Source organism: Burkholderia aenigmatica, assembly GCF_902499175.1.
GTDB classification, from domain to species: domain Bacteria; phylum Pseudomonadota; class Gammaproteobacteria; order Burkholderiales; family Burkholderiaceae; genus Burkholderia; species Burkholderia aenigmatica.
The window spans coordinates 56275-105532 of sequence record NZ_CABVQC010000026.1 but is presented as its reverse complement, the minus strand read 5'-3'; the positions used below and the strand labels follow the sequence as shown (position 1 = coordinate 105532).

General features: G+C 64.5%; 51 protein-coding genes and 1 tRNA gene (1 of these 52 cut by a window edge). 15 read left to right on the top strand and 37 right to left on the bottom strand.

Annotation, left to right across the window (positions count from 1 at the left end; genetic code table 11):
- A partial coding sequence (locus BDO18943_RS20050) for an integrase core domain-containing protein (protein WP_175023717.1) occupies positions 1-96 on the top strand: 96 nt, incomplete at its 5' end.
- A 54-nt stretch (positions 97-150) separates the two neighbouring features.
- Here the strand turns inward: BDO18943_RS20050 and BDO18943_RS20045 are convergent.
- Both BDO18943_RS20045 and yaaA read right to left on the bottom strand, forming a co-directional pair.
- The gene (locus BDO18943_RS20045) at positions 151-1305 is read right to left on the bottom strand and encodes a M14 family metallopeptidase (protein ID WP_043188787.1); all 1155 of its coding nucleotides are present in this window, start codon (positions 1303-1305) and stop codon (positions 151-153) included.
- Positions 1306-1393: 88 nt separating this feature from the next.
- Positions 1394-2176 (bottom strand): peroxide stress protein YaaA, encoded by a 783-nt coding sequence (gene yaaA / locus BDO18943_RS20040; protein WP_043188790.1) that lies wholly within the window; start codon positions 2174-2176, stop codon positions 1394-1396.
- A gap of 57 nt (positions 2177-2233) precedes the next feature.
- Between yaaA and BDO18943_RS20035 the strand changes: the two genes are divergently transcribed.
- The gene (locus BDO18943_RS20035) at positions 2234-2713 is read left to right on the top strand and encodes a putative toxin-antitoxin system toxin component, PIN family (RefSeq protein WP_175023716.1); all 480 of its coding nucleotides are present in this window, start codon (positions 2234-2236) and stop codon (positions 2711-2713) included.
- 33 nt (positions 2714-2746) lie between these two features.
- Entirely contained in the window at positions 2747-3919 is a 1173-nt protein-coding gene (locus BDO18943_RS20030) for a pyridoxal phosphate-dependent aminotransferase (RefSeq protein ID WP_175023715.1), read from the top strand.
- A 43-nt stretch (positions 3920-3962) separates the two neighbouring features.
- Here BDO18943_RS20030 and BDO18943_RS20025 read toward each other — a convergent pair whose 3' ends face one another.
- A complete protein-coding gene (locus BDO18943_RS20025) occupies positions 3963-4619 on the bottom strand; it encodes a glutathione S-transferase family protein (RefSeq protein ID WP_175023714.1) in 657 nt (218 codons plus the stop codon).
- Positions 4620-4820: 201 nt separating this feature from the next.
- On the opposite strand from BDO18943_RS20025, the gene BDO18943_RS20020 reads away from it, so the two are divergent.
- On the top strand, positions 4821-5612 hold the full coding sequence (locus tag BDO18943_RS20020; RefSeq protein ID WP_175023713.1) for an oxepin-CoA hydrolase, alternative type: 792 nt from the start codon (positions 4821-4823) through the stop codon (positions 5610-5612).
- A gap of 258 nt (positions 5613-5870) precedes the next feature.
- Positions 5871-6563, top strand: a complete 693-nt coding sequence (locus tag BDO18943_RS20015) for a glutathione binding-like protein (RefSeq protein ID WP_175023712.1) — start codon at positions 5871-5873, stop codon at positions 6561-6563.
- A 47-nt stretch (positions 6564-6610) separates the two neighbouring features.
- Here the strand turns inward: BDO18943_RS20015 and BDO18943_RS20010 are convergent, their stop codons facing one another.
- The 28 genes from BDO18943_RS20010 to BDO18943_RS19875 all read right to left on the bottom strand — a co-directional run bounded on the left by BDO18943_RS20010 (position 6611) and on the right by BDO18943_RS19875 (position 33616).
- A complete protein-coding gene (locus BDO18943_RS20010; RefSeq protein WP_175023711.1) occupies positions 6611-7087 on the bottom strand; it encodes a MaoC family dehydratase in 477 nt (158 codons plus the stop codon).
- A complete protein-coding gene (locus tag BDO18943_RS20005; RefSeq protein WP_043188805.1) occupies positions 7084-7545 on the bottom strand; it encodes a MaoC family dehydratase in 462 nt (153 codons plus the stop codon). The genes BDO18943_RS20010 and BDO18943_RS20005 overlap by 4 nt, the downstream gene beginning before the upstream one ends.
- Before the next feature lie 37 nt (positions 7546-7582).
- Positions 7583-8716 (bottom strand): acyl-CoA dehydrogenase family protein, encoded by a 1134-nt coding sequence (locus BDO18943_RS20000; protein WP_175023710.1) that lies wholly within the window; start codon positions 8714-8716, stop codon positions 7583-7585.
- Positions 8717-8735: 19 nt separating this feature from the next.
- Positions 8736-9932, bottom strand: coding sequence for an acyl-CoA dehydrogenase family protein (locus BDO18943_RS19995; RefSeq protein ID WP_043188810.1), 1197 nt, complete (start codon positions 9930-9932; stop codon positions 8736-8738).
- Positions 9933-9986: 54 nt separating this feature from the next.
- Positions 9987-10409 (bottom strand): DUF1178 family protein, encoded by a 423-nt coding sequence (locus BDO18943_RS19990; RefSeq protein ID WP_043188814.1) that lies wholly within the window; start codon positions 10407-10409, stop codon positions 9987-9989.
- A 136-nt stretch (positions 10410-10545) separates the two neighbouring features.
- Positions 10546-11136 carry an NUDIX domain-containing protein gene (locus BDO18943_RS19985; RefSeq protein ID WP_089450952.1) on the bottom strand — a complete coding sequence of 197 codons (591 nt, stop codon included), beginning with the start codon at positions 11134-11136 and terminating at the stop codon, positions 10546-10548.
- Between the two features lie 348 nt (positions 11137-11484).
- On the bottom strand, positions 11485-11781 hold the full coding sequence (locus BDO18943_RS19980) for a DUF2818 family protein (protein WP_043188818.1): 297 nt from the start codon (positions 11779-11781) through the stop codon (positions 11485-11487).
- Positions 11781-13235, bottom strand: a complete 1455-nt coding sequence (gene nuoN, locus BDO18943_RS19975) for an NADH-quinone oxidoreductase subunit NuoN (RefSeq protein ID WP_175023721.1) — start codon at positions 13233-13235, stop codon at positions 11781-11783. Before nuoN ends, BDO18943_RS19980 begins: the two co-directional genes overlap by 1 nt.
- 36 nt (positions 13236-13271) lie before the next feature.
- On the bottom strand, positions 13272-14762 hold the full coding sequence (locus tag BDO18943_RS19970; protein WP_043188824.1) for an NADH-quinone oxidoreductase subunit M: 1491 nt from the start codon (positions 14760-14762) through the stop codon (positions 13272-13274).
- A gap of 16 nt (positions 14763-14778) precedes the next feature.
- Positions 14779-16833 carry an NADH-quinone oxidoreductase subunit L gene (gene nuoL, locus BDO18943_RS19965; protein WP_043188827.1) on the bottom strand — a complete coding sequence of 685 codons (2055 nt, stop codon included), beginning with the start codon at positions 16831-16833 and terminating at the stop codon, positions 14779-14781.
- Positions 16834-16850: 17 nt separating this feature from the next.
- A complete protein-coding gene (gene nuoK / locus BDO18943_RS19960) occupies positions 16851-17156 on the bottom strand; it encodes an NADH-quinone oxidoreductase subunit NuoK (RefSeq protein ID WP_006478272.1) in 306 nt (101 codons plus the stop codon).
- Positions 17157-17174: 18 nt separating this feature from the next.
- Positions 17175-17825, bottom strand: coding sequence for an NADH-quinone oxidoreductase subunit J (locus BDO18943_RS19955; protein ID WP_096471386.1), 651 nt, complete (start codon positions 17823-17825; stop codon positions 17175-17177).
- A gap of 112 nt (positions 17826-17937) precedes the next feature.
- Complete coding sequence (nuoI, locus tag BDO18943_RS19950) at positions 17938-18426, bottom strand: NADH-quinone oxidoreductase subunit NuoI (protein ID WP_011352695.1); 489 nt, start codon at positions 18424-18426, stop codon at positions 17938-17940.
- A 12-nt stretch (positions 18427-18438) separates the two neighbouring features.
- The gene (nuoH, locus tag BDO18943_RS19945) at positions 18439-19506 is read right to left on the bottom strand and encodes an NADH-quinone oxidoreductase subunit NuoH (protein WP_043188836.1); all 1068 of its coding nucleotides are present in this window, start codon (positions 19504-19506) and stop codon (positions 18439-18441) included.
- The gene (nuoG, locus tag BDO18943_RS19940) at positions 19507-21837 is read right to left on the bottom strand and encodes an NADH-quinone oxidoreductase subunit NuoG (protein WP_043188839.1); all 2331 of its coding nucleotides are present in this window, start codon (positions 21835-21837) and stop codon (positions 19507-19509) included.
- An 82-nt stretch (positions 21838-21919) separates the two neighbouring features.
- The gene (gene nuoF, locus BDO18943_RS19935) at positions 21920-23230 is read right to left on the bottom strand and encodes an NADH-quinone oxidoreductase subunit NuoF (RefSeq protein WP_006478267.1); all 1311 of its coding nucleotides are present in this window, start codon (positions 23228-23230) and stop codon (positions 21920-21922) included.
- Positions 23227-23712: an NADH-quinone oxidoreductase subunit NuoE gene (gene nuoE / locus BDO18943_RS19930; RefSeq protein WP_006756903.1), complete on the bottom strand. Its 486-nt coding sequence runs from the start codon at positions 23710-23712 to the stop codon at positions 23227-23229. The genes nuoF and nuoE overlap by 4 nt, the downstream gene beginning before the upstream one ends.
- Before the next feature lie 171 nt (positions 23713-23883).
- Positions 23884-25137 carry an NADH-quinone oxidoreductase subunit D gene (locus tag BDO18943_RS19925; RefSeq protein WP_043188847.1) on the bottom strand — a complete coding sequence of 418 codons (1254 nt, stop codon included), beginning with the start codon at positions 25135-25137 and terminating at the stop codon, positions 23884-23886.
- Positions 25138-25146: 9 nt separating this feature from the next.
- Positions 25147-25749, bottom strand: coding sequence for an NADH-quinone oxidoreductase subunit C (locus tag BDO18943_RS19920; RefSeq protein WP_175023709.1), 603 nt, complete (start codon positions 25747-25749; stop codon positions 25147-25149).
- 21 nt (positions 25750-25770) lie between these two features.
- Positions 25771-26250, bottom strand: coding sequence for a NuoB/complex I 20 kDa subunit family protein (locus BDO18943_RS19915; RefSeq protein WP_006398799.1), 480 nt, complete (start codon positions 26248-26250; stop codon positions 25771-25773).
- Positions 26251-26312: 62 nt separating this feature from the next.
- Positions 26313-26672, bottom strand: coding sequence for an NADH-quinone oxidoreductase subunit A (locus BDO18943_RS19910; protein WP_006398798.1), 360 nt, complete (start codon positions 26670-26672; stop codon positions 26313-26315).
- A gap of 153 nt (positions 26673-26825) precedes the next feature.
- A tRNA-Leu gene (locus tag BDO18943_RS19905) sits at positions 26826-26910 on the bottom strand.
- Positions 26911-27022: 112 nt separating this feature from the next.
- Positions 27023-27400, bottom strand: a complete 378-nt coding sequence (secG, locus tag BDO18943_RS19900; protein ID WP_175023708.1) for a preprotein translocase subunit SecG — start codon at positions 27398-27400, stop codon at positions 27023-27025.
- A 72-nt stretch (positions 27401-27472) separates the two neighbouring features.
- Positions 27473-28228 (bottom strand): triose-phosphate isomerase, encoded by a 756-nt coding sequence (gene tpiA / locus BDO18943_RS19895; protein ID WP_175023707.1) that lies wholly within the window; start codon positions 28226-28228, stop codon positions 27473-27475.
- Between the two features lie 141 nt (positions 28229-28369).
- Positions 28370-29389 carry an NAD(P)H-quinone oxidoreductase gene (locus BDO18943_RS19890; RefSeq protein WP_175023706.1) on the bottom strand — a complete coding sequence of 340 codons (1020 nt, stop codon included), beginning with the start codon at positions 29387-29389 and terminating at the stop codon, positions 28370-28372.
- A gap of 152 nt (positions 29390-29541) precedes the next feature.
- Entirely contained in the window at positions 29542-31689 is a 2148-nt protein-coding gene (pnp, locus tag BDO18943_RS19885; protein ID WP_175023705.1) for a polyribonucleotide nucleotidyltransferase, read from the bottom strand.
- Positions 31690-31979: 290 nt separating this feature from the next.
- Positions 31980-32249 carry a 30S ribosomal protein S15 gene (gene rpsO / locus BDO18943_RS19880; protein ID WP_043188860.1) on the bottom strand — a complete coding sequence of 90 codons (270 nt, stop codon included), beginning with the start codon at positions 32247-32249 and terminating at the stop codon, positions 31980-31982.
- 107 nt (positions 32250-32356) lie between these two features.
- Positions 32357-33616: a branched-chain amino acid ABC transporter substrate-binding protein gene (locus tag BDO18943_RS19875; protein WP_175023704.1), complete on the bottom strand. Its 1260-nt coding sequence runs from the start codon at positions 33614-33616 to the stop codon at positions 32357-32359.
- Between the two features lie 168 nt (positions 33617-33784).
- Here BDO18943_RS19875 and BDO18943_RS19870 point away from each other — a divergent pair, with 168 nt between their 5' ends.
- The 3 genes from BDO18943_RS19870 to BDO18943_RS19860 all read left to right on the top strand — a co-directional run bounded on the left by BDO18943_RS19870 (position 33785) and on the right by BDO18943_RS19860 (position 36911).
- Positions 33785-34297 (top strand): hypothetical protein, encoded by a 513-nt coding sequence (locus BDO18943_RS19870; RefSeq protein ID WP_043188863.1) that lies wholly within the window; start codon positions 33785-33787, stop codon positions 34295-34297.
- A gap of 383 nt (positions 34298-34680) precedes the next feature.
- A complete protein-coding gene (locus BDO18943_RS19865) occupies positions 34681-35322 on the top strand; it encodes a carbonic anhydrase (protein ID WP_043188864.1) in 642 nt (213 codons plus the stop codon).
- Between the two features lie 38 nt (positions 35323-35360).
- Positions 35361-36911 carry a SulP family inorganic anion transporter gene (locus tag BDO18943_RS19860; protein WP_175023703.1) on the top strand — a complete coding sequence of 517 codons (1551 nt, stop codon included), beginning with the start codon at positions 35361-35363 and terminating at the stop codon, positions 36909-36911.
- A 72-nt stretch (positions 36912-36983) separates the two neighbouring features.
- On the opposite strand, the gene BDO18943_RS19855 is transcribed toward BDO18943_RS19860, so the two are convergent.
- The 6 genes from BDO18943_RS19855 to BDO18943_RS19830 all read right to left on the bottom strand — a co-directional run bounded on the left by BDO18943_RS19855 (position 36984) and on the right by BDO18943_RS19830 (position 43976).
- The gene (locus BDO18943_RS19855; protein ID WP_043188868.1) at positions 36984-38528 is read right to left on the bottom strand and encodes a 2-isopropylmalate synthase; all 1545 of its coding nucleotides are present in this window, start codon (positions 38526-38528) and stop codon (positions 36984-36986) included.
- A 315-nt stretch (positions 38529-38843) separates the two neighbouring features.
- Positions 38844-39710: a CDP-diacylglycerol--serine O-phosphatidyltransferase gene (pssA, locus tag BDO18943_RS19850; RefSeq protein WP_043188870.1), complete on the bottom strand. Its 867-nt coding sequence runs from the start codon at positions 39708-39710 to the stop codon at positions 38844-38846.
- A gap of 15 nt (positions 39711-39725) precedes the next feature.
- Positions 39726-40370, bottom strand: coding sequence for a phosphatidylserine decarboxylase (locus BDO18943_RS19845; protein ID WP_011352710.1), 645 nt, complete (start codon positions 40368-40370; stop codon positions 39726-39728).
- Positions 40371-40497: 127 nt separating this feature from the next.
- A complete protein-coding gene (ilvC, locus tag BDO18943_RS19840) occupies positions 40498-41514 on the bottom strand; it encodes a ketol-acid reductoisomerase (protein WP_043188872.1) in 1017 nt (338 codons plus the stop codon).
- Positions 41515-41609: 95 nt separating this feature from the next.
- Positions 41610-42101 (bottom strand): acetolactate synthase small subunit, encoded by a 492-nt coding sequence (ilvN, locus tag BDO18943_RS19835; RefSeq protein WP_011352712.1) that lies wholly within the window; start codon positions 42099-42101, stop codon positions 41610-41612.
- A gap of 111 nt (positions 42102-42212) precedes the next feature.
- On the bottom strand, positions 42213-43976 hold the full coding sequence (locus BDO18943_RS19830) for an acetolactate synthase 3 catalytic subunit (RefSeq protein WP_043188873.1): 1764 nt from the start codon (positions 43974-43976) through the stop codon (positions 42213-42215).
- A gap of 354 nt (positions 43977-44330) precedes the next feature.
- Between BDO18943_RS19830 and BDO18943_RS19825 the strand changes: the two genes are divergently transcribed.
- From BDO18943_RS19825 to BDO18943_RS19795, 7 genes are all read left to right on the top strand, one after another.
- On the top strand, positions 44331-44894 hold the full coding sequence (locus tag BDO18943_RS19825) for an RNA polymerase sigma factor (protein ID WP_043188875.1): 564 nt from the start codon (positions 44331-44333) through the stop codon (positions 44892-44894).
- Positions 44891-45316: a DUF3619 family protein gene (locus tag BDO18943_RS19820; protein ID WP_043188876.1), complete on the top strand. Its 426-nt coding sequence runs from the start codon at positions 44891-44893 to the stop codon at positions 45314-45316. The genes BDO18943_RS19825 and BDO18943_RS19820 overlap by 4 nt, the downstream gene beginning before the upstream one ends.
- A 26-nt stretch (positions 45317-45342) precedes the next feature.
- On the top strand, positions 45343-46104 hold the full coding sequence (locus BDO18943_RS19815; RefSeq protein WP_175023702.1) for a DUF3106 domain-containing protein: 762 nt from the start codon (positions 45343-45345) through the stop codon (positions 46102-46104).
- Positions 46105-46110: 6 nt separating this feature from the next.
- On the top strand, positions 46111-46617 hold the full coding sequence (locus BDO18943_RS19810) for an RDD family protein (RefSeq protein ID WP_175023701.1): 507 nt from the start codon (positions 46111-46113) through the stop codon (positions 46615-46617).
- A gap of 225 nt (positions 46618-46842) precedes the next feature.
- Positions 46843-47781 (top strand): UDP-2,3-diacylglucosamine diphosphatase, encoded by a 939-nt coding sequence (locus BDO18943_RS19805; RefSeq protein WP_043188880.1) that lies wholly within the window; start codon positions 46843-46845, stop codon positions 47779-47781.
- Between the two features lie 29 nt (positions 47782-47810).
- Positions 47811-48845, top strand: coding sequence for a glycosyltransferase family 4 protein (locus tag BDO18943_RS19800; protein ID WP_043188882.1), 1035 nt, complete (start codon positions 47811-47813; stop codon positions 48843-48845).
- A protein-coding gene (locus BDO18943_RS19795; protein WP_043188884.1) for a diacylglycerol kinase crosses the window boundary here: on the top strand, positions 48842-49258 show its 5' portion. The gene runs 120 nt beyond the window's last position; 417 of the gene's 537 nt are visible here — the first part of the coding sequence; the start codon lies at positions 48842-48844; the stop codon falls past the right edge of the window. Before BDO18943_RS19800 ends, BDO18943_RS19795 begins: the two co-directional genes overlap by 4 nt.

Here is a 49258-nt window from a genome sequence, read left to right as displayed (position 1 = left end):
AAGATGGTCGAACAGTCGGTGCGCATCTACAACCACGAGCGGCCACATGCCGCCCTGAAATACAAAACGCCCGATGCAGTGCATCGGGCGTTCTAGCGTCTGGATACTGTCAACCTATTTCAGGACTTGACAGGCGACGCGACGCTACGCTTACGCGAACGTGTCGACGTGCACCAGGATCGCCGCCAGCATCGCTGCGCCAAGCGCCGCACTGCGCTCGCCGTTCCAGCCGACTCGCTCGTCGGGCAGGTTCGCGTTGTCCTTGAACGGCATCTCGAGCGTCAGCGACAGGCAGCCGAACTGGTGGCCGATGTACTTCGACGCGAGCTTGAGCGCGTCCTCCTTGTATTTGCTCGCCGCATAGCCGTGTTCAGTCTGGAAGTCGGGGCTCGCGACCTTGAACGCGTCGATGAATGCGGTCTGCTCCTTGCCCTGCTGCTCGGTGAAGCTCGGCAACATCTCCGACCCGGCAACGAACACATACGGCAGATCCTCGTCGCCGTGAATGTCGAAGAACATGTCGCAGCCGATCGCATGGATCGCATCGCGCACCGCCAGCACCTCGGGGCTGCGCTCGGCATCGGGCGCCATCCACTCGCGGTTCAGGTTCGCGCCTGCCGCATTGGTGCGCAGGTTGCCATGCACGCTGCCGTCCGGGTTCATGTTCGGGACGATGTGGAACGTCACGCGATCGTACAGCTTGCGCGCGACCGGATCACCGGCCCAGTCGCCCCAACCGGCCAGCCGCTTGACGAGGCCTTCGACGAACCACTCGGCCATCGACTCGCCGGGATGCTGGCGCGCGATGATCCACACCTTCTTCTTCGGCGTGCCGTCGGTTTCCGGCGTACCGAGCGTCAGCAGCGACATCGGACGGCCTTCGACCGTGCGGCCGAGTTCGACGACGCTCGCCTGCGGCAGTTGTTGAACCGCGCCGAGAAATGCCGCGTGACGCTCTTCCGAGTACGGTTCGAAATACGCGTAGTAGATGCTGTCGAATTCAGGCGTATGGTCGATGGTCATCGTCTTGCCGTCGAACGTCGTCGGCACGCGGAACCAGTCGACCCGGTCATAGCTCGCCACCGCACTGTAATTGCGCCAGCCCGACGGATATGCGCATTCGGCAGCATTCTCGAACGTCATCACGCAGCGCTCGCCGCGTGCGCCCGTCAAGCGGTAGTAAAACCATTGCGCGAATTCCGACTGGTTGTCGCCACGCACGCGCAGCCGAATCGCATCGGGACTGTCGCACGACACGACGTCGATTGCGCCTGCGTCGAAATTGCTGGTGATCGAAAGGGCCATCTGTCTCTCCTGGGGCGACCGGAACAAGCGGTGTAACGCCTGCCCGGCCTCATGCATGCGCCGGCCGTCTCGTGAACGGCCGACAGGGTCACTCGCCGACGCGCCGGCGATATACGTAAGTCGAATCGTTCGACGCAGCCGCATCGAACGCATAGCCTTCCGTCGCGAAATCCTTCAGCGCCTTCGGGTCGGTAATACGGTTCTCGACGATAAAACGCGCCATCAGGCCGCGCGCCCGCTTCGCATGGAAGCTGATGATCTTGTAGCGGCCGCCCTTCCAGTCCTCGAACACCGGCGTGATGACGGGTGCGGCCAGCAGTTTCGGCTTGACCGACTTGAAGTATTCGGTCGACGCGCAGTTGACCAGCACGCGCGCCGCGCCGCTGCGCGTTTCGAGCTGTTCGTTCAGCGCCCGCGTGATGCGATCGCCCCAGAACGCATACAGATCCTTGCCGCGCGCGTTCGCGAAGCGCGTACCCATCTCGAGACGGTACGGCTGCAGCAGATCGAGCGGACGCAACAGCCCGTACAGGCCCGACAGCACGCGCACGTGCTGCTGCGCATAGTCGAGATCGGCGGACGACAGCGATTTGGCGTCGAATCCTTCATATACATCGCCGTTGAACGCGAGCACGGCCTGCTTCGCGTTGGCCGGCGTAAAGGTCGGCGACCAGTCCGCGTAGCGCTGGAAATTCAGGCGTGCGAGCGGATCGGAGATATCCATCAGCGTCGCGATGTCCTGCGGCGAAAGCTTGCGCAGGCCGTCGATCAGCTCCGACGCGTCGTCGACGAATGCAGGCTTCGTGTAAGACTGGACGTGCGCGGGCGTATCGTAGTCGAGGGATTTGGCTGGAGAGAGAACGATTATCATATAGGCTCGCTGGCACGCCGTGCCTTGCGGTCAGACGAAAACCACCGATTGTAACGAATGACCCGCTCTCTCGCCCCGCATGCCGCACATCGCGTCGTGCTCGACTCGAACGTCTGGATCGACATCCTCGTATTCGACGACCCCGCTACGCGCCCGATCCGGGCCGCGCTCGAACGCGGCACGCTTGCCGCCGTGATCGACGGCCGCTGCCTGACCGAACTCGAGTATGTGCTCGACTATCCGCAGTTCCAGTCGCGCGCAGTCGACAAGGCGGCCGCGCTCGCGACCGTCGCCCGCCTGGCGAGCCTCGTCGAGCCGCCGTCCATCGACGCCGACGCGCCGCCATTACCGAAGTGCAAGGACCGCGACGACCAGAAGTTTCTTGAACTCGCCCGCGCCGCCCAGGCCGAGTGGCTCGTGTCGAAAGACCGCGCGCTGCTGAAGCTCGCGAAGCGCACCGCGCGCGACTTCGGCTTCCGGATCGCGCAGCCTGCACCCTTTGCCGAGGCCTGCGCGCTCGACGCCACGCCGGCCTGACGCACGCACCTCCACCCGCTTTCGACCGTATCGATGAACGCTCCTTCAGACATGCCAACGACTCCCGTTTTCCCCTCGCGCCTGCCGAACGTCGGCACGACGATCTTCACGGTCATGAGCGCGCTTGCCGCCGAAAAAGGCGCGGTGAACCTCGGCCAGGGCTTTCCGGATTTCGACTGCGATCCGCGCATCGTCGATGCGGTTGCCGCCGCGATGCGCAACGGGCACAACCAGTATCCGCCGATGGCCGGGGTCGCGCCGCTGCGCGATGCGATCGCGGACAAGATCGCGCAGGTCTATGGCCGGCGCTACGATCCGGCGACCGAAATCACCGTGACGGCCGGCGCGACGCAGGCGCTGCTGACCGCGATCATGTGTACGGTGCATCCGGGTGATGAAGTGATCGTCGTCGAACCGACCTACGACAGCTACCTGCCGTCGATCGAACTCGCGGGCGGCAAGCCCGTGTTCGTCACGCTGGAAGCGCCCGACTACGCGATTCCGTTCGACCGTCTGGCGGCCGCCGTCACGCCGAAAACGCGCATGATCCTGATCAACACGCCGCATAACCCGACGGGTACCGTGTGGCGCGAGGCGGACATGCGCAAGCTCGAAGAGATCGTGCGCGGCACCAACGTGCTGATCCTGTCCGACGAGGTTTACGAACACATGGTCTATGACGGCGCGCGCCACGAGAGCGTCGCGCGCTATCCGGAACTCGCCGCGCGCAGCTTCATCGTGTCGAGCTTCGGCAAGACTTATCACGTGACGGGCTGGAAGGTCGGTTATGTTGCAGCGCCTGCAGCGCTGACAGCGGAATTCCGCAAGGTCCACCAGTTCAACGTGTTCACGGTGAACACGCCGATGCAGATCGGGCTCGCCGATTACCTGCGCGATCCGGCGCCGTACCTGACGCTTGCCGACTTCTATCAGAAGAAGCGTGACTTCTTCCGGGCCGGCCTCGAGCGCACGCGCTTCAAGCTGCTGCCCTGCACCGGCACGTACTTCCAGTGCGTCGACTATTCGGCGATCAGCGACCTGCCGGAAGCGGAATTCTCGAAGTGGCTCACGTCGGAGATCGGCGTGGCCGCCATTCCGGTGTCGGCGTTCTATCACGAGCCGCACGAATCGGGCGTCGTCCGATTCTGCTTCGCGAAGCAGGAAAGCACGCTCGCGTCCGCGCTCGAGCGGCTCGCCCGCCTGTAAGTCCCGCACGGGCGGCGTCGCGCCGCCCCGCCGGCCCCGCGCTTTACGAACGTGCGCCGCTCGTCGCTTCGATATAGGCCTTCCGATCGGCCGCCACGCGCTGTGCAGCAGGCCGCTCGCCGACCTGCTTCGCGTGAGCCTTCCAGTCGATGCCCGCATCGAGCAGGAAGTCACGTCCGAACACGGCCTTCGTCGCCATTCCGATGACCGGCAGATGGATCGATGCGGCGATGTCCGCCAGGCTGAACGACTCGCCGAGCACATACGGCGAAAACTGCGTCATCTGCTTGAACGCATCGATCGCGCGTGGCAGGCGCTTCTCGACATGCGCCTTCATCCCGTCGCTGACCTTGCCGCCGAAAAACGCTTCCGTATAGACCTCGCGCGCCATCCATTCGAGATACAGTTCGAGCGTTTCGACCAGTTCGCGCACCTTCGCCGCCGCGAACGGGGTCGCCGGGAAAATCCCCTTCTCGGGATAGCGTGCCGCCAGGTACTCGACTATCACCTGCGACTCGAACAGCGCGCCTTCCTCCGTTTTCAGGAACGGAATCTTGCCGAGCGGCGAATCGGCGAGCTGGGCCGGATCGCTGATCGGCAAACCGCACACCGACTCCTCGAACGGAATGTCGTGTTCGAGCAGGACGAACTTCACCTTGTTGTAATAGTTGGACAACGGAATACCGCACAGCTGTAGCATCGGAGTCTCCTTCGTTGCTGGAACGCGGCCGCAACGGTGCCGGCCGCATCGGGATTCGTCGCGCTGAAAAGCACGTTCGTGCTAGTCTAAAGCAAGTTTTGCGTCCGTCACGACAACAATACATCTGCTACGGCATCGGCCGCATCCGCGCGTGCCATGCGCCCGCCGCCATAGCCCCGCCATCCGATGGAGACACGCCGCATGAGTGCTGAACTGCTGGCCTCGCGTCCGCCCGAGAGCGAATCGACGCTCGTCCTCACGCTATCCAATCCCGGCGCACGCAACGCGCTGCATCCCGACATGTACGCGGCCGGCATCGAAGCGCTCGCCACCGCCGAACGCGATCCAGGGATTCGCGCAGTCGTGCTCACCGGCGCCGATCGCTTCTTCTGCGCCGGCGGCAACCTGAACCGGCTGCTCGACAACCGTTCAAAGGATCCGTCCTACCAGGCCGACAGCATCGATCAGCTCGCCGCATGGGTAACGGCGATCCACGCTTCGACGAAGCCGGTGATCGCGGCGGTCGAAGGCGCCGCGGCCGGCGCGGGCTTCTCGCTCGCGCTCGCGTGCGACCTGGTCGTCGCCGCGCACGATGCGAAGTTCGTGATGTCGTACGCGCGTGTCGGCCTGACGCCCGACGGGGGCGGTTCGTGGTTCATCGCGCGCGCACTGCCGCGTGCGATCGCGGCCGAGATCCTGTTCGAAGGCAAGCCTGTCGCAGCCGAACGTCTGCACACGCTCGGCGTCGTCAACCGGCTCGCCGTGCCCGGCGCGGCACTGTCCGACGCGCTCGCATGGGCCGATGCGCTCGCCGGCATCTCGCCGAACGCACTCACGCGCATCAAGTCGCTGCTCGACGACGCAACGATGCAGCCGCTCGACGCGCATCTCGGCACCGAGCGCGATCATTTCGTCGCATCGCTGCATCATGCGGACGGGCTCGAAGGCATCACCGCATTTCTCGAGAAACGCCAGCCCCGCTACAAACGCTGAGCCGTCGCGCCCGCTTTCGAATGGACGCGTCGCCACCGCATCGACCCGATGCTGCACGGCGACGCCCCCAATCTCGACGACTCGGCACGACACGCGATTGCCCCCGACACCATGCGACTCGACGCGCGCGCACGACTGCGCATACGCACTGGCACGCACGGTTCCGTCGCCAGCAGCCCGCATCGATCCATGCTCTAATGACCGCCTGTCGCGGCGCTGCCGGCGCCGTTTTACGCGCATGCAACAAAGGAGTTCACGATGATCGACGTCTATAGCTGGGCGACCCCGAACGGCCACAAGGTGCACATCATGCTCGAGGAAACGGGCCTCGCCTATCGTGTCCATCCGGTCGATATCGGCGCGGGCGACCAGTTCAAGCCGGACTTCCTGAAGATCAGCCCGAACAACAAGATCCCCGCGATCGTCGATCCGGACGGCCCCGGCGGCCAGCCGATCTCACTGTTTGAATCGGGCGCGATCCTGATCTACCTCGCGGAGAAGACCGGCAAGTTCCTGCCGACCGATCCGGCCGCGCGCTATGCGACGCTCGAATGGCTGATGTTCCAGATGGGCGGTGTCGGCCCGATGCTCGGGCAGGCGCACCACTTCCGCCTGTATGCGCCGGAGAAGATCGAGTATGCGGTCAACCGCTACACGAACGAAGCGAAGCGGCTGTACAACGTGATGGACAAGCGGCTCGGCGAATCCGAGTATCTCGCGGGCGACGAATACACGATCGCGGACATTGCGACGTTCCCGTGGACGCGCTCGTGGCAGAACCAGGGTATCGTGCTCGACGAATTGCCGAACGTGAAGCGCTGGCACGAAGCGATCGCCGCGCGACCGGCCGTGCAGTGCGGTGTCGAAGTGCTCGCATCGATGCGCAAGGCGCTGCAGGACGACAAGGCACGCGAGGTGCTGTTCGGTGCGACGCAATACGCGAAGCACTGACACGCATGTGACGAGCGGAGCGGCATCCGTGGATGCCGCTCCCCGCTTCAGAAGTAATGCAGCGTGATGAATTCCGCCGCACAAACCGGCAGTGGCGCGTCGGGACGCTCGACCTGCATCGTCACCGACCACGTCACCTGCACACCGCCTTTTGCGGCCTCGGCGGTTTCTTTTACCGCAAACAGCGCGCGCACACGTGCGCCGACCGGCACCGGCTTCAGGAACCGCACGCGGTTCAGTCCGTAGTTCACGCCCATCTTCTGCTCGAAACGCATCGCGTCGGCCATCAACGCCGGAATCAGCGACAGCGTCAGGAACCCGTGCGCGATCGGGCCGCCGAACGGCGACTCGCGCCGCGCGCGTTCGGGATCGACGTGAATCCATTGATGATCGCCGGTCGCATCGGCAAAGCCATCGACACGACGCTGGTCGATCGCGAGCCAGCCGCTCGCGAGCGGCTCTGCGCCGACACGCGCCTGCAGCGCCTGTGCCGATGCGATCAGCGGCAAGGTCACGTCGGTCATGCTTGCTTGCCTCCCGGATGGCGCAGCCCGAAGATCACCTTGGTATGCACGGTGATCACCGTTTCGCCGGCGCCGTTCACGCCGACCCACTCCGTCGACACGATGCCGCGGTCGGGCTTGCTCTCCGACACGCGCTTGTCGTGGACCTTCTGATACATCGTGATCGTGTCGCCGGCGCGCACCGGCTTGAGCCAACGAATCGAGTCGATGCCGGGCGAGCCCATGCTCGTCGAGTCCGACCCGAGCTTCTTGATGAGCAGGCTCATGAACACCGAACACGTATGCCAGCCGCTCGCGACGAGCCCGCCGAAATGAGATGCTTTCCCGGCTTCTTCGTCGAGGTGGAACGGCTGCGGATCGTAGCGTTGCGCGAACGTCTTGATGTCGTCCGGTTCGAACGTGTAACGGCCCACTTCAGTGGTGCTGCCCACCACCAGGTCTTCGTAACTGATGCCCACTAGGTGTCTCCTTGTCTGGTGCGCTCGCGCGTCGCCGTCACGCTGCGTCGGCCTGCGCGAAATCGGGCAGCGCCGCGATGCGGGCAAGATGATGATCGGTATCGCCGAGCGTCGTCTCGATGATCGTCAGCCGCTTGAACAGGTGTGCAGCGGCGACCTCGTTGGTCACGCCCATGCCGCCATGCAGTTGAACGGCCTGCTGGCCGACGAAGCGAGCGGCGGCGCCGACGCGCGCTTTCGCGGCCGACACGGCCTTGCGCCGCGCATCGGCATCGCCACTCGCGTAGCGCACGGCTGCCAGGTAGGTCAGCGAACGCGCCTGCTCGGCATGGATCAGCATGTCGACCATCCGGTGCTGCAGCGCCTGGAAACGCGCGATCGGCACGCCGAACTGCTCGCGCGTCTTCGTGTATTCGACCGTCGCGCGATTCAGTTCGTCGAGCGTACCGACCGCTTCCGCACACAGCAGGAACGTCGCGTAATCGGCAACCTGCTCGAGGGCCGCCGCATCGCGCGCACCGCCCGTCAGCAGTCGCGCCGGCGTTTCATTGAGCTCGATCGTCGCGGCACGCTGGCCGTCGATCGTCCGGTAGTCGAGCACCTTCGCATTCGCGGCATCCCGTTCGACCACGAAGAGGCCAATGCTGCCGCCGTCGACGCGCGCGGGCACGATCCACGCATCCGCCTGTGCGCCATGCTGAACGACCGACTTCGTGCCGGTCAGCCGGTACGTGCCGCCCTGCTCGTGCGCATGGGTATCGAGTTCGAACAGGTCGTAGCGCGCATGCGGTTCGTGGAACGCGACTGCCACGCGCTTCTGACCCTGCGCGACTGCCTCCAGCAGCGCGGCGTCCTCACCGGCGCCGGAGCCGGCGATGCGCAAGGCCTCGACGCCCACCGCCGTTGCCCAGTACGGCTCGATCACGAGCGCGCGGCCGAGCTCCTGCATCACGACCAGCATGTCGACCGGGCCGCCGCCGAAGCCACCCTGTGCGTCCGGCACGGGCAGCGCGGTCAGCCCCAGCTCGGCGAACGCGCTCCATTGCGTGTCCGACACGCCCGCGTCGCTGCGCACGATCGCCTGGCGTGCTTCGAAACCGTACTGCTCGCCGAGATAACGGCGCAGCGCGTCGGTAAACTGCTGCTGTTCATCGGTAAAGCTGAAATCCATGGTTGTCTCCGTTCCCTGATCACAGCCCCAGAATCATCTGCGCGATGATGTTCTTCTGGATCTCGTTCGAACCGCCGTAGATCGACGTCTTCCGGTAATTGAAGTAGTACGCGGCAAGCGGTGCCGCATCGTCGTCGCCCGCGATGCTGTGCTCGCGCTGGCCGTCGAGGAACGGTACGTCGAACGGTGCGGCGAGCGGGCCGATCGCATCGACCATCAGCTCGGTGAGCGCCTGCTGCACTTCCGTGCCCTTGATCTTCAGCATCGACGCCTCGGGGCCCGGCCCCTTGCCGCTCGTCTCGCGGCTGACGACGCGCAGCACCGTCACTTCAAGCGCCATCAGCTCGACCTCGAGCGCCGCGACCTTCGCGGCGAACACGGGATCGGCGAGCAACGGCTTGCCGTTCTTGCGCTGGTTCGACGCCACGCGCTTCAGGAACGCGAGCTCGCGCTTCGACGCGCCGACGCGCGCGATGCCGGTGCGCTCATGGCCAAGCAGGTATTTCGCGTAGGTCCAGCCGCGATTCTCGTCGCCGACGAGATTCTCGACCGGCACCTTCACGTCCTCGAAGAACACCTCGTTGACCTCGTGGTCCTCGTCGAGCATGACGATCGGGCGCACCGTGATGCCGGGTGTCTTCATGTCGATCAGAAGGAACGAGATCCCCTCCTGTTTCTTCGCAGCCGGATCGGTGCGCACGAGGCAGAACATCATGTCGGCGTACTGACCGAGCGTCGTCCAGGTCTTCTGGCCATTGACGATGTAGTGGTCGCCATGGCGCTCGGCACGCGTGCGCAGCGATGCGAGATCGGATCCCGAACCCGGCTCCGAGTAGCCCTGGCACCACCAGTCCGAGCCATCGAGAATGCGCGGCAGATAATGACGCTTCTGCGCTTCGCTGCCGTATTTCATCAACACCGGCGCGACCATCGATACGCCGAACGGCAGCACGGTCGGCGCGCCGATCCGTGCGCACTCCTCATCCCAGATATGCCGCTGCGTCGCGTTCCAGCCCGGGCCGCCATATTCGACCGGCCACGCGGGCGCGGACCAGCCGCGCTGGCCGAGAATCCGGTGCCAGCTCGCGAAATCCTCGCGGTCGAGTCGTTTGTGATCGAGTACTTTGGCGCGCAGTGCGTGAGGCAAGTTGGCCTCAAGCCAGGCGCGAACGTCGACGCGGAACGCGTCGTCCGAGGGGGAATAATCCAGATCCATGCGCAGTGTCTCCTGTCCGCAGCCATCCGGCCCGACGAAGACTCACTGCATACGTTATTGCAGCGGTTCTTTCAGCGCGGCAGGAATTGGCAGCGGCATCACGTCGATGCCTTCTTCGGCCAAGGATTGCGCATCTTCGGGCGTCGTGACGCCACGAATGCTGCGTGCCGGCGCCTCGTTGTAATGGATGCGCCGCGCTTCCTCAGCGAAGCGCTCGCCCACATTCTCGGTTTTCTCCAGCACCTCGCGCAGCGCACGCATCACCTGCGCCTGCAGTGCACGCGGATCGGCCGGCTGCGCCTGCGTCGCGCCCGACAGGTTCAGGCGCGGCGCCGACGGCAGACGGTTGACCTCGGTCGTTCCGCACACCGGGCATTCGACCAGCTTGCGGGACAACTGCGCTTCGAATTCATCGGCGGAAGCGAACCAGCCTTCGAACCGATGACCGTGCGGGCACTGTAAATCGAGGACCTTCATGCTGAATCAGGGCGTGTGACGAGTGTAGCGCAAAAAGCGGTTTTGTGAACGGTCGTGCTAAAAATCGGACGCGCGACGCGGAGGCGTCGCGTCATCGGATTGTAACGCGGCGCCCCACCCGCCGCTGACGCCGCACTCAGGGCGTCAGGACCGGCCCGAGCGGCCACGTGCCGGACAGCACCTTGTCGAGCCACATCGTACCGATGATCGTCTTCACGTCGGAGATCTGGCCCGTGCGCACCCATTCCTGCAGATCGGCTTGCGTCGCGGTGAAGGTTTCGAGGAATTCGCCTTCATCGAGCTTGCGCTCGCCGGCCGTCAGCCCGCGCGCCAGGTACAGGTCGATGAATTCGGTCGAATAGGAAATGATCGGGTGAATCCGGGCCAGGAATACATACTCGCGTGCGGTGTAACCCGTTTCCTCGCGCAGTTCGCGCACCGCGCATGCGAGCGCGCCTTCGTTCGGATCCAGCTTGCCAGCCGGGAATTCGGCCATCACCTTGCCGATCGGGTAGCGATACTGGCTTTCCATCAGCACGCGGCCGTCGTCGAACAGCGGGATCACCATCACCGCGCCCGGATGCTGGACGTATTCGCGCGTGGCCTGCTTGCCGTCCGGCAGACGGACGGTATCGCGCTTGAGCTTGAGGAACGCGCCTTCGAAGATCGCCTCGCTTTCGAGGCAGGTTTCGGTCAGTGCGGCGTCGTGATTGGGTAGTTCGGCCATCGGCGGCTCCGGGAATGAGCGCGACGGCCAAGGGCCTGTCCGCGCTAATAACAAGCTTGCGCTGGCTGCCAGAAGGGCTGAGCGCAAGGAATGCGACGAAGCGAATACTCGACGTATTCGCGAGGAGCATGACGCCGCGATCGGCCCTTCTGGCGGCCAGCCCCACTACAGCATTTTTCCGATCAGGGGAGCGCGCCTTACCGGCCGTACTGCGACGTCGATCGTCGCTTGTCCCCCAAGGGGACTTCCTTCGGGGCGTTTGGCGCGGCCAAACGGCGCTCCTCACTCCTTGCATTACGGCCGGTAAGGCGCGTTCGCAAGCTTGTTATTAGCGCGGACAGGCCCTTGTCAGCGTCGTTTGACGAGATATTGGAACGTGAAGCCGGGAAACGCGAACACGACGAACAAACTGAACGTGATCGCGTAGAACTGCCACCCCTGTTCGAAGCGGTTGCCGGCGCGCGACTCGAGCCAGAAGCCGAGCGCGCCAACGATGAAGTACAGCACGATCAGCTCGCCGATCCGTACCCACCCGCTCTTCTTCGTCGCACCGAACGGCACGACGGCGAAGAGGCGTTGGTTCAGGAACGGCAGGTTGGCGCAGACGAGCGCCAACAGCACGATAAACCAGCCGGCTGCCGACATTACAGCGGCAGCGTGTGACGAATTGCCTGCAGGCAAGCCGTCAGCAGCGGGCTCGGGATCAGGCCGAGCACGACGACCGCGAGGCCGTTCAGCACGAGGATCGTGCGCTTGCAGAAATCGCCCGCGATCGGCGTCACATCCTGCGGTGCATCGAAGTACATCAGCTTCACGATGCGCAGGTAGTAGAACGCGCCGAACAGCGACGTGATCACGGCCAGCACGGCCAGCCACGTAAGGCCCGCGTTGACGGTCGCCTCGAGCACGGCGAGCTTCGCGTAGAAGCCGACGGTCGGCGGGATGCCTGCCAGCGAGAACATCATGACCATCATCACGAACGCGAACACCGGGCTGCGCTTGTTGAGGCCCTTGAAGTCGTCGATCGTTTCGGCTTCGAAATCGCGGCGCGCGAGCAGCATCACCACGCCGAACGAGCCGAGCGTCGTGATCAGGTAAACGATCGCGTAGAACATCGCCGAGCTGTATGCGTTCGCCGGTGCCGCCGCGTCGCCCTTCACGATGCCCGCGAGCAGGCCGAGCAGCACGAAGCCCATGTTCGAGATCGCCGAGTACGCGAGCATCCGCTTGATGTTGCGCTGGACGATACCGGTGATGTTACCGACGATCAGCGACAGCGCAGCGAGGATCACGAGCGCGGTCTGCCAGTTCTGTGCGAGCGGCAGCAGGCCCATCACCAGGAAACGCAGACCCCACGCGAATGCGGCAACCTTCGGGCCGCCGCCGACGAACAGCGTCATCGCGGTCGGTGCGCCTTGATAGACGTCCGGCACCCACATGTGGAACGGCACGGCGCCGAGCTTGAACGCGATACCGGCGACGATGAAGACCACGCCGAACATCAGCACGGCTGCGTCGGTGTTGCCGCCGACCGCCTTGTACACCTCGCCCAGCTCGAGCGAGCCGGTCGCGCCGTAGAGCATCGAGATGCCGTACAGCACGAAGCCCGACGCGAGCGCGCCCAGCACGTAGTACTTCATCGCGGCTTCGCTCGACTGCGCGGCGTCACGGCGCAGCGCGATGACTGCGTACAGCGACAGCGACATCAGTTCGAGACCGAGGTACAGCGTCAGGAAGTTGTTGCCCGACACCATGACCAGCTGACCAAGCAGCGAGAACATGCCGAGCAGGAACACGTCGCCGCGGAACATGTCGCGATCTTCGAGGTACTTGCGCGAATAGACGAGCGAGACCGCGAAACCGAACGACACGACCGCCTTCATCATGCTCGCGAACGAGTCGACGACGATCATCTTCGAGAAGAAGTAGTACTGCTGCGGGTCGAGTGCCTGCACCGCGAACCACACGCCGGCAACGACCGACGATACGACCGCGATCAGATAAGTCAGACGGCGGCCGGAAGCACCGGTAAAGGTGTCGTTCAGCCATGCGACGACGATGGCGGCCATCACCAGCGCGTCAGGCAACAGGACATTCATAGGAGCGTTCATGATCTTGAGTTCCTCCGCTCGCGATTACTGGGCCAGCGGCAGCTTCGACTGCGCGACATGGGAGAGGAGGTTTTCCACGGAAACGTGCATCACGTCGGTGAAAGGCTTCGGATACAGGCCCATCAGCATCGTGAACGCGGCGAGCACGGCCAGCATCACGAATTCGCGACGGCCGATGTCCTTCAGCTTGGCAACGTGATCGTTCGCAACCGCGCCGAAGTACACGCGCTTGTACATCCACAGCGTGTAAGCAGCACCGAGGATCAGCGTGAATGCCGCACCGAATGCGATCCAGAAGTTGTACTGGACGGCAGCGAGAATCACCATGAACTCGCCGACGAAACCCGACGTGCCCGGCAGGCCGCAGTTGGCCATCGAGAACAGCATCGCGAAGGCCGCGAACTTCGGCATCACGTTGACGACACCACCGTAATCGGCGATCTGGCGCGAGTGCACGCGGTCGTACAGCACGCCGATGCAGAGGAACATCGCGCCCGACACGAAGCCGTGCGAGATCATCTGGATGATCGCGCCTTCGACGCCGAGCTGATTGAAGATGAAGAAGCCGAGCGTGACGAAGCCCATGTGCGCGATCGACGAATACGCGACCAGCTTCTTCATGTCGGACTGCACCATCGCGACGAGGCCGATGTAGATCACCGCGATCAGCGACAGCGTGATCACGACGGGTGCCAGGAAGTGGCTCGCGTCAGGCGTGATCGGCAGCGAGAAGCGCAGGAAACCGTATGCGCCGAGCTTCAGCATGATCGCAGCCAGCACGACCGAGCCGCCCGTCGGCGCTTCCACGTGCGCGTCCGGCAGCCAGGTGTGGACCGGCCACATCGGCACCTTCACTGCGAATGCGAGGAAGAAGGCAATGAACAACAGTATCTGCGGCGTCATCGCGATCTTCGCGTTCTGCCACGTCGCGAGGTCGAACGAATGCGTTTCCGTGTACAGATAGATCAGTGCGACCAGCATCAGCAGCGAGCCGGCCAGCGTGTACAGGAAGAACTTGAATGCTGCATACACGCGGTTCGGGCCGCCCCACACGCCGATGATGATGTACATCGGGATCAGGGTCGCTTCGAAGAACACGTAGAACAACAGGCCGTCGGCCGCCGAGAAGACGCCGATCATGATCCCGGACAGGATCAGGAACGCCGCGAGGTACTGCGCGACGTTCTCGGTGATCACTTCCCATGCGGCGATCACGACGATCACCGTGATCAGCGCAGTCAGCACGACGAACCACATCGAGATGCCGTCAACGCCGAGGTGATACGCGATGTCGAAGCGTTCGATCCAGGTCGAATTCTCGACGAACTGCAGCGCAGCCGTGCTCGAATCGAAGCCCGTGATCAACGGGATCGTGACCGCCAGGCCGAGCAGCGAACCGATCAGCGCAATCCAGCGGGCCGTCCCCGGATTTTTATCGTTACCCACCGCAAGCACGAGGAGGCCGAAAACGATCGGCAGCCAGATCGCGGTACTGAGAATCGGAAAAGCGTGCATTAAGTTGTCCCCCGCCTTATTTGCCGCCGAGCGTTACAAACAGGGTCAGGAGCCCCAGCATGCCGATGATCATGGCGAACGCGTAGTGATAGATGTAACCGGATTGGAGGAAGCGGATCACGCTGGCGAACCAGCCAATGAACCGGGCGCTGCCGTTGACGAGGCCGTCGATCACCACGACGTCACCCTCCTTCCACAGGCCGCGGCCGATCGCCACCGAACCGCGGGCGAACACCACTTCGTTGATCTTGTCCATGTAGTACTTGTTGTCCAGCAGCGTGTAGATCGGGCCGAACGCGCGGCGGATCGACGCCGGCAGTTCCGGACGCTTCAGGTACAGGAACCACGCGACAACGACACCGGCGAGTGCGAGCCAGACCGGCAGGCCCGACACCGAGTGCAGGCCCATGCCCACCCAGCCGTGGAACTCTTCGGCCATCTCGGCCAGTGCCGGATGGTTTTCGCCGATGAAGATCACCTTGTCGAATGCAACGCCGTGCTGGAAGAAGTCACCGAACAGCATCGGGCTGATCGCGAACGCACCGATGATGACCGACGGGATCGCCAGCAGGACCAGCGGCACCCACACGACCCACGGGGTCTCGTGCGGCTCGTGCGCGTGGTCGTCATGACCGTGGCCATGGCCGTGATCGTCGTGGCCGTGTGCAGCCGCCATGCCCATCGGCGATTCCGGATGCTTCGGCTTGCGGAAGCGCTCTTCGCCGTGGAACACCAGGAAGTACATGCGGAACGAGTACAGCGCCGTGACGAACACGCTCGCGACGACCGCGAAGTATGCGAAGCCCGAACCCGGCAGGTGCGACAGCTTCACTGCGTCGATGATCGAGTCCTTCGAGTAGAAGCCCGAGAAGAACGGCGTGCCGATCAGCGCGAGCGAACCGACGAGCGACGTAATCCACGTGATCGGCATGTACTTGCGCAGGCCGCCCATGTTGCGCATGTCCTGGTCGTGGTGCATGCCCATGATGACCGAGCCGGCGCCGAGGAACAGCAGCGCCTTGAAGAACGCGTGCGTCATCAGGTGGAACACGGCGACCGGGTAAGCGGACACGCCGAGCGCGACGGTCATGTAGCCGAGCTGCGACAGCGTCGAGTACGCGACCACACGCTTGATGTCGTTCTGGACGATACCGAGGAAGCCCATGAAGAGCGCCGTGATCGCGCCGATCACCGTGATGAACGACAGCGCGGTATCCGACAGTTCGAACAGCGGCGACATGCGCGACACCATGAAGATGCCGGCGGTCACCATCGTCGCCGCGTGAATCAGCGCGGAGATCGGGGTCGGGCCTTCCATCGAGTCCGGCAGCCACACGTGCAGCGGGAACTGTGCCGACTTACCCATCGCGCCGATGAACAGGCAGATACAGGCCACGGTCAGCAGGCCCCAGTCGGTGCCCGGGAAGTGCAGGCTCGCGAGTTCCGCGCGCTTCGCAAATACTTCGCCGTAATTCATCGAACCCGCGAATGCGAGCAGCAGGCCGATGCCGAGCAGGAAGCCGAAGTCGCCCACGCGGTTCACGAGGAACGCCTTCATGTTCGCGTAGATCGCGCTCTCACGCGTGAAGTAGAAGCCGATCAGCAGGTACGACACCAGACCCACCGCTTCCCAGCCGAAGAACAGCTGCAGGAAGTTGTTGCTCATCACGAGCATCAGCATCGAGAACGTGAACAGCGAGATGTACGAGAAGAAGCGCTGGTAGCCGTCTTCTTCCGCCATGTAGCCGATCGTGTACACGTGCACCATCAGCGAGACGAAGGTCACGACGACCATCATCATCGCGGTCAGCGAATCGACGAGGAAGCCGACTTCGAGCTTCAGCGAACCGACGTTCATCCATTCGTAGACGGTCGCGTTGAAGCTTGCGCCGCCCATCACGTCGAAGAAGACTTTCGCCGACAGGAGGAACGCGATCATTACGCCGAGGATCGTGATCCGGTGTGCGCCCTTGCGCCCGACTGCGTTCCCGAACAGCCCCGCAATCAGCGAGCCGGCCAGCGGAGCGAGCGGAATCGCCAGCAGCAGGTTTTCATTGAGTGTCGTTGACATAACAGCGTTGCCTGAAATTAACCTTTGAGCTGATCGAGATCCTCGACATTGATCGTGTCGAGCTTACGGAACAGGGTCACCAGAATCGCGAGGCCGATCGCGGCTTCCGCTGCGGCGACCGTCAGCACGAAGAACACGAAGATCTGGCCGTGCACATCGCCGAGGTAATGCGAAAACGCGACGAAGTTGGTGTTCACCGCCAGCAGCATCAGTTCAATCGACATCAGGATGATGATGACGTTGCGGCGGTTCAGGAAGATCCCGACGATCGCGATCGCAAAGAGGATCGCGCCGAGTACGAGGTAGTGAGCCAGAGTCAGCATGGTTTTCTTTTCCTCCGCTTAGCCGTTGGTGCTCGAACCGGCTTCGCTCTGCGCCGTTTCCGGCTGCGGCTTTTCCGCTTCCATCTTCACGAGGCGCACGCGGTCGTTGCGGCGCACCTTGACCTGATCCGACACGCGCTGGCGCTTGCTGTCCTTGCCCTTGCGCTCGGTCAGCCCGATTGCGGCAATGATCGCGACCAGCAGCACGAGGCCGGCGATTTCAAACGCGAAGATGTAGTCGGTGTAGATCACCTTGCCGATCAGTCGCGTGTTCGACCAGTTGGCCATCTCGCCCGTCGCCATCGCGTGCACCGTCTGCGTGTCGCCGTAGCCGCGCCACAGGATCAGCGCGGTTTCGATCACGATGATCGCGCCGACCACGGTCGCCATCGGGACGAAGCGTTTGAAGTCGCGACGCAGGTAGTCGATGTTGATGTCCAGCATCATCACGACGAACAGGAACAGCACCATCACGGCGCCCACGTAGACCAGCACCAGCAGGATCGCGAGGAACTCCGCTTCCAGCAGCATCCAGATCGCGGCGGCGTTGAAGAACGCCAGCACAAGGAAAAGCGCAGACGCCACCGGGTTGCGCGAAGTGATCACCTTCAGCCCTGATACCACCAGGAGCAGCGCGAAGATGTAGAACAGTACGGTCGTGAATTCCATGATTACCGGTTCATCGTTAGGCCATAGTCAGGCGCGGCTTGCGGGACGCTCTTGCGAGCCGCACCCGTCGCGGCGGCTCGGCCCGTGCTTCGGGCCGGCACTGCAAACACAATCAACGATACGGCGCGTCGGCAGCCTTCGCCGCTGCGATGTCCTTCTCGTAGCGATCGCCCACTGCGAGCAGCATTTCCTTCGTGAAATACAGGTCGCCGCGCTTTTCGCCGTGGTACTCGAGAATCTGCGTCTCGACGATCGAATCGACCGGGCAGCTCTCTTCGCAGAAACCGCAGAAGATGCACTTCGTCAGGTCGATGTCGTAGCGCGTCGTGCGGCGCGTGTTGTCCGCGCGCGTTTCCGATTCGATCGTGATCGCCATCGCGGGGCACACGGCCTCGCACAGCTTGCACGCGATGCAGCGCTCTTCGCCGTTTTCGTAGCGGCGCAGTGCATGCAGCCCGCGGAAACGCGGCGAAATCGGCGTCTTTTCTTCCGGGAACTGCACGGTGACCTTGCGCTTGAACGTGTAACGGCCGGTCAGCGCGAGCCCCTGCAGCAGCTCGGTCAGGAAGAAGGTCTTAAAGAAGTGTTGGATTGCGCTCATGATTTCGTCCGATTACTTCACCCAGATGTTGAGCGGCGACATCATCCAGAAGCCGACCACGACCACCCAGACCACCGTGACGGGCAGGAACACCTTCCAGCCCAAGCGCATGATCTGGTCGTAACGGAAACGCGGGAACGTCGCGCGAACCCAGATGAACACCGACAGCAGCGCGAATATCTTCAGCACCAGCCAGAAGATGCCCGGAATGAACGACAGGAATTCGAACGGTGCATCCCAGCCGCCGAGGAACAGCGTCGCAGTCAGCGCCGAGATCACGATCATGTTGATGTACTCGGCGAGGAAGAACAGCGCGAACGCCATACCCGAGTAATCGATCATGTGACCCGCGACGATTTCCGACTCCCCTTCCACCACGTCGAACGGGTGGCGGTTCGTTTCGGCGATGCCCGAGATGAAGTACACGACGAACGCCGGCAGCAGCGGCAGCCAGTTCCACGACAGGAAGTTCACGCCGTGGCCAGCGAAGAAGCCGTGTTGCTGCGAGCCGACGATTTCCGACATGTTCAGGCTGCCGGCCGTCATCAGCACGAGCACCAGCGCGAAGCCCATCGAGATTTCGTACGAGACCATCTGCGCTGCGGCGCGCATCGCACCGAGAAATGCGTACTTCGAGTTCGACGCCCAGCCGGCGAGAATCACCGCGTACACGCCGATCGACGAGATCGCCATCGCGTACAGCAGACCCGCGTTGATGTCCGCGAGCACGGCCTTGGCCTGGAACGGGATCACCGCCCACACGGCGAACGCCGGCACGACGGTCATCACCGGCGCGATCAGGTACAGCCAGCGGCTGGCGGCGCTCGGCTGAATGACTTCCTTCAGCAGCAGCTTCAGCACGTCGGCGATCGGCTGCAGCAGGCCGCCGGGGCCGACGCGGTTCGGGCCGAGACGCACGTGCATCCAGCCGATCAGCTTGCGTTCCCACAGAATCAGGTACGCGACGCACAGCAGGATGACGACGGAGACGACGAGGATGCGCACGACTGCCCACACCGTCGGCCACGCGAAGCCGAGAAGCTGGGACCCGCCCGCGTTGATCGTATCGAACAAGCTCATTTACGCCTTCTCCACCACCAGTTCACCGGACAGGCTACCGAGCGCTGCGCCGGCAGGCGTCGCCGCCGACACGCGAACGACGGTCTCCGCAAGATTCGCGTCGCGCACGGCCGGCAACTGCACCGCACGCTCGCCCTGGCGCACGCGCACCGCGTCGCCTTCCTTCAAGCCCAGCTTGTCGAACAGCGCGGCCGGCAGGGCTGCGGCATTCGCCGCCTTCGCAGCGGCCGTCAGATGCAGCGCACCTGCGCGGCGCACGAGTGCGTCGGCGTGATAGATCGGCACATCGGCCAGGCGCTCGAACCCGCCGTTCGCGGCATTCGCCGCGACGCGCACCGGTGCGACCGACGTCTGGTTCGACAGGCGGCCCGCGACGCCGGCGTCGCCGAGCGCTGCGAGACGCACTTCTTCCGAGGTCTCGTATTCGAAGTTCGGCAGGCCGAGCAGGCTACCGAGCACGCGCAGTACCTTCCAGCCCGGACGCGTGTCGCCGAGCGGGCGCACGACGCCGTTGAAGCTCTGCACGGTGCCTTCCGCATTCACGTACGTGCCGGCCGTTTCCGTAAACGGCGCAACCGGCAGCAGCACGTCGGCGTAGTCGAGGCCGTGCTTGAACGGCGACATCACGACGACCATTTCCGCCTGGTTCAGGGCGGCAAGCGCCTGCGCCGGGTCGGCAGTGTCGAATTCCGGTTCGACGTTCAGCAGCACGTAGCCCTTGCGCGGCTGCGCGAACGCTTCGCGTGCGTTCAGGCCGCCTTCTCCCGGCAGTGCGCCGACGACGTGCGCACCGACCGTGTTCGCCGCTTCCGTCAGGAAGCCGAACGTGGCGCCGGTGTTGTCGGCGATCCACTTGGCGACAGCGTGCAGCTTGGCGAATTCCGGATGGCGGACCGCGACGTTGCCGAGCAGCACTGCGCGGCGTTCGCCGTTCGCGAGCGACTGGGCGACAGCCTGTGCAGCCGGCGATGCCGTGACGCCCGCGAGCGTGTCGGGCAGCGCGACGCCGCGCAGTTGCGCGACGGCCGCGGCGATGCCGGCCAGCTCGTCGAGCCACGCGGACGGCGCAGCAACGATGCGTTGCGCGGTCGGGATCAGCGCGTCGTCACCGGTTGCGTGCAGGAAGTGCAGCTTCGCGCCGTTCTTCGCGGCCTGACGCAGGCGGGCGGCGAACAGCGGGTGGTCGCGGCGCAGGAACGAACCGACGACGAACGCGGCGTCCACGTTCGACAGGTCGGCGATCGGCATGCCGAGCCACGGTGCGCCCTGCACCGGCGCCGAGAAATCCTGCTGGCGCAGACGGAAGTCGACGTTCGGCGTCTTCAGTTCGTTGGCGAGCTGCTTCACGAGGAACAGCTCTTCGGCCGTGCTGTGCGCGCTTGCGAGCATCGCCAGCGCGTTCGCGCCGTGATCCGCAGCGATGCCCTTCAGGCCCTTCGCGACGTATTCGAGTGCGGTCTGCCAGTCAGTTTCGATCCACTGGCCGCCCTGCTTCAGCATCGGCTTCGTCAGGCGCTCTTCGCTGTTGAGGCCTTCATACGAGAAGCGATCCTTGTCCGAGATCCAGCATTCGTTGATGGCTTCGTTCTCGAACGGCAGCACGCGCATCACGCGGTTGTTCTTCACCTGTACCACGAGGTTCGCGCCGACGGAATCGTGCGGGCTCACCGACTTGCGGCGCGACAGTTCCCACGTCCGGGCGCTGTAGCGGAACGGCTTGCTGGTCAGCGCGCCGACCGGGCACAGGTCGATCATGTTGCCCGACATTTCGGAATCGACCGTCTTGCCGACGAACGTCGTGATTTCCGAGTGCTCGCCGCGGCCCAGCATGCCGAACTCCATCACGCCGGCGATTTCCTGACCGAAGCGGACGCAGCGCGTGCAGTGGATGCAGCGCGACATTTCTTCCATCGAGATCAGCGGGCCCACGTTCTTGTGGAACACCACGCGCTTCTCTTCCGCGTAGCGCGACGACGACTTGCCGTAACCGACCGCCAGATCCTGCAGCTGGCATTCTCCGCCCTGATCGCAGATCGGGCAGTCGAGCGGGTGGTTGATGAGGAGGAATTCCATCACCGACTGCTGCGCCTTCACGGCCTTGTCGGATTGCGTATGGACGATCATGCCGGCCGACACGGGGGTCGCACAGGCAGGCACGGCCTTCGGCATCTTCTCGACTTCGACGAGACACATCCGGCAGTTGGCCGCAACCGACAGTTTCTTGTGATAGCAGAAGTGAGGAATGTACTTATCCGCCTTGTGCGCAGCCTGGATCACCATGCTGCCTTCGGGCACCTCGACCTTCTTGCCGTCTATTTCAAGTTCAACCATGATGGTGAATGGTCCTTAACCTATTTCCGCCCGTTCGCGCCTTCGCCCGACCGTGCGCTCAAATTCCGCAACCGGGTACGCTTCAGGCTGCCGCTGCGTGCGCGTGGCCGCCGACCATGCAGTGCTTGTGCTCGACGTGGTACGCGAATTCGTCCCAGTAGTGCTTGAGCATCCCGCGTACCGGCATCGCCGCCGCATCGCCGAGTGCACAGATCGTGCGGCCCATGATGTTCTCGGCAACCGAGTTCAGCAGGTCCAGATCTTCCTGGCGCCCTTCGCCGTGCTCGATACGATTCACGACGCGATACAGCCAGCCGGTGCCTTCACGGCACGGCGTGCACTGGCCGCACGATTCCTCGTAGTAGAAGTACGACAGGCGCAGCAGCGAGCGCACCATGCAGCGCGTCTCGTCCATCACGATCACCGCGCCGGAACCGAGCATCGAGCCCGCCTTCGCGATCGAATCGTAGTCGAGATCCGTCTGCATCATGATGTCGCCCGGGATCACCGGCGCCGACGAACCGCCCGGAATCACGGCCTTGATCTTCTTGCCGCCGCGCATCCCGCCGGCGAGCTCCATCAGCGTCGCGAACGGCGTGCCGAGCGGCACTTCGTAGTTGCCCGGACGCTCGACGTCGCCCGACACCGAGAAAATCTTCGTGCCGCCGTTGTTCGGCTTGCCGATCTCAAGGTAATTCTGCGGCCCGATGGACAGCAGGAACGGCACCGCGGCGAACGTCTCGGTGTTGTTGATCGTGGTGGGCTTGCCGTACACGCCGAAGCTCGCCGGGAACGGCGGCTTGAAGCGCGGCTGGCCCTTCTTGCCTTCGAGCGACTCGAGCAGTGCCGTTTCTTCGCCGCAGATGTACGCGCCGTAACCGTGGTGCGCGTGCAGCTGGAACGAGAATTCCGAGCCCATGATGTTGTCGCCGAGGAACCCGGCAGCGCGCGCTTCATCGAGCGCGGCTTCGAAGCGCCGATACACTTCGAAGATTTCGCCGTGGATGTAGTTGTAGCCGACGGTGATGCCCATCGCGTACGCGCCGATGGCCATGCCTTCGATCAGCGCATGCGGGTTCCAGCGCAGGATGTCGCGATCCTTGAACGTGCCCGGTTCGCCTTCGTCCGAGTTGCAGACGAGGTACTTCTGCCCCGGGAACTGGCGCGGCATGAAGCTCCACTTCAGGCCGGTCGGGAAGCCCGCACCGCCACGGCCACGCAGGCCCGACGCCTTGACGTCGGCGATCACCTGCTCGGGCGGAATCTTTTCTTCGAGAATGCGGCGCAGCTGCTTGTAGCCGCCACGCGCGACGTAATCTTCGAGATGCCAGTTCTCGCCGTTCAGACCAGCGAGGATCAGCGGTTTGATGTGACGGTCGTGGAGGGACGTCATTTCGAGAGCTCCTCAAGCAGCTGGTCGATCTTCTCGCGGCTCATGAAGCTGCACATTCTGTGGTTGTTCACCAGCAGCACCGGTGCATCGCCGCACGAGCCCATGCATTCGCCTTCCTTCAGCGTGAACTTGCCGTCGGGCGTGGTCTCGCCGAAGCCGATGCCCAGCTTCTGTTTCAGGTAGTCGGCAGTCGCTTCCGCGCCGCCGTGCGGGCCAAGCTGGCACGGCAGGTTCGTACAGAGCGTGATCTTGTGCTTGCCGACCGGGTTGAGCTCGTACATCGTGTAGAACGTCGCGACTTCCTGCACGGCAACGGCCGGCATGCCGAGATAGTCCGCAACGAACTGCATCAGTTCGGGCGACAGCCAGCCGTGCTCTTCCTGAGCAACGGCCAACGCCGACATCACGGCGGACTGTTTCTGATCGGCGGGATACTTCGTCAACGCTCGATCGATTTCCTTCAGGCCTTCAGCTGAGATCATTTTCAGACACGACTCTTTCAATTCCTACCGAACGAACAACCTGCCGCACATTGGGGTGCATGGACGGCAGACCTGGCGCTCACTGTTGACAGCTTGCGAAGCCGCGCCGGTTCAGCGCGCATCGCGTGTGACTTGCTGCTCGCCGCCCGCTCGCGCGGGCGGCGCTAACCATTAGCGATCGATTTCGCCGAACACGATGTCCTGCGTACCGATGATCGTGACGGCATCGGCGATCATGTGACCGCGTGCCATTTCGTCGAGCGACGCCAGGTGCGCGAAACCCGGCGCGCGAATCTTGAGGCGATACGGCTTGTTGGCACCATCCGACACGAGGTAGATGCCGAACTCACCCTTCGGATGCTCGACCGCCGCGTACGCTTCGCCTTCCGGCACATGGAAACCTTCGGTGAAGAGCTTGAAGTGGTGAATCAAGTCTTCCATGTTGGTCTTCATGCCGACGCGCGACGGCGGGGCAACCTTGTGATTGTCCGTCATCACCGGGCCCTGATTCTTGCGGAGCCACTCAATACACTGTTTCGCGATACGGATCGACTGGCGCATTTCTTCGACGCGCACCAGATAGCGGTCGTAGCAATCGCCGTTCACGCCGACCGGCACATCGAAATCCATGCGATCGTACACTTCGTACGGCTGCTTCTTGCGCAGATCCCAGGCGATGCCCGAGCCGCGCAGCATCGGGCCCGTCAGGCCCATCTGCAGCGCACGTTCCGGGCTGACCACGCCGATCCCGACCAGACGCTGCTTCCAGATCCGGTTGTCGGTGAGCAGCGTTTCGTATTCGTCGACGCACTTCGGGAAGCGCGTGAAGAAGTCGTCGATGAAGTCGAGCACCGAGCCGCTGCGCGCTTCGTTCATCTTCGCGAGCGCCTTCTCGTTACGGATCTTCGACGCCTTGTATTGCGGCATTGCGTCAGGCAGATCGCGATAGACGCCGCCCGGACGGTAGTACGCCGCGTGCATCCGGGCACCGGACACCGCTTCGTACACGTCCATCAGGTCTTCGCGTTCGCGGAATGCGTACAGGAACACGGCCATCGCGCCGACGTCGAGTGCGTGCGCGCCGATCCACATCAGGTGGTTCAGCACGCGCGTGATCTCGTCGAACAGCACGCGGATGTACTGCGCGCGCTCCGGCACTTCGATGCCGAGCAGCTTTTCGATCGCGAGCACGTAGCCGTGCTCGTTGACCATCATCGACACGTAGTCGAGACGATCCATGTACGGCACGGACTGGATGAACGTTTTGGATTCCGCGAGCTTTTCGGTCGCGCGGTGCAGCAGGCCGATGTGCGGATCGGCACGCTGGATGACTTCGCCGTCGAGCTCGAGCACGAGGCGCAGCACGCCGTGCGCTGCCGGGTGCTGCGGGCCGAAGTTGAGCGTGTAGTTCTTGATTTCTGCCATGACGCCCCCTTAATGTTTCAGACCGCCATAGCGATCCTCGCGGATCACGCGCGGCGTGATTTCGCGCGGCTCGATCGTCACCGGCTGGTACACGACCCGCTTCTCTTCCGGGTCGTAACGCATTTCGACGTAGCCCGACACCGGGAAGTCCTTGCGGAACGGGTGGCCGATGAAGCCGTAGTCGGTGAGGATGCGGCGCAGGTCGGGGTGGCCTTCGAACACGATGCCGTACAGGTCGAACGCTTCGCGCTCGTACCAGTTCGCGGAGGTCCAGATGTCGACCAGCGATGCCACGATCGGCAGGTCGTCGTCCGGCGCGAATGCGCGCAGGCGCAGGCGCCAGTTGTTCGTGACCGACAGCAGGTGCGACACGGCCGCGAAACGCGGGCCGTCGTAAGCGCCGTCGCCGAAGGTCTGGTAGTCGACGCCGCACAGGTCGATCAGTTGCTCGAAACGGAGCTTCGGATCGTCGCGCAGCATCTTTGCGACTTCGAGGTAATCGCTCGCCTTCACGACGAGCGTCACTTCACCGATCGCTTCGGTGAGGCTCACCACGCGCGCGCCAAGCGCGGCTTCGAGGTTTGCCTTGAGGGTCTCGATTTTGCTTGCCATATTGAGGGGACGCTCGGGGCTTTATTGACGGGCGATGGTATTGGTGCGGCGGATCTTCGCCTGAAGCTGGATCACGCCATAGACCAGCGCCTCTGCCGTGGGCGGACAGCCCGGCACGTAGACGTCGACCGGCACGATCCGGTCGCAGCCGCGGACCACCGAGTACGAGTAGTGGTAGTAACCACCGCCGTTCGCGCACGATCCCATCGAGATCACCCAGCGCGGCTCGGCCATCTGGTCGTACACGCGACGCAGCGCGGGCGCCATCTTGTTGCAGAGCGTGCCGGCGACGATCATCACGTCCGACTGACGCGGACTCGGGCGAAACACGACGCCGAACCGGTCCAGGTCGTAACGGGCCGCGCCCGCATGCATCATTTCGACGGCGCAACACGCGAGCCCGAACGTCATCGGCCACAGCGAGCCAGTACGCGTCCAGTTGATCAGCTTGTCAGCCGTCGTGGTGACAAACCCTTCCTTCAAGACCCCTTCGATACTCATTTGCTTTCCACTCCAGACGAGCGACCGAGCGTGGCCGCCCATGCAAACCGGCGATTAACCCATCACTCCCAGTCGAGGCCGCCTTTCTTCCAGATATAGGCAAAGCCCAGCAGGAATTCGAGCAGAAAAATCATCATTGCGATGAAACCCGGCCAGCCGATATCCCGGAGCGCGACGCCCCACGGAAACAGGAACGCGGTTTCGAGATCGAAGATGATGAACAGGATGGCGACGAGGTAGTACCGGACGTCGAATTTCATCCGGGCGTCTTCAAAGGCTTCGAAGCCGCACTCGTACGGTGCGTTCTTCTCGACGTCCGGCTTGTTGGGACCAAGGAGCTTGCCGATGCTGACCAGCGCTATACCTAAACCAGTGCCCACGAGGAGGAACAACAAGACGGGGTAATAGGCTGCGAGGTTCAAGGCAATCCTCTATCGGTTGGTTCTGAGCGTCCGGAGAATACCACTTCCGGCGGAAGGAATCATTTCGGAGTGCATGCAATCGCAAGACAACCGCAAGCACACCCCAGAAATGAAAAATGCCAGCCACTAGAAGCGGCTGGCATTGAGTAACTTTGGTGCCGACGGCGAGACTCGAACTCGCACAGCTTTCGCCACTACCCCCTCAAGATAGCGTGTCTACCAATTTCACCACGTCGGCACTGCATGCAACCGGGGTTGTAACTACTTGTTTCCCGCGAATCGCTTCAAGAATTAAATTCTAACCCGACTTCCAGAATTGTTCAACGCACAAACGCAAAAATTTGAACTTTTTATTTCGGGACGTCCTGGCCCGGCGCGCTTGCAGCCGAACCTGCGGCAGCGGATGCCGCGACAACCGGTGCCGATGCTGCAGGCGCCGATGCCGGTGCGGTCGCAACCCCACCCAGCACGCCTGCCGACGGCGTCGACTTGTACGAACCGAGGTACGTCAGCGCGAGCGTCGCGATGAAGAAGATCGTCGCGAGAATGCCCGTCGTGCGCGACAGGAAGTTCGCCGAGCCCGTTGCACCGAACAGGCTGCCCGACGCGCCGCTGCCGAACGCAGCGCCCATGTCGGCACCCTTGCCGTGCTGCAGCAGCACGAGACCAATCACACCGAGTGCAGACAGCACCTGCACCACAATAATCAGCGTCTTGAATAACAGCATCACACCCACCCGAATGGATCAGGCGACCGGATCGACCGGCCGCCATCATGGTTCAATTCGATCGCAGACCGCTCAGCGCGCGGCCCGGCAGATCGCCAGGAAATCTTCCGCCTTCAGCGACGCGCCGCCGATCAGGCCACCGTCGATGTCCGGCTGCGCGAACAGCTCTTCCGCGTTGTCCGGCTTCACGCTGCCGCCGTACAGCACGGACACGTCCGCCGCGCCCTTTGCCGCGAGACGCGCACGCAGGAACGCGTGCACATCCTGCGCCTGCGCCGACGTCGCGCTCTTGCCCGTGCCGATCGCCCAGACCGGTTCGTACGCTATGACGATCCGTGCAGCCTCGTCGACCGTCAGCACGGCCAGCACTGCGTCGAGCTGCGCACCGACCACCTGCTCGGTCGCACCCGACTCGCGCTCGTCGAGCGTCTCGCCGACGCACACGACAGGCGTGAGCCCCGCCGCGAGCGCGCGCTGCGTCTTCGCCGCGACCGTCTCGTTGCGCTCGCCGTGATACGCGCGGCGCTCCGAGTGCCCGACGATCGCATAGCGTGCGCCGAACTCCGCGACCATCGCGGCCGCCACCTCACCGGTGAACGCGCCCTGCTCGTGCGCCGACACGTCCTGCGCACCCCAGGCGACACGGCCGCCGTCGAGCTGCGCCTGAACCTGCGCGAGATACGGGAACGGCACGCACACGCCGACCGACGTTTCGGCCGCCACCGCGCCCGCGCCCTGCACCACTTCGTTCAGCAACGCCTGGTTGCCGGCCAGCCGGCCGTGCATCTTCCAGTTGCCGATCACACGCTTAGTTCTCTGTTTCGACATCGTGTCTGTCTCGTCACCGCTTGGTCATTAACGCGCCGGAAACCGGCCGTCAGGTTTGATCTGGCGAAGCAAACCGGCGATTTTACTGCGCGCGGCTTGAACCGGTCAAACCGCGCATGTCAAGCCCGGCCGCATGGGCCGTCAGGCGTTCGTACCCCAATCGAGCACGATCTTGCCGGTGTGCTCGCTGCTTTCCATCAGCGCGTGCGCCTGCGCCGCGTCCGCAGCCGGCAATACGCGATAGATCACCGGCTTGATGCGGCCATCGGCAAGCAGCGGCCATACGCGCGACTTCAGTTGCGCGGCGATCTGCGCCTTGAACTCGACCGGACGCGGGCGCAGCGTCGACCCCGTGATCGTCAGCCGGCGACGCAGGATCTCGCCCAGGTTGACGTCGGCCTTCGCGCCACCGAGCAGCGCGATCAGCACGAGACGGCCGCCATCCGCGAGCGCGGACAACTCGCGTGGCACGTATGAGCCCGCCACCATGTCGAGGATCACGTCGACGCCGCGATCGTGCGTCAGCGACTTCACGACCTCGACAAAGTCTTCCGTCTTGTAGTTGATCGCGCGTTCGGCGCCGAGCGCCTCGCATGCGCGGCACTTGTCGGCGGTACCGGCCGTCGCGAACACGCGAAAGCCGAGCGCATGCGCGATCTGGATCGCCGTCACGCCGATGCCGCTCGAACCGCCCTGCACGAGCAGCGTTTCCTGCTCGCCGCCCTCGCCCGCGCCGAGCTGCGCACGGTCGAACACGTTGCTCCATACGGTGAAAAACGTTTCGGGCAGCGACGCGGCCTCGATATCGGTCAGTCCTTCGGGCACCGGCAGGCACTGCAGCAGCGGTGCGACCGCATATTCCGCATAGCCACCGCCCGCGAGCAGCGCGCACACGCGATCGCCCAGCTTCAGGCCGAACGGGTTCTGCGCGGCGTCGGACAGGTCGCCACCAACGATCTCGCCCGCGACCTCGAGGCCAGGCAGATCCGACGCACCCGGCGGCGGCGCATAGGCGCCCTTGCGCTGGAACACGTCAGGCCGGTTCACACCGGAAGCCGCCACCTTGATCAGCACTTCGCCGCGCTTCGGTTCGGGGCGCGGGCGCTCCGCAAGCTTCAGCACGTCGGGGGCACCGAATTCGGTGATTTCGATGGCTTTCATGGTGATGGTCGCTCCAGGATCAGGATCGGAATCGGATGGCGCGCCCGCACGCGGCACGGGCGCCTGACCGGCGCTGCTGCGCCGCACAACGATGCTACAGAAAAAACGGCCGGCACGCTTTCGCACTGCCGGCCGTTGGTCCGCCTGTCCGCTTACTGCTGCGGCGGCGTGTCCGACTGCGACGCCGCCGCTGCTTCATTCAGCAGCGCCTTCGCCGACAGACGCACACGACCCTTTTCGTCCGTCTGGATGACCTTGACCTTCACTTGCTGGCCTTCCTTCAGGTAGTCGTTGATGTCCTTCACACGCTCGTTGACGATTTCCGAGATGTGCAGCAGGCCATCCTTGCCCGGCAGCAGGTTCACGATCGCGCCGAAATCGAGCAGCTTCAGAACCGTGCCTTCGTACACCTGGCCGACTTCGATTTCTGCCGTGATGTTCTCGATGCGCTTCTTGGCTTCGGCCATGCCGTCGCTGTTCGTGCTCGCGATCGTCACGACGCCGTCGTCGGAGATGTCGATGGTCGTGCCGGTTTCTTCCGTCAGCGCGCGGATCACCGAACCGCCCTTGCCGATCACGTCGCGGATCTTTTCCGGGTTGATCTTGATCGTGATCATGCGCGGCGCGAATTCCGACAGTTGCGTGTTCGCACCCGAGACCGCCGACGTCATCTTGCCGAGGATGTGCATGCGGCCTTCCTTCGCTTGCGCGAGCGCGACCTGCATGATTTCCTTCGTGATGCCCTGGATCTTGATGTCCATCTGCAGTGCCGTCACGCCTTGCTCCGTGCCGGCCACCTTGAAGTCCATGTCGCCGAGGTGATCTTCGTCGCCGAGGATGTCGGTCAGCACCGCGAACTTGTTGCCTTCGAGGATCAGGCCCATCGCGATACCCGCGACGTGCGCCTTCATCGGCACGCCGGCGTCCATCAGTGCGAGGCAGCCGCCGCACACCGACGCCATCGACGACGAACCGTTCGATTCGGTGATTTCCGACACGACGCGGATCGAGTAGCCGAATTCATCGGCGCTCGGCAGGCACTTGACCAGCGCGCGCTTCGCGAGGCGGCCGTGGCCGATTTCGCGGCGCTTCGGCGAGCCGACGCGGCCCGTTTCGCCGGTCGCGAACGGGGGCATGTTGTAGTGGAGCATGAAGCGCTCGCGGTACTCGCCTTCGAGCGCGTCGATGATCTGCTCGTCACCCTTCGTGCCGAGCGTCGCGACAACCAGCGCCTGCGTCTCGCCGCGCGTGAACAGCGCCGAGCCGTGGGTACGCGGCAGCACGCCGGTGCGGATCTCGATCGGGCGCACGGTGCGCGTGTCGCGGCCGTCGATACGCGGCTCGCCGTTCAGGATCTGCGAACGGACGATCTTGGCTTCGATGTCGAACAGCACGTTGCCGACCGTTGCCTTGTCGGCTGCGACCGTACCGGCTGCCAGCGCATCTTCCTCGAGCTTCGCCGAGGTTGCTGCGTAGACTTCCTTCAGCTTCGCCGAACGTGCCTGCTTGTCGCGGAGCTGGTAAGCAGCGAGCAGTTCGTTCTGTGCCAGCTCGGTCACGCGCGCGATCAGCGCTTCGTTCTTCGGTGCCGGCTGCCAGTCCCACTCAGGCTTGCCGCCTTCGCGCACCAGTTCGTGGATCGCGTCAATCGCGACCTGCATTTGCTCGTGGCCGAACACCACGGCGCCCAGCATCACGTCTTCCGACAGTTGATCGGCTTCCGATTCGACCATCAGCACCGCACGTTCCGTACCGGCGACGACGAGGTCGAGGCTCGATGCCTTGATCTGGTCACGCGTCGGGTTCAGCACGTACGCGTTGTCGATGTAGGCCACGCGAGCGGCACCGACCGGGCCGTTGAACGGCAGGCCCGACACGGCGAGCGCAGCCGATGCGCCGATCAGCGCGGGGATGTCCGCCGGGATTTCCGGGTTCACCGACAGCACGTGAATCACGACCTGGACTTCGTTGTAGAAGCCTTCCGGGAACAGCGGGCGCAGCGGACGGTCGATCAGGCGCGACGTCAGCGTCTCATGCTCCGACGGACGGCCTTCGCGGCGGAAGAAGCCGCCCGGGATCTTGCCGGCCGAGTAGGTCTTCTCGAGGTAGTCGACGGTCAGCGGGAAGAAATCCTGACCCGGCTTCGCCGACTTCGCGCCGACGACGGTTGCCAGCACGACGGTGTCTTCGACGTCGACGATCACCGCACCGCTCGCCTGGCGAGCGACTTCACCGGTTTCGAGGCGCACCTTGTGCTGACCCCACTGGAATTCCTTCACGACCTTGTTGAACATGGACATGGTTGCTCCTTTGAATTCATGCATTTCATTCGCCGCGCCGGCCATCCAGCACGGCGGCGTCCCGACCGAATCACCCGGAGCAAGGTGTGTTTTTTATGCCATTCCAGCGCGGCGCTCATGCAGCGACGCGCTGGAATGACACAAATCCTGCCCCGGTATCAGTCGTTGCGGCAGCCCCGCACGAACGTGCCGGACAGCCTGCGATGCGTGTGACGCTACGCACCGCGCAAAAACAAAATGCCTGTATCAGCGGACTGACACAGGCATCTTGCTGGCGGCAATCGCCTCGATTACTTACGCAGACCCAGCTTCTCGATCAGTGCGCGGTAACGGTCGGCATCCTTGCCCTTGAGGTAGTCGAGCAGCTTGCGGCGGCGGCTCACCATGCGCAGCAGGCCGCGGCGGCTGTGGTGATCCTTCGCGTGGGTCTTGAAGTGACCCGTCAGTTCGACGATACGTGCGGTCAGCAGAGCGACCTGGACTTCGGGCGACCCCGTGTCGTTGGTAGCGCGGGCGAACTGAGCAACGACTTCCGACTTCTTGATATCTGCAACAGACATGTGATTTCCTTTCTAACTGAACAGGCGGACACGGAAGAATGGCCGTGCCGTGACTTACAACCGGCGCGCATTGTAGCACAACTCCGCGCCGTTCTTACCGCCCCCTGTCACGGGCGCGTCATCGAGCACGTGGACGGCATCTCCGTGCGTTGCGCCGGCACCGCGAGCACCGTCCGGAAGCCGTAGCCCGAACCCTCGTTGTCGAAGCGCACGCCCGGCGTGCCGACCTTGTCCATCTCCATTACATAAAGGGGCTGGATCAACTGGTGATCCTGCGCGCGCATCCGCGACGCGTGGAAGCCGTCGTCGAACGACAAGCCCTCAAGCGCACGCGCAACCGCGACGGGGTCGGCCGACCCCGCGCGGTTCATCGCGGCGGCCAGCATCTCGATCATCAGGCTCATCCGGCGCACCGGATAGTCGTCCTGGGCGGCCGGAAAACGGTTCCGGAACGCGCGGTAGAACGCATCGGATTTCGCGCCGCCCGCGTTCGGGTGCCAGTCCGCCACGGCCACGACCCGCCCGACACCGGCGTCGCCGAGTGCCGCCGGCGCGCCGAGGCTGTTGCCGTAGAACGTATAGAACTTCGCATTCAGCCCCTGCTCGCGCGCCGCCTTCACGAGCAGCGTGAGGTCGTTGCCCCAGTTGCCGGTCACGACGGCGTCGGCGCCGCTCGCGCGGATCTTCGCGATGTACGGCGAGAAATCCTTGATCCGGCCGATCGGGTGGAATTCGTCGCCTGCGATCGTCACATCCGGGCGCCGCGTGGCCAGCGCCTGCCGTGCGAGCGCGCTGACGTCGTGGCCGAAACTGTACTCCTGGTTCAGCAGGTAGACCTTGCGCAGCGCGCGATCGCGCGCCATCACGTCCGCGAGCGCGGCCATCCGCATGCCCGCGTGCGCATCGAAGCGGAAATGCCAGAAACTGCAGCGCGCGCCGGTCAGCGCCGGATCGTCGGCTGAATAGTTGAGGAACAGCATCCGGTTGTCCGGATCGCGCGCGTTCAGCTTGTCGAGTGCCACGACGAGCGCGGCCGCGACGGCCGAGCTGTTGCCCTGCGTGACGAACCCGATATGGCGGTCCGCGGCCGCGCGCAACTGCACGAGCGCCTCCTCGGGGCTGCCCTTGCTGTCGAGCACGACCAGTTCGAGCGGATGCGCGCCGTCGCGCAGCTTCACGCCGCCGGCCGCGTTGACCTGCTCGACGCCGAAGCGCAGGTTGCGCTCGACTGCCGCACCCGCGTTCGCGAACGGGCCTGACATCCCTTCGATCAACGCGATCCGCACCGGCTCGCCGCCGGCAAACGCGGACGACACCAGCATCCACCCCGCGCTCAACGCGAGCGCGCACCGCTTCCACCCCTGCATCGGCCACCTGCCCTTCAATCTGCCCGAGAAGCGCGGATCATAGGCCGGCGCCCGTGCCGCCCGCAAGCGCGACGGCGCTGGCGATCCGCACCGATTTTTTCCGCACGATGCGCGGCCGCGCGCCGTCCGTGATAAAACGGGACTTGTTTCCGTGTTCGGGAGAATCCCATGCGCATTCGCATTACCGCGCGCGTGCCGGTGCTGCTTGCCAGCGCTGCCGCGCTGCTGGCCGGTTGCGCGCAACCGTGGCAGCAATACCAGGCCGGCCAGGACGAGTCGGCGATCGTCGCGCGCATGGGCCCGCCGCGCGAGATCTACGACCTGCCCGGCGGCGGCAAGCGCCTGATGTGGCCGACCCAGCCGATGGGCGAAGTCACCGTCGCGGCCGACGTCGACGCGGCCCACAAGATCGTCAACGTACGCCAGGTCCTGCAGCCGAGCGAGTTCTATCGCGCGGAGATCGGCAAGTGGACGAAGACCGACGTCCTCGTCAACTTCGGACGCCCCGTCGAGACGTCCTACTTCCCGCTGATGAAGCGCGAGGTGTGGACCTACCGGTATCTCGAGGACAACGTCTGGTACATGATGTACAGCTTCTACTTCGATCCGCAGGGCATCCTGCGCATCACGCAGAAAACGCCCGACCCGCTGCACGACCCCGACCGCCGCAACCTGTTCTGACCGATTACGCATCGGCACGCAATTTTCAACATGGCCATTCACGAATCATTGCGTGAATGGCCATTTCGTTTTTTCCGCTCTTCTATTTAATTCGGCAAATACGACGGAAATCTTTTCCGATCGATGACAAGCCGATGGCAATACGCTGACACCCCCGTCATGCGGGCCTTTGCGCGGAAACAGGCACACGCCGAGCATGTCATGCGGCGAAATGGTGCACGCAATGCACTACGCCAAATCAATTTGAAACAAATTGTTTCAGCACCCCCGAAGTGCTAGGGCATACCCCTAATATCAGTCGAAACCAAACCTTTCAATTTAGAAAGAATGCCATTGCGTCATTTCTGCCGATATTCGTTTGCCTTTATCACAAAGGAGTCCTCATGAATCGCCCCAAGAGCATGCTGGTTGCCAACATCGCCTGGGCCCGCGAAACGCGCGAATACACGCCCGGCTTCTTCGACGCGCTCGCGCGCGGCCAGAACCCGCGCGTGCTGTGGATCGGCTGCGCCGACAGCCGCGTGCCGGCCGAAACCATCACGCATTGCGCACCCGGCGAGCTGTTCGTCCATCGCAACATCGCGAACCTGTTCCATCCCGACGACGACAATTCCGCCAGCGTGCTCGAGTACGCGGTGCGCGTGCTGCAGGTCGACCACGTGATCGTGTGCGGGCACTACGGATGCGGCGGCGTACGCGCATCGCTGCTGCCGCCGCCGTCCGACCTGCCGCACGTCGCACGCCGTATCGCGCCGCTCTGCGCGCTCGCGCGGCGCCATCGCGACACGCTGGACGGGCTCGACGACACGGCCGCCGCCGACCGCCTCGCCGAACTCAACGTGCTTGAACAGGTGCGGCTGCTGCGCACGTCCCCGATCGTGCAGGGCCGCGAACGGCCGCCGCTCGTGCATGGCTGGATCTTTTCGCTCGCCGACGGCCGCCTGCTGGAGCTCGATTCCGGCTACACGACTCAGCCCGTCGACGTCGAACCGGCGCAGGCCGCGACGGCTGACGCGCTCGGCTGACCCACCCCGCCCCCCAAGCCAATGAAATCGCCCCAACCATGAAACTGAACGAGCGCCTGTCCACCCTGCCGCGCGACATCGTCGCCGGCGTCGTCGTTTTCCTCGTCGCGCTGCCGCTGTGCCTCGGCATCGCCAATGCATCCGGCGTCGAACCGTTCGCCGGGCTCGTGTCCGGCATCGTCGGCGGGATCGTCGTCGCACTGCTGAGCGGCTCGTCGCTGTCCGTCAGCGGGCCGGCCGCCGGCCTCGTCGTGATCGTCGTCGAAGGGATCGCCCAACTCGGCAGCTTTTCCGCGTTCCTGCTCGCGGTCCTGCTGTCCGGCGTACTGCAGTTCGGGTTCGGCATGCTGCGCGCCGGCCGCTTCGCGGCCTACGTGCCGTCGCCCGTCATCAAGGGCATGCTCGCCGCAATCGGCCTGCTGCTGATCTTGAAGCAGGTTCCGTTCGCGTTCGGTATCGGCGGCTCGACCGCGCAATCGTTTGCGAGCTGGCCAGGCCTGCCGGTCGCGTGGGCCGCCACGGCCATCGCGCTCGCCTCGCTCGCGCTGCTGGTCGCGTGGGACACGCCCGCGCTGCGTCGCTTCGCGCTGGTGCGCTCGGTGCCGGCCCCGCTCGCGGTGGTCGTGCTGGGTATCGGCGCCACGCTGGTGCTGAGCGTCGTCGCACCGTCGGTCGCGCCGGGCGCCGCCCATCGCGTGACGCTGCCCGAACTCGGATCGTTCGCGGCCTTCGCGGCGTCGCTCAAGCATGCGGAGCTCGGGCCGAACTTCGCGCAGCTCGTCAATCCCGACTTGTGGCGCGTCGCGATCACGCTTGCGGTCGTCGCGAGTCTCGAGACGCTGCTGAGCCTCGAAGCGGTCGAGCAGATCGACCCGAAGCGCCGGCCGACCCAGCCCGATCGCGAGCTCAAGGCCCAGGGCGTCGGCAATCTCGTCGCGGGCGCGGTCGGCGGGCTGCCGATCACGTCGGTGATCGTGCGCAGCTCGGTGAACGTCAATGCGGGCGCACAGAGCCGGATGTCGGCGATCGTCCACGGGATGCTGCTGCTCGCGAGCGTGTTCGCGCTCACCGGCCTGATCAACCTGATCCCGCTCGCGAGCCTGGCCGCGATCCTGATCCACACCGGCTTCAAGCTCGCGAAACCGGCCCTGTTCCGCGCGGTGATGAAACAGGGCCCGGCCGCGTTCGTGCCGTTCGCCGCGACCATCGCCGGCGTACTCGCGGTCGACCTGCTGTTCGGCATCGCGCTCGGCCTCGCATGCAGCGTGCTGGCAGTCGCCGTCGCGAACCTGAAGAGCCCCGTCACGCTCGCGCAGCACGACGACCACTTCCTGCTGTCGTTCCGCAAGGACGTGTCGTTTCTCGGCAAGGTCCAGGTCAAGCACCACCTGCGGCACATTCCCGACCGGGCCGCGGTGATCATCGACGCGACGCGCGCCGACTACATCGATCACGACGTGCTCGAACTGCTCGACGCGTTCGTCGCCGATGCGCCGCGACGCGGCATCGCGGTCGAGCTCCGGCGGCGCAGCCCGGCGCCGCGCAAGGCGGCGCGCCGCTGGCTGTTCCGCGCGCCGGCCGCCGAATGAGCGGCGCATGAAAAAACGCCCCGGCGGCACAGGGCCGCACGGGGCGTTTCGGCGATGCGCAATGCGCGGCGCTTATGCGCGCTGCGGATTGAGCTTGTCGTCCTTCGAATGCAGCTTGTTCAGTGCGGAGATGTACGCCTTGGCGGACGCAGCGACGATGTCCGGATCGGTGCCGACGCCGTTGACGATCCGCCCGCTCTTCGACAGACGGACAGTCACCTCGCCCTGCGCCTGCGTACCGGTCGTGATCGCGTTCACCGAGTACAGCAGCAGCTCGGAACCGCTGCCGACTTCGCTCTCGATCGCATTGAACGTCGCATCGACCGGACCGTTGCCGCGGGCCTCGCCGGTCACTTCCTTGCCTTCGACCCCGAACACGACCTTCGCGTGCGGCTGCTCGCCCGTTTCCGAGTGCTGCGACAGCGACACGAACTTGAAGTGCTCCTGCTCGTGCGCGAGCGCCGATTCCTCGGACACGATCGCGATGATGTCCTCGTCGAAGATCTCGGCCTTGCGGTCGGCCAGATCCTTGAAGCGCATGAACGCGGCGTTCAATTCGCTTTCGCTGTCGAGCGACACGCCGAGCTCCTGCAGGCGCTGCTTGAACGCGTTACGACCCGACAGCTTGCCGAGCACGATCTTGTTCGCGGTCCAGCCCACGTCTTCCGCGCGCATGATCTCGTAGGTGTCGCGCGCCTTCAGCACGCCATCCTGGTGGATGCCCGATGCGTGCGCGAACGCGTTCGCGCCGACCACCGCCTTGTTCGGCTGCACGACGAACCCGGTGATCTGCGACACGAGCTTCGACGTCGGCACGATCTGCGACGTGTCGATGCCGACGTCGAGACCGAAGTAGTCCTTGCGCGTCTTCACGGCCATCACGATTTCTTCAAGCGACGTGTTGCCCGCGCGCTCGCCGAGACCGTTGATCGTGCACTCGACCTGACGCGCACCGCCGATCTTCACGCCGGCGAGCGAGTTCGCAACGGCCATCCCGAGGTCGTTATGGCAGTGCACGGAGAAGATCGCCTTGTCCGAGTTCGGAATGCGTTCGCGCAGCGTCTTCACGAGGTTGCCGTAGAGCTCCGGCACGCCATAGCCGACCGTGTCGGCGATGTTGATCGTCGTTGCGCCTTCGGCGATCACGGCTTCCAGCACGCGGCACAGGAAGTCGAGATCCGAACGGCTGCCGTCTTCCGGCGAGAATTCGACGTTATCGGTGAACTTGCGCGCGAAGCGCACCGCGAGACGCGCCTGCTCGAACACCTGGTCCGGCGTCATGCGCAGCTTCTTCTCCATGTGCAGCGGCGACGTCGCGATGAACGTGTGGATCCGCGCGCTGTTGGCCGGCTTCAGCGCGTCGGCCGCACGCTGGATGTCCTTGTCGTTGGCGCGCGCCAGCGAGCAGATCGTGCTGTCCTTCACGAGACCGGCGATCGTGTGGATCGCGTCGAAATCGCCGTTCGAGCTGGCCGCGAAGCCGGCCTCGATCACGTCGACCTTCATCCTCTCGAGATGCTTCGCGATGCGGATTTTCTCTTCCTTCGTCATCGACGCACCGGGCGATTGTTCACCGTCACGCAACGTCGTATCGAAAATGATCAGCTTGTCTGTCATGGGGGGCTCCAGGGCTCTTTATACGGAAATCAAACGTAATGAGATCGCGCCACCGCTGGCGACGCTCAACAACAGACGAGGCTTGACGGGGGGCGAGAACGGTCAGCGCGGCAGGCGCGCCAAAGCTAGCGCGCGTAGCGGCGCACCGGCTAGAAGGAGGGAGAGGCGGGGAAATGCGGTCATGCCGAAGACTATAGCGGCATTCCGCTGGGTGCGCAATCGGACGGCACCCGGGGCTTGCGGCGGCCCGGCTCGAAACAGGGGCAAAAGAAAACGGCGGCCTGGAGGCCGCCGTTTCCGGGCGAAAAACCCGCGTCAGTGATCGCGCTGCGACGAGCGCGCCGGATTCGCGCGCCCACGCACGGCCTGGTAGGCCCAGAACACGTAGCCGGACAGCCCGTACAGCACGAACAGGCAGAACAGCATCAGCGGCGGATCGGACGACACCAGCACGAACGCGACGACGACCAGCAGGATCGCCGCGAACGGCACGCGGTGCCGCACGTCGAGCGCCTTGCCGCTGTAGAACGGCGCGTTCGACACCATCGTCACGCCCGCGTAGATCGTCAGCGCGAACGCGACCCACGGCAGCCAGCCGAGCTTCATCGGCACGCGGTTGTCGGTGGCGAGCCACACGAAGCCGGCGATCAGCGCGGCGGCCGCCGGGCTCGGCAGCCCCTGGAAGAAACGCTTGTCGACGCTGCCGATGTTCGTGTTGAAACGCGCGAGCCGCAGCGCGGCGCCCGAGCAATAGACGAATGCGGCGAGCCAGCCCCAGCGGCCGAGATCCTTCAGCACCCACTCGTACATCACGAGCGCGGGCGCGACGCCGAACGACACCATGTCCGACAGGCTGTCGAACTGCTCGCCGAACGCGCTCTGCGTATGCGTCATGCGCGCGACGCGCCCGTCCATCCCGTCGAGCACCATCGCGACGAAAATCGCGATCGCGGCGATCTCGAAGCGCACGTTCATCGCCTGCACGACCGCGAAGAAGCCGCAGAACAGCGCAGCGGTCGTGAACGCGTTCGGCAGCAAATAGATGCCGCGCGTCTTCAGGAACCGCTGGCGTGCAGCCCGGCGGCTCTCGATGGGCACCGGATCGGGCGCCATCACCTTGTTACGGCGGAACGGGCGTGGCGTCTGGCCGTTGCGCGGCCGACGCGGTTTGAATGCGGCCATCGTGCGTCCCGCCGCTTACTGTTCGAGCTCGGCGAGGATCGTCGACGACGCGTAGACCTTCTCGCCGATCGACACCTTCGCGCGGCTGCCGAGCGGCAGGTACACGTCGACGCGCGAACCGAAGCGGATGAAACCGTAGCGCTGGCCGCGCGACAGCGGTTCGCCGGCGCGCACGTAGCAGAGGATCCGGCGTGCGACGAGGCCCGCGATCTGCACGGCGGTCACGGTCTTGCCGCTCGCCGTCTGGATCACGACCGCATTGCGTTCGTTTTCCGTCGACGCCTTGTCGATCGCCGCGTTCAGGAACGCGCCCGGGAAGTACTCGACCTTGGAGATCGCGCCATCGACCGGCGAACGCTGCGAATGGACGTTGAAGACATTCATGAACACGCTGATCTTCAGCGCTTCGCGGTTCGCGTACGGGTCCTGCGCGGTCTCGACCGCCACGATGCGGCCGTCTGCCGGGCACAGCACCGCATTCGGCTGCGCCGGGATCGGGCGCTGCGGATCGCGGAAGAACTGGACGACGAAGACGAGCAGCAGCCAGAACGGCCACGCGAAGCCGAAGCCCCCGACGGCATGGATCAACAGCGCGATGACGGCTGCAATCGCGATGAACGGCCAGCCTTCGCGCGCGATGATCGGATGAGGATAGTTCATGGGTTCGTTCGGTGTTCTCTGAATTGCAAAGCCCGTAGGATAGCAAAAGCCGCCCGGGGCACTGCTGCCTTCGGGCGGCTTTTTGGTACCGGCCCTCTATTCGAGGGGCCGGAACAGCTCACGGTGCTTAGTTCTTCGTCTGGTCGACGAGCTTGTTCTTCGCGATCCACGGCATCATTGCGCGCAGCTTCGAGCCGACCTGCTCGATCTGGTGCTCGGCCGTCAGGCGGCGGCGCGACTGCAGCGTCGGTGCGCCTGCCTTGTTCTCGAGAATGAAGCTCTTCGCGTACTCGCCCGTCTGGATGTCGGTCAGGCACTGCTTCATCGCCTTCTTCGTCTCTTCCGTGACGATGCGCGGGCCCGTCACGTACTCGCCGTACTCGGCGTTGTTCGAGATCGAGTAGTTCATGTTCGCGATGCCGCCTTCGTAGATCAGGTCGACGATCAGCTTCAGTTCGTGCAGGCACTCGAAGTACGCCATTTCCGGCGCGTAGCCTGCTTCGACCAGCGTCTCGAAGCCAGCCTTGATCAGCTCGACGGTACCGCCGCACAGCACGGCCTGCTCGCCGAACAGGTCGGTTTCGGTTTCTTCACGGAAGTTGGTTTCGATGATGCCTGCACGGCCGCCGCCGTTCGCTGCCGCGTACGACAGCGCGATGTCGCGTGCCGCGCCCGACTTGTTCTGCGCAACTGCGATCAGGTGCGGCACGCCGCCACCTTGCGAGTACGTGCCGCGAACCGTGTGGCCCGGTGCCTTCGGCGCGATCATGATCACGTCGAGGTCGGCGCGCGGGATCACCGCGCCGTAGTGGACGTTGAAGCCGTGCGCGAATGCCAGCGCCGCGCCCTGCTTGATGTTCGCGTGGACTTCCTTCGCGTACACGTCGGCGATCTGCTCGTCCGGCAGCAGCATCATCACGACGTCGGCGCCCTTCACCGCTTCCGCGACTTCCTTGACCGACAGGCCGGCGTTTTCGGCCTTGCTCCACGACGCGCCGCCCTTGCGCAGGCCGACCGTCACGTTCACGCCGCTGTCCTTCAGGTTCAGCGCGTGTGCATGGCCTTGCGAGCCGTAGCCGATGATCGTGACTTGCTTGCCCTTGATGAGGGAGAGGTCAGCGTCTTTGTCGTAGAAAACGTTCATGATGGTTCCTTCGCTAATTCAAAAATTCAACAATTCGTTCGGATGGAGTACTGCGGGCCGGGACATGACGGCGCACCCGGCGTGCCTGTCCGGCATCACACCTTCAGGATGCGCTCGCCGCGTCCGATGCCGGAGCTGCCGGTGCGCACGGTCTCTAGGATCGCGCCCGCGTCCAGCCCCTGGATGAATGCGTCGAGCTTGTCGCTCGCGCCCGTCAATTCGATCGTGTAGGTCTTTTCGGTCACGTCGATGATGCGGCCGCGGAAAATGTCCGCCATCCGCTTCATTTCTTCGCGCTCCTTGCCCACTGCACGTACCTTGATCAGCATCAGCTCGCGTTCGATGTGTGCACCGTCGGTCAGGTCCACCACTTTCACCACCTCGATCAGGCGGTTCAGATGCTTCGTGATCTGTTCGATCACGTCGTCGGAGCCAATGGAAACGATGGTGAGCCGCGACAGCGATTGGTCTTCGGTCGGCGCCACCGTCAAGGTTTCGATGTTGTAGCCGCGTGCGGAAAACAGACCGACGACGCGCGACAACGCGCCCGGTTCGTTCTCCAGCAGGACGGAAATGATGTGTCTCATGTTCGCTTCTTCCAGAATGTGTCCGTGTCGATTCACCCGCGCCGCGCGCCGCCGCATGCCGCTCCGCCCTTCGTGAAGGCGGGCCGCAGGGGCCGGGCGCGCGTCGCGCCGTTACAGATCTTCCGATCCGAGCAGCATCTCGGTGATGCCCTTGCCGGCCTGTACCATCGGCCAGACGTTTTCGGTCGGATCGGTCTGGAAGTCGAGAAACACGGTGCGGTCCTTCAGGCGCAGCGCTTCCTTCAGCGCCGGCTCCACATCCGAGGTCTTTTCGATCCGCATGCCGACGTGGCCGTATGCCTCGGCGAGCTTCACGAAATCAGGCAGCGCATCCATGTACGAATGCGAATAGCGCTTGCTGTATTCGATCTGCTGCCACTGGCGGACCATGCCGAGATAGCGGTTGTTCAGCGAAATGATCTTCACGGGCGTGTCGTACTGCAGGCAGGTCGACAGTTCCTGGATGCACATCTGGATCGAGCCTTCGCCCGTGATGCACAGCACGTCGTCGTCCGGGTGCGCCATCTTGACGCCCATCGCTGCCGGCAGGCCGAAGCCCATCGTGCCGAGGCCGCCGGAGTTGATCCAGCGACGCGGCTTGTTGAAACGGTAGAACTGCGCCGCCCACATCTGGTGCTGGCCGACGTCCGAGCACACGAACGCATTGCCGTCCGTCAGCTCCCACGCCTTCTCCACCACGTACTGCGGCTTGATGATCTCGCTTTCGCGGTCGTACTTCAGGCAGTCCTTCGAGCGCCAGCCCTCGATGTCCTTCCACCATTGCGCGAGCGCCTCGGTGTCGGGGCCATGCTCGGCCGTCTGCAGCTGCTCGATCAGCTCCTTCAGCACTTCCTTCACGTCGCCGACGATCGGGATGTCGACCTTCACACGCTTCGAGATCGACGACGGGTCGATGTCGATGTGGATGATCTTGCGCGGACGCGACGCGAAGTGCGCCGGATCGCCGATCACGCGGTCGTCGAAGCGGGCACCGATCGCGATCAGCACGTCGCAGTGCTGCATCGCCATGTTCGCTTCGTAGGTGCCGTGCATGCCGAGCATGCCGAGGAATTTCTTGTCCGACGCGCGATAGCCGCCGAGGCCCATCAGCGTGTTCGTGACCGGGTAGCCGAGCAGGTCCGCGAACTGGTTCAGTTCACGCGACGCGTCGGCGAGGATGATGCCGCCACCCGTGTAGATGTACGGACGCTTTGCCGTCAGCAGCAGCGACACGGCCTTGCGGATCTGGCCCGAATGGCCCTTCGTGACGGGATTGTACGAACGCAGCGACACGCTCTTGACGGGCTCGTACTGGCACGGCGTCTTCGAGATGTCTTTCGGGATGTCGATCAGCACCGGGCCCGGACGGCCGGTGCGGGCAATATAGAACGCCTTCTTGACGGTTTCCGCGAGGTCGCGCACGTCCTTCACGAGGAAGTTGTGCTTCACGCACGGACGCGTGATGCCGACGGTGTCGCACTCCTGGAAGGCATCCTGGCCGATCGCGGCCGTGGGCACCTGGCCGCTGATCACGACCATCGGGATCGAATCCATGTACGCCGTGGCGATACCGGTCACCGCATTGGTGACACCGGGGCCGGACGTCACGAGACAGACGCCGACATTGCCGGTGGAACGCGCATACGCATCGGCTGCGTGCACGGCCGCCTGTTCGTGGCGCACCAGCACGTGCTGAATCTTGTCCTGCTTGTAAAGCTCGTCGTAGATGTAGAGTACCGAGCCGCCGGGGTAGCCCCAGATGAATTCGACGTTTTCATCGGCCAGTGCCTTCATGAGCACGGTACCGCCGATGGAGTCGCTATCGGGAGGGGAAAGGGGTTCCGACGTGGAGAATTCCGCGCTGGGCATGTTCATTTTGACCTTTCGAATTTTCGGCAAAAAATTGATCGGGTGCTCTCTGCCGGGCTTGTGGCTCGGGTTCAAGCGGCGCGTCCAGTTTGAAGGGCAGGCTTCTTGGGCCAGCCTCAAATGAGACCATCACTTCATGTTGCGAATCATTGACGATAGCGGGTCGCGATTGGGTCGTCAAGCAAAATATCCCGCAGCGCATCATGGGTACCGCCCGGCACCCGTCGCCGCGGCTCGCGCGCAACGTGCGGCGCCCAACCCGGTGCCAAGCGGCACGAAAATTTGATAGCATCCGCGGGTTTTACGAAATTTTTCGACCTTTTACACCACGCAGCGGTCCGCAGCGCATACCTTCACGGAATGGCATCAGACAAGGAACTCGCCGACTTTCTGGCGGGCGTCGAAAGGCGCGCGTTCAAGCAGGCTGCGTACGCCGTGCGTGACGACGATGCGTCGCTCGACATCGTGCAGGACGCGATGATCAAGCTTGCGGAGAAGTACGGCGACCGGCCGGCGGCCGAATTGCCGCTGCTTTTTCAGCGGATCCTGCAAAACGCGATCCACGACTGGTTCCGCCGGCAGAAAGTCCGCAACACGTGGGTCACGCTCTTCTCGTCGCTGAACAACACCGACGACGACGACTTCGACCCCCTCGAAACACTCGAATCCGCGAACGACAACGTGGGCGTCGAGAGCAGCGAGCACCGCCTCGAACGAGAGCAGGTTCTGGCCCTGATCGACGAAGAAATCCAGAAACTTCCGGCGCGTCAACGGGAAGCGTTCCTGATGCGTTATTGGGAAGATATGGATGTCGCCGAGACTGCCGCCGCAATGGGGTGCTCCGAGGGCAGCGTGAAGACGCACTGCTCGCGAGCCACCCATACGCTGGCGCACGCGCTCAAGGCCAAAGGAATCACGCTATGAGCTCCGCTCCCGCAAATCGAGAACACGAATTCGCGCTGAAGGTGCGCCGCGCGCTGGACGAGCGCGCGGCCGACCTGCCTGCCGCGACCACCGACCGTCTGGCCGTCGCCCGCCGGGCTGCGCTCGCGCGCAAGAAGCCCGAACCCGCGACCGTGCCGGTGTTCGTGCCGGCCTTCGCCGGCGCGGCCGGTGCGTACGGCACGGCGCCCGCGAGCCGCCCGCAGGCGTCGTTCGCGCGCCGCCTGCTGCGCGCGTGGCCGCTGGCGCTGCTGCTCGCGGGGCTCGTCGGCATCGCCTACTGGGAAGACATGCAGCGCACCGCCGAACTCGCCGACATCGACGCGGCGATGCTCAGCGACGACCTGCCGCTCAACGCGTATCTCGATCACGGGTTCAACGCGTATCTGTCGCGCGCTCACTAACAGACAATAACGAGGGGATCGTACGGGTGAGTCAGAAGCGCGGCCTGGCCGTATTTTTCGGATGCGTAATCGCGATCGCCGTTTCCTACGTCGCCACGTACCCACGATTCCACCCGGCCCCCGCGACGCCCGCCGCCGCGGCCAGCAGCCCTGTCGCGCCCGCCTCGGCTGCGACCGGGCTGACCACCGAACTCCCCCCGCTGCCCCTGCCGTTGCCGGCCGCTACCGGCCCGCTGTCGTGGGCGCGCCTCACGCCGGCACAGCACGCGGCACTCGCGCCGTTCGCCGACCAGTGGGACGGCTTCAGCGACGCCCGCAAGCGCAAATGGCTCAAGATCGCATCGCGTTTCGCGAAGTTGACGCCCGATGATCAAAAGCGCCTGCAGGACCGGATGACCGAATGGGCGCGGATGACGCCCGAGCAGCGCCGCGTCGCGCGCGAGAACTACCAGAGCGCGAAGGAGCTTTCCGCACAGGCGCGCGAGCGTGCGTGGAAGGCGTACCAGCAACTCCCCGAAGAGCAGAAGCAACGTCTCGCGGCCGCCGAGCGCCGCCGCCGGCCGAGCGTCGTCAGCGCACCGCCGACCGTCGCCGACCGTGACGTCCGCCGCCTCGTCAATTCGCACGAACACGCGGCAAGCGGCACAGCCACCGCACCGGCGCCCGTCTCGGCCGCCGCCGTCGCGCCGCCGGTGCCCGCGTCGTCGACGGCCGGCACCGCATCCGCACCGGCTGCCGTGGCGCCGGTGTCACCCGCCGACGCACCCTCGCTGTTCAAGGGCTCCTGAGCGCCCGTGGCGAACGCCCGCGCCCCCGACACCCCGGCCGCCGCGCCGACCGTACGGCGACGCCTCGCCGCGCTGCTCTACGAAGGCGTGCTGCTGTTCGGCGTGGTGTTCTTCGCCGGGCTCGCGTTCGGCCTCGCGACGCAGCAACGCAACGGCCTCGTCCATCACAACCTGCTCGCCGCCTGGATCGCGCTCGTGGTCGGCGCGTACTTCGTCTGGTTCTGGACGCACGGCGGCCAGACGCTGCCGATGAAGACCTGGCGGCTGCGGCTCGAATCGTCGAGCGGCCGGCCGCTGAGCGCGGGCCACGCGCTCGTCCGCTATGCGCTCGGCTGGCTGTGGTTCCTGCCGCCGCTCGCACTGCATCCGCTCCTCGGCCTGTCGGTGCCCGTCACGCTCGCACTCACTGCGGCGTGGATCGTCGCGTGGGCCGGCGCCGCCCGGCTACATGCCGACCGGCAGTTTCCGCACGACCGGATCGCACGCACGCGCGTCGTCGCGATACCACGCTGACGCACCGCATTCGCCAGACGAAAACACTTTGCCGGGGTAACACCCACCCGCCCCGACAGCCTTGCCGGACAACGATCGGACGTTCCGTACGGCAGGTTACGCAACGTCCCGTCATTCACTGCTAAACACCCTACGGCGGTCGTAATAAGAACGTCTCGTGACTGTCACGGCACAGTCACGCCCGCATGGCGGAATGCCGGTAATGTCAACCGGCGCGAGTCATGCATGGGCCAGAAAACGTCCGCGACCTCCCTGTTCCGTCACCCCATCGGCGCCCGCGCCGCCACCGCTTTTCTGTCCGGTTCTGCCGCAACCGACGGGCTGGTGTCGCAAGACCCGCCTGCCGGGCACGCCACGCAGCATGAGGACCCCGATTCGTCCACCCATCGCTACCGCACCATCTGGCTGTCCGACATCCACCTCGGCTCGAGCGGCTGCCAGGCGCCGTACCTGCTCGACTTCCTGCGCCACAACGATTCGGAGTACCTGTACCTCGTCGGCGACATCATCGACGGCTGGCAGTTGAAGAAGGGCTGGTACTGGCCGCAGGCGCACAACGACGTCGTGCAGAAGATCCTGCGCAAGGCGCGCAAGGGCACGCAGGTCGTCTACATCCCCGGCAACCACGACGAAGGGGCGCGGCAGTTCTGCGACCTCGCGTTCGGCGACATCCAGGTGCGCGGCGAGGCATTCCACACGACGCTCGCCGGCAAACGTTTGTGGATCGTGCACGGCGACCTGTTCGACGGCGTGATTCAGCATGCGAAATGGCTCGCGTACCTCGGCGACACGCTCTACACGCTGATCCTCGTGCTGAACCGCTGGTTCAACCGGATCCGCAGCCGGCTCGGCTTCCAGTACTGGTCGCTGTCGCAATACCTGAAGCACCAGGTCAAGAACGCCGTCAACTTCATCTCGCAGTTCGAGACGGTGATGACCGACGAGGCGCGCCGCCGCGGCTGCGACGGCGTCGTGTGCGGCCACATCCACAAGGCGGAGATCCGCGACATCGACGGCGTGCTGTACTGCAACGACGGCGACTGGGTCGAAAGCCTGTCCGCGCTCGTCGAGACGATGGAAGGCGAACTGAAGATCGTCTACTGGACGGTGATGCGCGCCGCACCGTCGGAGACCACGTCGCGCAAGGCCAAGGCCACTGCCTGACACACCCCTACTTACAGGACAAAGCCGCGATGAAGATCATGATCGTCACCGACGCGTGGGAACCGCAGGTCAACGGCGTCGTGCGCACGCTGAAGAGCACGTCGCGCGAACTCACCGCGCTCGGCCACCGCGTCGAAATGCTGACGCCGCTGGAATTCCGCACGGTGCCCTGTCCGACCTACCCCGAGATCCGCCTGTCGATCCTGCCGTATCGCAAGCTGCGCGCGCGGATCGATGCATTCGCACCCGACGCGCTGCACATCGCGACCGAAGGCCCGCTCGGCCTCGCCGCGCGACGCTATGCGCGTGCGCGCAAGCTGCCGTACACGACCGCGTACCACACGCGCTTTCCGGAATACGTGCAGGCGCGCTTCGGCATCCCGCTCGCCGCGACCTACCGCTTCCTGCACTGGTTCCACGGCCCGTCGCTCGCGGTGATGGCGCCGACGCCGGTCGTCAAGCAGGACCTCGAGAAATTCGGCTTCACGAACGTCGTGCTGTGGACCCGTGGCGTCGATCTCGACGTGTTCCGGCCGATGGAATCGAAGGTGCTCAATACCGCGCGGCCGATCTTCCTGTACGTGGGCCGCGTCGCGATCGAAAAGAACGTCGAGGCGTTCCTGCGCCTCGACCTGCCCGGCTCGAAGTGGGTCGCGGGCGAAGGCCCCGCGCTCGCGGAACTGAAGTCGCGCTATCCGGAAGCGAACTATCTTGGCGTGCTGTCACAGGCCGAACTCGCGAAGGTGTATGCTGCGGCCGACGTGTTCGTGTTTCCGAGTCGCACCGACACGTTCGGCCTCGTGCTGCTCGAGGCGCTCGCCTGCGGCACGCCGGTGGCCGCCTATCCCGTGACGGGGCCGATCGACGTGCTCGGCGAAAGCGACGCCGGCGCGATGCACGAGGACCTGCAGGAAGCCTGTCTCGAGGCGCTGAAGATCGAACGCACGACTGCGCGCGCGTGGGCCGAACGCTTCTCCTGGCGCGCGGCATCCGAACAGTTCGCGTCGCATCTGAAGCCGCTGCCGAAGACCGCGTACTCGCCAGCCGAAGGTGCCGCCGTTTGAAACGAGACCTGAACGACAAGACCCCGCCCCCCGACGCCACGCCGCAACGGCACCGCCCGTTCGACGAGGACGAGCCGCACGCCGAAGCGGACGTGCACGCGCACGAACCGCTCGGCCCCGACGATCAACTGACGCCGCTGCCGCCGAACCCGTACAAGCGCCACCGCGGCATCACGCGCGCCTGGTACGCCCTCAAGCATTCGCTGAACGGCTTTCGCGTCGCGATCCGCGAGGAGAGCGCGTTTCGCCAGGAACTCACGCTCGCCGCGCTGATGCTCCCGATCGGCGCATTCGCGCCGGTGCCGGCCGCCTCGCGCGCGCTGCTGATCGCGTCGGTGCTGCTGGTGCTGATCGTCGAGCTGTTGAACTCGAGCGTCGAGGCCGCGATCGATCGCATCTCGCTCGAGCGCCAC

Bases quoted from the DNA above. Each gene is read 5' to 3' on its own strand.
- BDO18943_RS19800 (WP_043188882.1), top strand. From the start codon at position 47,811: ATGAAGATCATGATCGTCACCGACGCGTGGGAACCGCAGGTCAACGGC.
- BDO18943_RS19920 (WP_175023709.1), bottom strand. From the start codon at position 25,749: ATGGCAAGCAAAATCGAGACCCTCAAGGCAAACCTCGAAGCCGCGCTT.
- BDO18943_RS20015 (WP_175023712.1), top strand. From the start codon at position 5,871: ATGATCGACGTCTATAGCTGGGCGACCCCGAACGGCCACAAGGTGCAC.
- BDO18943_RS19980 (WP_043188818.1), bottom strand. From the start codon at position 11,781: ATGTCGGCAGCCGGCTGGTTTATCGTGCTGTTGGCGCTCGTCTGCGCC.
- BDO18943_RS19830 (WP_043188873.1), bottom strand. From the start codon at position 43,976: ATGAACATGCCCAGCGCGGAATTCTCCACGTCGGAACCCCTTTCCCCT.
- BDO18943_RS19955 (WP_096471386.1), bottom strand. From the start codon at position 17,825: ATGGAATTCACGACCGTACTGTTCTACATCTTCGCGCTGCTCCTGGTG.
- nuoN (WP_175023721.1), bottom strand. From the start codon at position 13,235: ATGAATGTCCTGTTGCCTGACGCGCTGGTGATGGCCGCCATCGTCGTC.
- BDO18943_RS19890 (WP_175023706.1), bottom strand. From the start codon at position 29,389: ATGAAAGCCATCGAAATCACCGAATTCGGTGCCCCCGACGTGCTGAAG.
- BDO18943_RS19915 (WP_006398799.1), bottom strand. From the start codon at position 26,250: ATGAGTATCGAAGGGGTCTTGAAGGAAGGGTTTGTCACCACGACGGCT.
- BDO18943_RS19925 (WP_043188847.1), bottom strand. From the start codon at position 25,137: ATGGCAGAAATCAAGAACTACACGCTCAACTTCGGCCCGCAGCACCCG.
- secG (WP_175023708.1), bottom strand. From the start codon at position 27,400: ATGCTGTTATTCAAGACGCTGATTATTGTGGTGCAGGTGCTGTCTGCA.
- BDO18943_RS19855 (WP_043188868.1), bottom strand. From the start codon at position 38,528: ATGACAGACAAGCTGATCATTTTCGATACGACGTTGCGTGACGGTGAA.
- BDO18943_RS20045 (WP_043188787.1), bottom strand. From the start codon at position 1,305: ATGGCCCTTTCGATCACCAGCAATTTCGACGCAGGCGCAATCGACGTC.
- BDO18943_RS19860 (WP_175023703.1), top strand. From the start codon at position 35,361: ATGAAACTGAACGAGCGCCTGTCCACCCTGCCGCGCGACATCGTCGCC.
- BDO18943_RS19820 (WP_043188876.1), top strand. From the start codon at position 44,891: ATGAGCTCCGCTCCCGCAAATCGAGAACACGAATTCGCGCTGAAGGTG.
- BDO18943_RS19970 (WP_043188824.1), bottom strand. From the start codon at position 14,762: ATGCACGCTTTTCCGATTCTCAGTACCGCGATCTGGCTGCCGATCGTT.
- nuoG (WP_043188839.1), bottom strand. From the start codon at position 21,837: ATGGTTGAACTTGAAATAGACGGCAAGAAGGTCGAGGTGCCCGAAGGC.
- BDO18943_RS19805 (WP_043188880.1), top strand. From the start codon at position 46,843: ATGGGCCAGAAAACGTCCGCGACCTCCCTGTTCCGTCACCCCATCGGC.
- yaaA (WP_043188790.1), bottom strand. From the start codon at position 2,176: ATGATAATCGTTCTCTCTCCAGCCAAATCCCTCGACTACGATACGCCC.
- nuoI (WP_011352695.1), bottom strand. From the start codon at position 18,426: ATGAGCGCAATCCAACACTTCTTTAAGACCTTCTTCCTGACCGAGCTG.
- BDO18943_RS19845 (WP_011352710.1), bottom strand. From the start codon at position 40,370: ATGAACTATCCTCATCCGATCATCGCGCGCGAAGGCTGGCCGTTCATC.
- ilvN (WP_011352712.1), bottom strand. From the start codon at position 42,101: ATGAGACACATCATTTCCGTCCTGCTGGAGAACGAACCGGGCGCGTTG.
- BDO18943_RS20035 (WP_175023716.1), top strand. From the start codon at position 2,234: ATGACCCGCTCTCTCGCCCCGCATGCCGCACATCGCGTCGTGCTCGAC.
- nuoK (WP_006478272.1), bottom strand. From the start codon at position 17,156: ATGCTGACTCTGGCTCACTACCTCGTACTCGGCGCGATCCTCTTTGCG.
- ilvC (WP_043188872.1), bottom strand. From the start codon at position 41,514: ATGAACGTTTTCTACGACAAAGACGCTGACCTCTCCCTCATCAAGGGC.
- BDO18943_RS19875 (WP_175023704.1), bottom strand. From the start codon at position 33,616: ATGCAGGGGTGGAAGCGGTGCGCGCTCGCGTTGAGCGCGGGGTGGATG.
- BDO18943_RS19870 (WP_043188863.1), top strand. From the start codon at position 33,785: ATGCGCATTCGCATTACCGCGCGCGTGCCGGTGCTGCTTGCCAGCGCT.
- BDO18943_RS19865 (WP_043188864.1), top strand. From the start codon at position 34,681: ATGAATCGCCCCAAGAGCATGCTGGTTGCCAACATCGCCTGGGCCCGC.
- rpsO (WP_043188860.1), bottom strand. From the start codon at position 32,249: ATGTCTGTTGCAGATATCAAGAAGTCGGAAGTCGTTGCTCAGTTCGCC.
- BDO18943_RS19825 (WP_043188875.1), top strand. From the start codon at position 44,331: ATGGCATCAGACAAGGAACTCGCCGACTTTCTGGCGGGCGTCGAAAGG.
- pssA (WP_043188870.1), bottom strand. From the start codon at position 39,710: ATGGCCGCATTCAAACCGCGTCGGCCGCGCAACGGCCAGACGCCACGC.
- BDO18943_RS20025 (WP_175023714.1), bottom strand. From the start codon at position 4,619: ATGCTACAGCTGTGCGGTATTCCGTTGTCCAACTATTACAACAAGGTG.
- tpiA (WP_175023707.1), bottom strand. From the start codon at position 28,228: ATGTCGAAACAGAGAACTAAGCGTGTGATCGGCAACTGGAAGATGCAC.
- BDO18943_RS19985 (WP_089450952.1), bottom strand. From the start codon at position 11,136: ATGGCCGAACTACCCAATCACGACGCCGCACTGACCGAAACCTGCCTC.
- BDO18943_RS20020 (WP_175023713.1), top strand. From the start codon at position 4,821: ATGAGTGCTGAACTGCTGGCCTCGCGTCCGCCCGAGAGCGAATCGACG.
- BDO18943_RS19990 (WP_043188814.1), bottom strand. From the start codon at position 10,409: ATGAAGGTCCTCGATTTACAGTGCCCGCACGGTCATCGGTTCGAAGGC.
- nuoH (WP_043188836.1), bottom strand. From the start codon at position 19,506: ATGAGCTTGTTCGATACGATCAACGCGGGCGGGTCCCAGCTTCTCGGC.
- pnp (WP_175023705.1), bottom strand. From the start codon at position 31,689: ATGTCCATGTTCAACAAGGTCGTGAAGGAATTCCAGTGGGGTCAGCAC.
- BDO18943_RS20030 (WP_175023715.1), top strand. From the start codon at position 2,747: ATGAACGCTCCTTCAGACATGCCAACGACTCCCGTTTTCCCCTCGCGC.
- nuoE (WP_006756903.1), bottom strand. From the start codon at position 23,712: ATGATCTCAGCTGAAGGCCTGAAGGAAATCGATCGAGCGTTGACGAAG.
- nuoL (WP_043188827.1), bottom strand. From the start codon at position 16,833: ATGTCAACGACACTCAATGAAAACCTGCTGCTGGCGATTCCGCTCGCT.
- BDO18943_RS20000 (WP_175023710.1), bottom strand. From the start codon at position 8,716: ATGGATTTCAGCTTTACCGATGAACAGCAGCAGTTTACCGACGCGCTG.
- nuoF (WP_006478267.1), bottom strand. From the start codon at position 23,230: ATGACGTCCCTCCACGACCGTCACATCAAACCGCTGATCCTCGCTGGT.
- BDO18943_RS20010 (WP_175023711.1), bottom strand. From the start codon at position 7,087: ATGACCGACGTGACCTTGCCGCTGATCGCATCGGCACAGGCGCTGCAG.
- BDO18943_RS19995 (WP_043188810.1), bottom strand. From the start codon at position 9,932: ATGGATCTGGATTATTCCCCCTCGGACGACGCGTTCCGCGTCGACGTT.